Source organism: Thalassococcus sp., from assembly GCF_982780845.1.
In genome coordinates, this window is the sequence record NZ_CEYADA010000011.1 from 55,991 (window position 1) to 113,661 (window position 57,671).

42 protein-coding genes (2 of these 42 running past the window's edge) are annotated in these 57,671 nt (G+C 54.6%); 29 read left to right on the top strand and 13 right to left on the bottom strand.

What is annotated here, in order from left to right:
- The 5 genes from uvrA to AC4FIA_RS13100 form a co-directional block, all read left to right on the top strand.
- Positions 1 to 541, top strand: the end of a protein-coding gene (uvrA, locus tag AC4FIA_RS13080) for an excinuclease ABC subunit UvrA (RefSeq protein WP_490366221.1). Its footprint begins 2,318 nt before the window's first position; only the last 541 of its 2,859 coding nucleotides appear in the window; its start codon lies off the left edge, out of view; it ends in the stop codon at positions 539 to 541.
- Positions 542 to 708: 167 nt separating this feature from the next.
- Positions 709 to 1,719, top strand: a complete 1,011-nt coding sequence (locus tag AC4FIA_RS13085) for a C4-dicarboxylate TRAP transporter substrate-binding protein (protein ID WP_490366222.1) — start codon at positions 709 to 711, stop codon at positions 1,717 to 1,719.
- Between the two features lie 108 nt (positions 1,720 to 1,827).
- A complete protein-coding gene (locus AC4FIA_RS13090) occupies positions 1,828 to 2,457 on the top strand; it encodes a TRAP transporter small permease subunit (protein ID WP_490366223.1) in 630 nt (209 codons plus the stop codon).
- 3 nt (positions 2,458 to 2,460) lie between these two features.
- Positions 2,461 to 3,861 carry a TRAP transporter large permease gene (locus AC4FIA_RS13095; protein ID WP_490366224.1) on the top strand — a complete coding sequence of 467 codons (1,401 nt, stop codon included), beginning with the start codon at positions 2,461 to 2,463 and terminating at the stop codon, positions 3,859 to 3,861.
- Between the two features lie 350 nt (positions 3,862 to 4,211).
- Entirely contained in the window at positions 4,212 to 4,376 is a 165-nt protein-coding gene (locus AC4FIA_RS13100) for a DUF1328 domain-containing protein (protein WP_103909888.1), read from the top strand.
- Between the two features lie 73 nt (positions 4,377 to 4,449).
- Here the strand turns inward: AC4FIA_RS13100 and AC4FIA_RS13105 are convergent, their stop codons facing one another.
- The gene (locus tag AC4FIA_RS13105) at positions 4,450 to 5,250 is read right to left on the bottom strand and encodes a response regulator (protein ID WP_490366225.1); all 801 of its coding nucleotides are present in this window, start codon (positions 5,248 to 5,250) and stop codon (positions 4,450 to 4,452) included.
- A gap of 100 nt (positions 5,251 to 5,350) precedes the next feature.
- Between AC4FIA_RS13105 and AC4FIA_RS13110 the strand changes: the two genes are divergently transcribed.
- The 11 genes from AC4FIA_RS13110 to AC4FIA_RS13160 all read left to right on the top strand — a co-directional run bounded on the left by AC4FIA_RS13110 (position 5,351) and on the right by AC4FIA_RS13160 (position 17,751).
- On the top strand, positions 5,351 to 5,533 hold the full coding sequence (locus AC4FIA_RS13110; RefSeq protein ID WP_490366226.1) for a NepR family anti-sigma factor: 183 nt from the start codon (positions 5,351 to 5,353) through the stop codon (positions 5,531 to 5,533).
- Positions 5,530 to 6,075 (top strand): RNA polymerase sigma factor, encoded by a 546-nt coding sequence (locus AC4FIA_RS13115; RefSeq protein ID WP_103909885.1) that lies wholly within the window; start codon positions 5,530 to 5,532, stop codon positions 6,073 to 6,075. The genes AC4FIA_RS13110 and AC4FIA_RS13115 overlap by 4 nt, the downstream gene beginning before the upstream one ends.
- A 15-nt stretch (positions 6,076 to 6,090) precedes the next feature.
- The gene (locus AC4FIA_RS13120) at positions 6,091 to 7,821 is read left to right on the top strand and encodes a sensor histidine kinase (RefSeq protein ID WP_490366227.1); all 1,731 of its coding nucleotides are present in this window, start codon (positions 6,091 to 6,093) and stop codon (positions 7,819 to 7,821) included.
- Between the two features lie 11 nt (positions 7,822 to 7,832).
- Complete coding sequence (locus tag AC4FIA_RS13125) at positions 7,833 to 8,783, top strand: amidoligase family protein (protein WP_490366228.1); 951 nt, start codon at positions 7,833 to 7,835, stop codon at positions 8,781 to 8,783.
- The gene (locus AC4FIA_RS13130; protein WP_490366229.1) at positions 8,783 to 9,505 is read left to right on the top strand and encodes a gamma-glutamyl-gamma-aminobutyrate hydrolase family protein; all 723 of its coding nucleotides are present in this window, start codon (positions 8,783 to 8,785) and stop codon (positions 9,503 to 9,505) included. Before AC4FIA_RS13125 ends, AC4FIA_RS13130 begins: the two co-directional genes overlap by 1 nt.
- A 114-nt stretch (positions 9,506 to 9,619) precedes the next feature.
- Positions 9,620 to 9,748, top strand: a complete 129-nt coding sequence (locus AC4FIA_RS13135; protein ID WP_287476381.1) for a hypothetical protein — start codon at positions 9,620 to 9,622, stop codon at positions 9,746 to 9,748.
- A 129-nt stretch (positions 9,749 to 9,877) separates the two neighbouring features.
- Positions 9,878 to 11,572, top strand: coding sequence for an adenine deaminase (gene ade, locus AC4FIA_RS13140; protein ID WP_490366230.1), 1,695 nt, complete (start codon positions 9,878 to 9,880; stop codon positions 11,570 to 11,572).
- A 63-nt stretch (positions 11,573 to 11,635) separates the two neighbouring features.
- Positions 11,636 to 12,634 carry an ArsJ-associated glyceraldehyde-3-phosphate dehydrogenase gene (locus tag AC4FIA_RS13145; protein WP_490366231.1) on the top strand — a complete coding sequence of 333 codons (999 nt, stop codon included), beginning with the start codon at positions 11,636 to 11,638 and terminating at the stop codon, positions 12,632 to 12,634.
- Positions 12,631 to 13,872: an organoarsenical effux MFS transporter ArsJ gene (gene arsJ / locus AC4FIA_RS13150; RefSeq protein WP_490366232.1), complete on the top strand. Its 1,242-nt coding sequence runs from the start codon at positions 12,631 to 12,633 to the stop codon at positions 13,870 to 13,872. The genes AC4FIA_RS13145 and arsJ overlap by 4 nt, the downstream gene beginning before the upstream one ends.
- Positions 13,873 to 14,005: 133 nt before the next feature.
- Positions 14,006 to 15,118, top strand: a complete 1,113-nt coding sequence (locus AC4FIA_RS13155) for a metallophosphoesterase family protein (protein WP_490366233.1) — start codon at positions 14,006 to 14,008, stop codon at positions 15,116 to 15,118.
- Entirely contained in the window at positions 15,115 to 17,751 is a 2,637-nt protein-coding gene (locus tag AC4FIA_RS13160; RefSeq protein ID WP_490366234.1) for an AAA family ATPase, read from the top strand. The genes AC4FIA_RS13155 and AC4FIA_RS13160 overlap by 4 nt, the downstream gene beginning before the upstream one ends.
- A gap of 20 nt (positions 17,752 to 17,771) precedes the next feature.
- Here AC4FIA_RS13160 and AC4FIA_RS13165 read toward each other — a convergent pair whose 3' ends face one another.
- From AC4FIA_RS13165 to dctP, 3 genes are all read right to left on the bottom strand, one after another.
- Entirely contained in the window at positions 17,772 to 19,127 is a 1,356-nt protein-coding gene (locus tag AC4FIA_RS13165; RefSeq protein ID WP_490366235.1) for a TRAP transporter large permease, read from the bottom strand.
- A gap of 4 nt (positions 19,128 to 19,131) precedes the next feature.
- Positions 19,132 to 20,439 (bottom strand): TRAP transporter small permease subunit, encoded by a 1,308-nt coding sequence (locus tag AC4FIA_RS13170; RefSeq protein ID WP_490366236.1) that lies wholly within the window; start codon positions 20,437 to 20,439, stop codon positions 19,132 to 19,134.
- A 93-nt stretch (positions 20,440 to 20,532) separates the two neighbouring features.
- Complete coding sequence (dctP, locus tag AC4FIA_RS13175; RefSeq protein ID WP_490366237.1) at positions 20,533 to 21,630, bottom strand: TRAP transporter substrate-binding protein DctP; 1,098 nt, start codon at positions 21,628 to 21,630, stop codon at positions 20,533 to 20,535.
- Positions 21,631 to 21,975: 345 nt separating this feature from the next.
- On the opposite strand from dctP, the gene kynU reads away from it, so the two are divergent.
- Positions 21,976 to 23,169, top strand: a complete 1,194-nt coding sequence (kynU, locus tag AC4FIA_RS13180) for a kynureninase (RefSeq protein ID WP_490366238.1) — start codon at positions 21,976 to 21,978, stop codon at positions 23,167 to 23,169.
- Between the two features lie 2 nt (positions 23,170 to 23,171).
- Here kynU and AC4FIA_RS13185 read toward each other — a convergent pair whose 3' ends face one another.
- Entirely contained in the window at positions 23,172 to 24,068 is an 897-nt protein-coding gene (locus AC4FIA_RS13185; protein WP_490366239.1) for a hydrogen peroxide-inducible genes activator, read from the bottom strand.
- Positions 24,069 to 24,230: 162 nt separating this feature from the next.
- Here AC4FIA_RS13185 and katG point away from each other — a divergent pair, with 162 nt between their 5' ends.
- The 12 genes from katG to AC4FIA_RS13245 all read left to right on the top strand — a co-directional run bounded on the left by katG (position 24,231) and on the right by AC4FIA_RS13245 (position 51,143).
- Complete coding sequence (gene katG, locus AC4FIA_RS13190; RefSeq protein WP_490366240.1) at positions 24,231 to 26,456, top strand: catalase/peroxidase HPI; 2,226 nt, start codon at positions 24,231 to 24,233, stop codon at positions 26,454 to 26,456.
- A 332-nt stretch (positions 26,457 to 26,788) separates the two neighbouring features.
- Positions 26,789 to 28,777, top strand: a complete 1,989-nt coding sequence (locus AC4FIA_RS13195; protein WP_490366241.1) for an FAD-dependent oxidoreductase — start codon at positions 26,789 to 26,791, stop codon at positions 28,775 to 28,777.
- A gap of 3 nt (positions 28,778 to 28,780) precedes the next feature.
- Positions 28,781 to 30,280, top strand: a complete 1,500-nt coding sequence (locus tag AC4FIA_RS13200) for an ammonia-forming cytochrome c nitrite reductase subunit c552 (protein ID WP_490366242.1) — start codon at positions 28,781 to 28,783, stop codon at positions 30,278 to 30,280.
- Between the two features lie 45 nt (positions 30,281 to 30,325).
- Complete coding sequence (locus AC4FIA_RS13205) at positions 30,326 to 30,901, top strand: Tll0287-like domain-containing protein (RefSeq protein WP_287476392.1); 576 nt, start codon at positions 30,326 to 30,328, stop codon at positions 30,899 to 30,901.
- 2 nt (positions 30,902 to 30,903) lie between these two features.
- Entirely contained in the window at positions 30,904 to 31,347 is a 444-nt protein-coding gene (locus tag AC4FIA_RS13210) for a c-type cytochrome (RefSeq protein WP_490366243.1), read from the top strand.
- Between the two features lie 242 nt (positions 31,348 to 31,589).
- Positions 31,590 to 33,059: a TolC family protein gene (locus tag AC4FIA_RS13215; protein WP_490366244.1), complete on the top strand. Its 1,470-nt coding sequence runs from the start codon at positions 31,590 to 31,592 to the stop codon at positions 33,057 to 33,059.
- Positions 33,060 to 33,926, top strand: coding sequence for an efflux RND transporter periplasmic adaptor subunit (locus AC4FIA_RS13220; RefSeq protein ID WP_490366245.1), 867 nt, complete (start codon positions 33,060 to 33,062; stop codon positions 33,924 to 33,926).
- Positions 33,926 to 35,017, top strand: a complete 1,092-nt coding sequence (locus tag AC4FIA_RS13225; RefSeq protein WP_490366246.1) for a BamA/TamA family outer membrane protein — start codon at positions 33,926 to 33,928, stop codon at positions 35,015 to 35,017. Before AC4FIA_RS13220 ends, AC4FIA_RS13225 begins: the two co-directional genes overlap by 1 nt.
- 67 nt (positions 35,018 to 35,084) lie before the next feature.
- A complete protein-coding gene (locus tag AC4FIA_RS13230; protein WP_490366247.1) occupies positions 35,085 to 47,219 on the top strand; it encodes a beta strand repeat-containing protein in 12,135 nt (4,044 codons plus the stop codon).
- A 54-nt stretch (positions 47,220 to 47,273) separates the two neighbouring features.
- Positions 47,274 to 47,573 (top strand): DUF3467 domain-containing protein, encoded by a 300-nt coding sequence (locus AC4FIA_RS13235; RefSeq protein ID WP_287476535.1) that lies wholly within the window; start codon positions 47,274 to 47,276, stop codon positions 47,571 to 47,573.
- A gap of 7 nt (positions 47,574 to 47,580) precedes the next feature.
- Entirely contained in the window at positions 47,581 to 49,191 is a 1,611-nt protein-coding gene (locus AC4FIA_RS13240) for an efflux RND transporter periplasmic adaptor subunit (RefSeq protein WP_490366248.1), read from the top strand.
- Positions 49,164 to 51,143: a site-2 protease family protein gene (locus AC4FIA_RS13245; RefSeq protein ID WP_490366249.1), complete on the top strand. Its 1,980-nt coding sequence runs from the start codon at positions 49,164 to 49,166 to the stop codon at positions 51,141 to 51,143. The genes AC4FIA_RS13240 and AC4FIA_RS13245 overlap by 28 nt, the downstream gene beginning before the upstream one ends.
- A 3-nt stretch (positions 51,144 to 51,146) precedes the next feature.
- Here AC4FIA_RS13245 and AC4FIA_RS13250 read toward each other — a convergent pair whose 3' ends face one another.
- The 8 genes from AC4FIA_RS13250 to AC4FIA_RS13285 form a co-directional block, all read right to left on the bottom strand.
- The gene (locus AC4FIA_RS13250; protein WP_490366250.1) at positions 51,147 to 52,292 is read right to left on the bottom strand and encodes a M56 family metallopeptidase; all 1,146 of its coding nucleotides are present in this window, start codon (positions 52,290 to 52,292) and stop codon (positions 51,147 to 51,149) included.
- Positions 52,279 to 52,671 carry a BlaI/MecI/CopY family transcriptional regulator gene (locus AC4FIA_RS13255; protein WP_490366251.1) on the bottom strand — a complete coding sequence of 131 codons (393 nt, stop codon included), beginning with the start codon at positions 52,669 to 52,671 and terminating at the stop codon, positions 52,279 to 52,281. Before AC4FIA_RS13255 ends, AC4FIA_RS13250 begins: the two co-directional genes overlap by 14 nt.
- 80 nt (positions 52,672 to 52,751) lie before the next feature.
- Positions 52,752 to 53,153 (bottom strand): DUF2160 domain-containing protein, encoded by a 402-nt coding sequence (locus AC4FIA_RS13260; RefSeq protein ID WP_103909858.1) that lies wholly within the window; start codon positions 53,151 to 53,153, stop codon positions 52,752 to 52,754.
- Positions 53,153 to 53,950 carry a carbohydrate ABC transporter permease gene (locus AC4FIA_RS13265; protein ID WP_490366252.1) on the bottom strand — a complete coding sequence of 266 codons (798 nt, stop codon included), beginning with the start codon at positions 53,948 to 53,950 and terminating at the stop codon, positions 53,153 to 53,155. The genes AC4FIA_RS13260 and AC4FIA_RS13265 overlap by 1 nt, the downstream gene beginning before the upstream one ends.
- Entirely contained in the window at positions 53,947 to 54,810 is an 864-nt protein-coding gene (locus AC4FIA_RS13270; RefSeq protein WP_103909856.1) for a carbohydrate ABC transporter permease, read from the bottom strand. Before AC4FIA_RS13270 ends, AC4FIA_RS13265 begins: the two co-directional genes overlap by 4 nt.
- The gene (locus AC4FIA_RS13275; RefSeq protein WP_287476530.1) at positions 54,807 to 55,880 is read right to left on the bottom strand and encodes an ABC transporter ATP-binding protein; all 1,074 of its coding nucleotides are present in this window, start codon (positions 55,878 to 55,880) and stop codon (positions 54,807 to 54,809) included. The genes AC4FIA_RS13270 and AC4FIA_RS13275 overlap by 4 nt, the downstream gene beginning before the upstream one ends.
- Positions 55,880 to 56,944 (bottom strand): ABC transporter ATP-binding protein, encoded by a 1,065-nt coding sequence (locus AC4FIA_RS13280; RefSeq protein ID WP_490366253.1) that lies wholly within the window; start codon positions 56,942 to 56,944, stop codon positions 55,880 to 55,882. The genes AC4FIA_RS13275 and AC4FIA_RS13280 overlap by 1 nt, the downstream gene beginning before the upstream one ends.
- Before the next feature lie 92 nt (positions 56,945 to 57,036).
- Positions 57,037 to 57,671 carry the end of an ABC transporter substrate-binding protein gene (locus tag AC4FIA_RS13285; RefSeq protein WP_490366254.1) on the bottom strand. 1,099 nt of this gene lie beyond the right edge of the window, so 635 of the gene's 1,734 nt are visible here — the last part of the coding sequence; the start codon falls outside the window, past its right edge; the stop codon is at positions 57,037 to 57,039.

Genomic DNA, 57,671 nt, shown 5'->3' on the forward strand with positions numbered 1-57,671 from the left:
GCGCTACAACCGCGAAACTCTTGAGATCAAGTTCAAGGGCAAATCGATTGCCGATGTGCTGGATATGACCGTTGAGGATGCGCAGGCATTCTTCTCGGCTGTGCCATCAATCCGCGAAAAAATGGATGCGTTGGTGAAGGTCGGGCTGGGTTATATTAAGGTAGGCCAGCAGGCGACCACCCTGTCCGGGGGCGAAGCGCAGCGCGTTAAGCTGTCCAAGGAACTGGCGCGTCGTTCGACGGGCCGGACCCTATACATTCTGGACGAACCGACCACCGGCCTTCATTTCGAAGATGTGCGTAAGCTGTTGGAAGTTTTGCATTCCTTGGTCGAGGCCGGGAATACAGTCATCGTGATCGAACACAATCTGGATGTGATCAAAACGGCGGACTGGATCATCGATATCGGCCCTGAAGGCGGCGATGGCGGTGGCGAAGTCGTCGGCGAAGGTACCCCGGAAGAAATCGCAGATGAACCGCGCAGTCATACCGGCCGCTATCTGAAGGAAATGTTGTCACCGAAACGGGTGGCTGCAGAGTAATTTTCTTTCCCTGCTAAATCCTGTGTGGGGCAACCTGCACAGGATAGTCGAAACTTTTTACCTGTGTCTCGCTTCCTGCCCAAAACTGGGTATTGCGTCGCTGGCTGAGTGCACTAGGATTTCGCCCATCTTCAACATCCTACGGTGTTGAAATTTGGGAGGATAATATGAAAAATATCACTGCAAAGCTGACAGTGTCCCTGTTGGCTCTGACAATTGCTGGCGAAGCGGCTGCAACAGAATGGAACGTGTCTGTTTGGGGTAAGCGCCGCGCGTTTACCGAGCACGTTGAAAAGCTGGCCGAGCTGGTAAGCGCCAAGACAAACGGCGAATTCACCATGAATGTGTCCTACGGCGGCCTGTCGAAGAACACTGAAAACCTTGATGGTATCTCCATCGGTGCGTTTGAAATGGCGCAGTTCTGCGCGGGTTATCATGCTGACAAAAACCGTGCGATCACCGTTCTGGAACTTCCGTTCCTTGGCGTGAACACGCTGGAAGAAGAAGTCGCTGTCAGCCACGCTGTTTACGCGCACCCCGCGGTTGCCGAAGAAATGGCACAGTGGAACGCAAAGATGCTGATGACGTCGCCGATGCCCCAGTACAACCTTGTTGGTACAGGCGAGCCGCGTGACGAACTGGCAGAATTCGACGGTATGCGCGTTCGCGCGACTGGCGGTCTGGGTAAGGCCTTTGCCGCTGTTGGTGGTGTTCCGACGTCTGTTACATCATCCGAAGCCTATCAGGCGATGGAATCCGGCGTTGTTGACACAGTTGCGTTCGCTCAGCACGCGCACCTGTCGTTCGGCACAATCAACGAAGCGGACTGGTGGACTGCCAACCTGAACCCCGGCACCGTAAACTGCCCGATTGTTGTAAACATCGACGCCTATGAAAGCCTGTCGGATGAGCATCGTGCAGCATTGGACAGCTCGGTCGATGAAGCCATCGATCACTATCTGGCAAACTATGGCGCACTTCTTGAGAAGTGGGATGCCGTTCTGGCCGAAAAAGGCGTTCAGAAGGTCATGATCTCGGACGAGGAACTGTCGAAGTTCCGTGAAGTCGCGGCTGGCCCGATTGCCAAAGCATGGATCGAAGAAAACGCAGCTCAGGGCCTTCCGGCGCAAGAGCTGTATGATCTGGTGAACTCCACGCTCGCAGACATGCGCAAATAACGACCGGCGCGTCTTGGCTTTCGCCAAGGCGACAGTCGGATGTGGCCCCGTCAGGATTTCCCGAACGGGGCCATTTCGTATCACATGACCAGACTTGAAAGGTGAGCCATGGCCGGTGCATCCGCTGTTCTTAGCGATGACAGCCTGATCAGCCGCTTGGACCATTCGCTGTTGCGGATAGAGCGGGTGTTCGTGCTAGTTGCGGGAATTTTCGCATTCATGTTGATGTTTTTGGCCGTCATTTCGGTGACGGGTCGAAATCTGTTCAATGAACCCCTGCGCGGGTACGTGGACTGGATCGAAACCCTGATGCCATTGATCGCGATCCTCGGGGTTTCTTTTGTCCAACGCGAAGGCGGGCACATCCGGATGGACATCCTGATTGGCCAGTTGAAAGGGCGGCCCTTATGGTTGGCCGAATTCATCACGACCTTAGCGATCTTTCTGGTGATTGTGGCGTTGGTCTACGGATCATGGGCGCATTTCGATCGTAGCTTTGACATGGCAAAACCCTTGTGGAGCCGTGACAGCACCATCGACATCGGATTGCCGCTGTGGCCCGCCAAACTGGTTGTGCCCGTGGCTTTCTTCGTGATGAGCCTTCGGTTGATCCTTCAGTTGATCGGCTTTGGACGTGCCTTCGTGCTCGGGCTGGAAAGCCCTGCGGCGGTGCCGCTGGTTCAATCCGTGGCCGAACAAGCGGCCCAAGAAGCAGAACATATCTCGGGGCGGGACTAGGCTATGGAACCCATTGAAATTGGTTTGTGGGTCAGCGGTATCATGCTGGTCCTTGTTGTCATCGGGATGCGAGTGGCCTTCGCGGCTGCGTTTGCGGGTCTGCTTGGGTTGATCTGGATTTTCTGGGCCAAGAAGGGCTATGCGCCCGAACAACTTGGCTGGGCGATGACCGTTGCCATCAAAACCGCAGGGCAGGTGCCCCATGGTAAGGTGGCGTCGCAGGCCTTGTCGTTGATCCCGACATTCATCCTGATCGGCTATCTGGCATACTATGCCGGCCTGACCCGTGCGTTGTTCGAGGCGGCCAAACGCTGGATCGCTTGGGTGCCGGGCGGCTTGGCCGTATCGACAGTTTTTGCCACGGCGGGTTTTGCGGCCGTGTCCGGCGCGTCGGTTGCGACCGCTGCAGTTTTCGCGCGGATCGCGATCCCCGAGATGTTGAAGATCGGCTATGACAAACGCTTTGCGGCGGGCGTTGTGGCTGCTGGCGGAACGCTTGCATCGCTGATCCCGCCGTCTGCGATCCTTGTGATCTATGCGATCATCGTTGAACAGGACGTGGGCAAACTCTTGTTGGCGGGCTTCATTCCGGGTGTCTTCTCAGCCATCGTCTATGCAGCACTGATCATCGGCTTGGCCCTGACGATGAAGAACTTTGGCCCTCCGGTCAGCGGGTTCACATGGCGCCAACGGTTCGAAGCCTTGCCGCCTGCGCTTCCGATTTTTGCCGTTGTCGTGATCATCATCTTCTTCGTCTACAACCCCTTCGGCGGTGACGCATGGGGGACCCCGACGGAAGGTGGCGCGATTGGTGCGTTCATCGTACTTCTGATGGCCCTGTGGCGCGGGATGCGTTGGCCCGAACTGAAAGACGCGTTGATCGAAACAGCGAAACTGTCCGTGATGATTTTCTCGATCATCTGGGGTGTTCTGATCTATGTGCGCTTCCTCGGCTTTGCTGATCTTCCCACTGCGTTCTCGGATTGGATCACGTCGCTGGATTATCCGCCCATGCTAATCCTGATTTGCATTCTGTTGGCCTATGCGGTGCTGGGCATGTTCATGGATGCGATTGGGATGCTTCTTCTGACGTTGCCAGTTGTCTATCCGGCAGTGATGGCGCTGAACGGGGGCGAGGCCGTGACAGCGGCAGACTCGACCTTTGGCATGTCCGGTACGATGTGCGCTGTGTGGTTCGGTATCCTTGTGGTGAAGATGGCAGAGTTCTGTCTGATCACGCCACCGATCGGTCTGAACTGTTTCGTTGTGGCAGGTGTCCGTCCGGATCTGTCCGTACAGGACGTGTTCCGCGGCGTGCTTCCGTTCTTCTTTGCGGATGCTGTGACCATCGCACTTTTGGTGGCGTTTCCATCAATCGTGTTGTGGCTACCGTCACTGGCATAGTGAAAAGAAAAAAGCCGCCTTCGTCCGAAGGCGGCTTTAAAGTCTCAGACGGCTGGGAAATTGGAGAAACAGCCGTTTTGGGAATTGTTTTACCAAATATGGCTCATTCAGCTTTCAGTGCAAGTCATTGAGTTACTTATTTTCTAAGAACATAGGACCTCTGTTTTTATCCGGTTGGTCAGCTTCAACCCATGGTAATAAATTCGGGAAACGGGAACCTTTCATCGCTTTACACGTTGGGTTTTCAGACGCCGGAAGCGTTCCGGTTCTTTGAAAGCCCTTACAGTTTTTTGCCACTTTAGAATCATGGCGAACAACTCGGGGGCACCACAAATCGAAAGGAATTTCCCATGCTTGGTTGGGCTGTTACATTCTTCATCGTTGCTATTATCGCTGCTGTTTTTGGCTTTGGCGGCATCGCGTCGGCATCTGCCGGTATCGCACAGGTTCTGTTCGTCGTGTTCTTGGTACTGTTTGTTGTGACGCTGGTTATGCGGGTCTTGCGCAAGGCCTAACGCGCTGAACACGACACGAAAAAACCCCCGCCTGATCGGCGGGGGTTTTTTTGTTGTGAACGACAGAAAAAATTTAAGCTTTGAGCGTTTCTGTCGACGAAAAGAACATCGCTTGCGAGATCGCCGAACGGACCTGTTCTTCGGAGTAGGGTTTAGAAATCAGGAACGCGGGCTCCGGTTTGTCGCCGGTCAAAAGACGTTCAGGGAAGGCTGTGATAAAGATCACAGGACGTTCGCCCAGATCAGCCAGCAAATCGTTCACTGCATCAACACCGGACGAATTATCGGCCAGTTGGATGTCTGCCAGAATAAGGTCGGGCGTGTCTTGTGCACCCAAGGCAACGGCACCGTCGCGGGTGCGCGCAACGCCAGTGACGCGGTGACCCAGATCGGCAACGATGGATTCAAGATCCATAGCGATGATTGCTTCGTCTTCGATGATCAGAACGCGGCCAGAGAGACCATCCGCCATTTCGCGGCGCGCCGTTTCAACCAGAATTTCGGCCTCGTCGCCGCCGATCTGCATGATTTCGGCTACAGCGGACAGGCTAAATTCTTCGATTGTATGAAGAAGAAGCGCCTCGCGGCTGTTTGTTGTCAGGCGCGCCAGATGCTTTTGTGCAGCGGCACGCGGGCCGTCGGTTTCTGTGGTCACGGGGGCGCCCGTTGTCACCCAGATGCCGTGGAACACTTTGAACAGACCCACTTTCGGGCTGCTTGCTTCGATCACCATATTACGGTCCGCCAGAACCGCTTCCAAAGTGGCTGCCGCGTAGCGGTCACCAGACGTTTGATCACCTGTCAAAGCGCGTGCATAGCGACGCAGGTAAGGCAGTGCTGAGCCGATCTCGCTGCTCAGATCCTGTGTTGTCATTTCCCCATCCTTTTTTCAAACTAATTTGGAACCTAACGCATGTTCGCGCGTTTGGTTCCAAGATCAGATCAGAATTTTGCGGGAAGCATATAGGGTAACCATGGCGAACGAAATCGAGAATTCGAAGCAGGCTCGGCTCATCGATGACAATTTGAAGCGTGTCTATCAGGACATGATCAGCGAAGATATTCCTGATCGGTTTTTGAACCTACTTGATCAACTCAAGGCGCAGGACGGTGGTGCTGCATCCGAGCAAAACGCCGAGCAGGGAGAGCAAAAATGAGCGCTGACCCCCGTGAGGAGCTGGTGACACACATCCCAGCGCTGCGTGCATTTGCGCTTAGTTTGACCCGCAACGGCTCTTTGGCCGATGACATGGTGCAAGACACGCTGGTGAAGGGCTGGACAAAAATCGAAAGTTTTCAGACCGGAACAAACATGCGCGCATGGCTTTTTACAATTCTGCGCAACACCTATTATTCGAACCGTCGTAAAGCTGGTCGTGAAGTGTCCGACGTCGACGGTGTTATGACCAACAGCCTTTCTGAAAAGCCTGCGCACGATGGTCGCCTGCAGATGAAAGACTTCCGTGTCGCGTTTGAACAGCTGAACGACGAACAGCGCGAAGCGTTGATCCTCGTTGGTGCATCGGGCTTTTCCTATGAGGAAGCAGCCGAAATGTGTGGCGTTGCGGTCGGCACGATCAAAAGCCGTACAAACCGCGGTCGCGCACGTCTGGCCGAGATCATGGGCCTGAACGAAAACGAGGCCTTGGAAATGACAGACAGCGCAACAATGGCTGTCGTGTCCGCTCGGTCGGCCTGACGGCGCGCGTTCGCAATGATCGGAACACCTGGACCCAGACCAGTTCCAAGCGGGCTCGGGGCGCGGATCATCGGCTTTTTGTCGATCGCGCTGGTCCCGCTTGGCGTCGTTTCATACCTGCAAACATCTGAGCTTCACGACGTGACCCGCGAACGTGCGGCGTTGAACGTGATCGGTCTGACGGAAACGGCGATCTCGGCTGAGCGTCGCAACATTCAGAACACGCTCGCAGCCGCGCAAACCCTCAGTGCGCTTTCCGACGTTGTGGCAGGTGATCCCTTAACCTGTTACCGGCATCTGTCCCAAGTTCAGCAGTCGGAGGGGCTGCACAACTTTTTGGGCGTTATCGATACTGATGCGAACTTGACGTGTTTGTCCGCGCAACGTGAAGCGGACCTTACAGTCTTCCCACTGTTGGTCGAAGCCGCCAAAAGCCGCGAGCCGTCTGTTCTACGCATCGATAATCCACCTCTTAGCAACGAGCCGGTTGTTGTCGTCAGCTCCCCGTTCTTCGAGGGTGACGTATTAAAAGGTCAGGTGCTCATTTCTTTTTCGGTGTCTGAGCTCAGATCATCGGAAGGAGCAGTGGAAGAGCCGGGCTTTGTGGATGTGATTACGTTCAACAAGCAGGGACAAATTCTGTCGACCACGGTTTCCCCTAAACGCGCCAAGGAAATTCTTCCAAAGCAAACAAACTTCAGCGAACTGGCCGGTGGCAACCAGCGCAGCTTTCAAGCGGTCAGCGGTGACGGGCAAGAACGCATCTTTTCGGTTTCAACATCGATACCGGGTCTTGTGACGGCGGTCAGTGTCTGGCCCTTGGACAGCGTCGCGGCCCAAGCGGTAGATCAACAACGCTTTGCCCGTGCACTGCCGCTATTGATGTGGGCGGCCAGCGTGATTGTGGCTTATCTGGCGATCAATCGGTTGGTCATCCGCCATATCCGCACCTTGCGTCGTCAGATGCGCGGCTTTGCGCGCAACCGTCGGGTTCCATCGCAGAAAACATCACCCGATATGGCGCTAGAGCTTCAGGACATGGAGAATGATTTCCTGAACATGGTTGAATCCATCATGCGCGATGAGGCGCAGCTTGAAGATGCGCTTCATGAAAAAACCATTCTTCTCAAGGAAGTACATCACAGAGTTAAGAATAATCTGCAGCTGATTTCATCGATCATGAACATGCAGATCCGTCAGGCGACGCATGAAGAGACGCGCATGGTCCTGCAACGTTTGCAAGACCGCATCCTGGGCCTCGCGACTGTTCATAGATCGCTCTATCAGTCCGAGGATTTGGGAAAGGTTCAGACGCATGACTTGGTGAACAACCTGATCGACCAAATCTGTGGTGTTAAAACGCAATGTGGATCACGCGTCGACGTTATCCGCGACATTGATGAGGTAGAGCTTTACCCGGATCAAGCGGTGCCACTTTCTCTTTTGATTGCAGAAGCATTGACCAATGCAGGCAAGTACGGCGGTCCAGATGATCAGGGTGTCTGCGAGCTTCGCATTTCGGTTAAAAGTTTGGATGATCGGAAAGTGAGTGTAGTGATTAGCAACACGTCTGATCCACATGCGGATAGGTCGTCCACAGGTGAAACTGGTCTTGGTAGCCGGTTGATCCGCGCCTTTGTCACCCAGTTGGGGGGCGATTTGGAACAAGGTTTAAAAGACCAGTGTTACGCCGTGAAAGTTCTGTTCACCATTTCCGACTTCAAACCAGAAGTTGTTGATTACTAACGAGGACCAAGATGACCGATAAGGCTCAGGGAACGATCACGCTTCCCAACCCGAAAACCACCGACGGCGACACACGGCAGCTTGGCGTCGAGATCGAATTTGGCGGTTTGAAGGAAGACGCGGTGGCAGAAATCGTCATAGACTGCTTTGGCGGAAATGTCGTCCCGCGTGATGATAAGGGCCTTATCATCGAGGACACCGAGATAGGGGATATCGAGGTCTATCTGGATAGTCAGTATCTGCACCAAGCCGAAAGCAGCTTTGATCAGAAGCTGCTTGATATCGCAAGGAAATTTGTGCCGCTCGAGTTGGTGACATCACCGTTCCCACACACGGCGTTAGGAAAGCTGGATGTCATCGTAGATCGGCTTAAACAGGCTGGCGCGGTTGGTACAGATGGTGGTTTACTGCTTGGGTATGGTGTGCACTTCAACCCCGAAGTCGAAGCGCTGACATTGGAAAAAATCCTGCCGGTTCTGACGGCTTACGCCCTTTGTGAAGACGCGTTGCGGGATGCGGCGAACATCGATCTGTCGCGCCGCGCGCTTCCCTTTGTTGATCCGTATCCGCGCGCGTTGGTCGATGCTTTGGCCGAACGCGATTTTGCGTCGATGGAAGAGCTGATTGACTGTTATCTGGAACTGGCGCCTTCGCGGAACTATGGGCTGGATATGATGTGCATCTTTGCAATGATCGATAAGGATCGCGTCGCCGCCAAGATGGATATGGCCACAATTTCAGCACGTCCGACCTATCATTTCCGCTTGCCGGATTGCCGGATTGATCAGGATGATTGGTCGCTTGAATTAGAATGGCAGCGATGGATCAAGATCGAAAAGGTCGCCCGTGACGCAGACCTGTTGGAGGACTTGAAGGAAGCGTGGAAAGAACACCGCGCGTCCCTGACATCAATCCGGAGTGACTGGCGCAAAGAGTCATCCAAGCTGGCAGGGGATTTCTGATGCCACGCCCCAGAATTGGCGTCACGGTATCAAAGCGGTCGGGCTGGCGCATATTCCCGCTGATCTGGTTCAACGTGCGCCTTGCTGGCGGCACTGCTGTGCGTTGGCAGGCTGGTCGCGACATTGATGTTGCTTCTGTGGATGGCGTTATCATTGGCGGTGGCGACGACATTGCGCCCACGCTTTATGGCGGCGAAGTCAAAATCGGCGTGCGGCTTGATCCGGATCGGGACGCGCTTGAAGCGGATGTTATTCGGCAGGCGTTTCAACGCGACCTTCCTATCCTTGGCATTTGCCGTGGATCCCAGATGATCAACGTTGTCTCCGGTGGAACGCTTCATCAGGATGCATACGGCGTTTACACCTCCAAGAAATACCGGACCATCCTGCCGCGCAAACGGGTGACGCTGGAAAAAGGCAGTTTGATCGAAAAGACCACTCAGGTCGCCTGTGTCGACGTGAACGCGCTTCACACGCAAGCGGTGGATAAGCTGGGTGATTGCCTGAAAGTCGTCGGGCGTGACGAAGGCGGTATGGTGCAGGCGATCGAACGCGATCGTGATCCTTTTGCCCTAGGCGTTCAGTGGCACCCCGAGCATTTGTTCTACCGAAAAGCCCAGCGTCGGATCTTCGGTGCGCTTGTGGCCGCTGCACGTGCGCGCCAGCAGGAACGGGGCCAAATTTCCTACACCCATGGTCAAGCCATTAGCGACAGTTTGTAGCAATCTTTCCGAGTTCCCAAGAAAACGTCCTATTCTGATGGATAGGTTTTGAAAAAATCCGGAACCGATGGGTTTTCTGGCCGTTTTCCTTATGAACAACCGAAAGGAAGCAACATGGCTACGGATATTTTCGTCATCGGCCTCGTTGCGCTGATATTGATCGCCGGTCTGATACTGGCGCTTACGAGCAATTCGCGCGACGACGCGGGTGAGGGCAAAAGCAGCCGCAACGAGCGGTCTTGATAGGTAAATCGTCAAGAATTGAAAAGAGCGGCCTTCGGGTCGCTCTTTTCGTTTGTGCGGGCACCTTGGCTCTGGACGCCGCCGTGGAAACAGGGTGTGCTTAAGGAAATGCGGAAATAGGGGCGCTCAATGGCTGATTTGGAAAAACGGATTTCTCAGGGTCGCGGGGACGAACCTGCGGATATCGTTTTGCGGGGTGGTCGGGTATTTGATCTGGTGACAGGGCTGTTCATTGACGGCGACGTCGCGATTTGCGGTGATACGATTGTCGGGATCGGCGCAGAATATGAGGGCGCGAAGGTCGTTGATGTATCTGGCCTGACCTTGGTGCCCGGGTTCATCGATACACATCTTCACATCGAAAGCTCGTTGGTCACGCCCTTTGAATTCGACCGTTGCGTCGGACCGCGGGGCGTGACGACCGCCATTTGTGATCCCCATGAAATTTCGAACGTCATCGGGTTGGATGGCATCCGCTACTTCCAGAAGGCCAGCGAAAGCTGTCTGATGGATATCCGCGTGCAATTGTCGTCATGTGTTCCGTCGACCCATATGGAAACCGCCGGTGCCGAATTGCTGGCCGAAGATATCGCAGAGGTGATGAACCACCGGTCGGGCATCGGGCTGGCCGAGGTCATGAATTATCCCGGTGTGATCCATCGCGATCCCCAGATGATGGACAAGCTGCGTCTGTTTGAGGGCGGCCACAAAGACGGACATTGCCCGCTGCTGTCCGGCAAAGACCTGAACGCTTACGTTTCCGCAGGAATTTTTACCGAACACGAGGCCACATCCCCCGATGAGGCCCGTGAAAAATTGCAAAAGGGCATGCGTGTTCTGATCAGGGAAGGCTCGGTTTCCAAGGATCTGGATGCCCTTCAACCGCTGCTGACGGATATCACCGCGCCTTACATGTGCCTTTGCACCGATGATCGGAACCCGCTTGATATCGCCGAACAGGGTCATTTGGACTTTATGATCCGGCGTTTGATTGGCCTAGGATCGCCCGTTTTGGCAACCTATCGTGCCGCATCGCTTTCCGCCGCCGAAGCGTTTGGTTTGAAAGATCGCGGCCATATTGCACCAGGCAAACGTGCTGACATTGTTGCGGTCAAAAGTCTGGAAGACTGCGACGTTCAGATGGTTTTTGCCGCCGGTCAGCTTTTGACAGACGATGCTTTTGCCAACCGGAAAATTATTGATCCGGTCGGGCTGAAATCGGTCAAGGCACCGCGGGTGGCTGCTTCGGAATTTCGCCGTGTCACCAATCGTGAAACGGTGGATGTCATCGGCATTCGGGAAGGCCAGATTTTGACGGATCACCTGTCTGAAGATGTCGCGATCGTCGATGGTGACCAAAAGCCCGACATCGACCGCGACCTGATCCGCATCGCTGTTGTTGAACGGCACGGCAAAAACGGAAACATCGCCACGGGCTTTGTACGGGGTTTCGGAATGCAGGCGGGGGCCATTGCCTCGACCGTCTGTCACGACCATCACAACATTGCCTGTGTCGGTGCGAACTACGAAGACATGGCCGTTGCCTCAAACCGACTGAGCGAGATTGATGGCGGGTTTGTTGTCGTGCGTGATGGTCAGGTACTGGCGGAACTTCCATTGCCGGTGGCCGGTCTTATGAGCCTTGATCCCTTTGAAAAGGTACACGACCAGCTGGTTGATCTTCGGGCGGCTGCAAAATCGCTCGGCGTGACACTGGATGAGCCGTTTCTGCAGCTTGCCTTCTTGGCATTGCCGGTTATCCCTGCGTTGAAAATTACAGATCGTGGCATGGTCGATGTACATAAGTTTGAAATCATCGGCTGATTGTCATCGCGCTGTCATCATAGACCGGTATTCGCGCATGCGACGTTAAATGGAGAGACTATCGTGACGACCTACGCACTGAACGGCCTTGGCCGGATCGGAAAACTTGTACTGAAGCCTTTATTGGAAAAGGGGTGCAAGATCGCGTGGCTGAATGATGCGGTGGGCGATGCCGCTATGCATGCGCATCTGCTTGAGTTCGATACAGTTCATGGCCGCTGGAACGCCGAGTTTTCCAGCAACGAAAGCGGGCTGTCAGTGGATGGCACCTTTATGCCCGTCTATAATGAACGCGACCTGACCAAGCTTCCGCTCGAGGGCGTGGATGTGGTTATCGATTGTACGGGCGCGTTCAAAACCACCGAAAAATTGCAGCCCTATTTTGATGCAGGCGTGAAAAAGGTGGTTGTCTCGGCCCCTGTAAAAGAGGACGAGGCCGTCAATCTGGTCTACGGCATCAATCACGATATCTACGATGCGGCTCAGCACCGGATTGTGACCGCGGCCAGCTGCACGACAAACTGCCTCGCTCCGGTGGTTAAGGTTGTGCATGAAAAAATCGGTATCAAGCACGGGTCCATCACAACAATCCATGACGTGACAAACACGCAGACAATCGTTGATCGCCCCGCCAAAGATCTGCGCCGTGCGCGGTCTGCGTTGAATTCCCTGATCCCGACCACAACGGGCAGCGCCACGGCGATCACTATGATCTATCCGGAACTGAAAGGGCGCTTGAACGGTCACGCGGTGCGCGTGCCTTTGTTGAACGCATCGCTGACGGATTGTGTGTTCGAACTGGAACGCCCGACCTCGGTCGAGGAAGTGAACGGGTTCTTCAAAGACGCCGCTGAATGCGAACTTAAGGGCATTCTCGGATATGAAGAACGCCCGTTGGTTTCGACAGACTATGTCAACGATGCCCGCAGTTCGATTATCGACGCGCCATCGACCATGGTGGTGAACGGCACCCAGCTTAAGGTTTACGCGTGGTATGACAACGAATGGGGTTATGCGCACCGTTTGGCCGATGTCAGCCTGATGGTAGGCAACAGCCTATGACCGGACGGACAGAGGGCCTGACCGCCTATATCGCGGTCACGGCAGCCTATTGGGCGTTTATGCTGACCGACGGCGCGTTGCGCATGTTGGTGCTTTTGCACTTCCACACGCTTGGTTTTTCGCCGGTTCAACTGGCCTATTTGTTTGTTCTGTATGAAATCGCGGGCGTCGTGACGAACCTTTGCGCAGGGTGGATCGCCGCGCGATTTGGCCTGACTTCAACGCTCTATGCCGGGCTGTCACTTCAGGTTCTGGCCTTGTTGGCCCTGTCGCAGCTTGATCCGAATTGGGGGATTGGCCTGTCCGTGGCCTTTGTCATGGCCGTTCAAGGCGCATCTGGCGTGGCCAAGGATCTGTCCAAAATGTCTGCCAAAAGCGCAGTGAAGGTGCTTGCACCCAGTGGGCAGGGCGGTTTGTTCCGTTGGGTTGCAGTTCTGACCGGTTCGAAAAACGCGGTTAAGGGATTTGGCTTTCTCTTGGGGGCCGTGCTTTTGGCGGTGTGGGGCTTTGTGCCTTCGGTTCTTGGTATGGCCGCAATTCTGTTTGTCATCCTGTGTGCGGTGATCTGGAAAATGCCGTCAGGACTGCCCAAGGGAAAGAAGGGCACAAAGTTCGGCGATGTCTTCTCCACAACGTCGAATGTGAACTGGTTAAGCGTTGCGCGCGTCTTTCTGTTTGGTGCGCGGGATGTGTGGTTCGTTGTCGGCATCCCGATTTACTTTTACGCGGTGCTGTCGGACGGGTCCGAGGCTGGTAACCGGCAAGCCTTTTTCATGATCGGGTCTTTCATGGCCGTTTGGACAATCCTCTATGGCTTTGTTCAGGCCAACGCGCCCAAACTCCTGCGCGCTGCATCCCGATCCGAGGCTGAATTGATCGCCGCCGCGCAAACCTGGGTGATTGCTCTGACCATCATTCCGGCCATTTTGGCCGTCGTACTGTGGGGCGTGGGGGTCAGTGTCGGCACCACGGTCACGCTAGTTTTAGGATTGCTGGTGTTCGGTGCGATTTTTGCCGTGAACTCGTCTTTGCATTCCTACCTGATCCTTGCGTTTACCAGCGGCGAGCGTGTGACGATGGACGTCGGGTTTTACTATATGGCCAACGCCGGTGGGCGGCTGTTGGGCACGGTTCTGTCCGGTCTCAGTTATCAGATCGGTGGCGTTTCTGCCTGCCTTGCGACGGCTTCGATCATGCTTGGGCTCAGCGCTTTTGCGGCAGGTCGCCTGCAAAGGTGATTTTCCAAGATATGCTTGACCTGCCTACGGCTAGGTGAAATTTTTAGGCCATGCGAATGAGTGGGCGGGCCTTGCAAAAACAATTTTATATCAACGCGGTTTGCGTCTTGTCAGTTAATCCGGTGCGCTGATTGTGATCCGCTTTCTGCACAGTTCCGACCTGCATTTGGGCAAGCCATTCGGCCGTTTTGAAGAAGATGTTCGCGCGGCCTTGAAAGTGACCCGTCAATCCATTGTGTCCCGACTAGGGTCTTTGGCGCAGGAGCGACAAGCGTCGCATGTCTTGCTGGCCGGTGACACCTTTGACGCGGAAACACCGCCACCGCGTGTGATCCGGCAAATGTTGAACGATGTGGCCAAGTATCCTGATGTGACGTGGGTCATTCTGCCGGGGAACCACGATTCACTGGCTGCGACCGAACTTTGGCGGGTGTTGCGGCGGGATGCCCCCGAAAACTTTCTTCTGGCAACCGAGGCCGAGGCGATCACCTTGAATGCGCAAACGGTCCTTCTTCCGGCGCCTTGTACAGCGCGCGATCCGGGCCGCGATCTGACCGCGTGGATGGAAGGCCATGATACGGGCGACATGATCCGTATCGGGCTGGCACATGGCAGTATCCGCGATTTTCGCAGTTCCGAAGACATCGGCGGCACCAGCGGCGGGGTGATCCCACCGGATCGAAGCACAACTGCCAAGCTGGACTACCTTGCCATCGGCGACTGGCATGGCCGGATCGAGGTATTGCCAAACACATGGTATTCAGGCACGCCCGAGCCCGACAGTTTCAAAGAACACCGAACGGCCGGATGCAATCTGGTGGAAATTTCTGCGCATGGTCAGCCGGTTAAAGTTGAAGAAGTGCCCTTGGGCCAACTAGTCTGGCGTCACCTTGATATTGATCTGACCGAGACCGACGATTTTTCGTCGATCTTCCATGATCAAATGCCCGACGTGCATCAACGCCAACACTGCCTTTTCGAGGTTGTGATGACCGGTCGGCAATCACTCGGGCATCGGCAGGACGCGATCGATCTATTAAACAAGGTCGCTCCAGATTTCCTTCATTTTGAAGTCGATATGTCGGGCCTATCCATTCTTCCGGACACGACCGATCTCGATAAGATCGACACAACCGGCGCGCTGCGGCATGCTGCCGATGTGCTGGCCCAAGAGGCCGAGGACGGAGATAAAATTGCGGCCTCGGCCCTAGCCCGCTTGTTTTCCTATGCCGAGGGCGAGGCATGAAACTGCGGAGCCTGACACTTGAAAACATTCGCCGTTTCGCCGGGAAAACCGCCCGTCTGGACGGTATCGGGGACGGGATCACCGTTGTTTCCGAAGCAAACGAGTTTGGGAAGACCACATTCTTCGATGCGCTCCACGCCTTGTTTTTTGAGAAATATTCATCGTCGGGAAAAACGATCAAATCGTTGCAGCCGGCGTCGGGCGGTGGGCTTCGGATAGCAGCCGAGTTTGAACACGATGGCGCGCTGTATCGTCTTGAAAAGCGGTTTCTTAGTAAAAAGGGCGCGGCGCTGTTTGATGGCGCGACCAATCGATTGATCGTGCAGGACGGCGAAGCCGAGGCTTGGGTCACACGGCTTTTGGGCGAAGGCGATGGCGGGCCTGCGGGCTTGCTTTGGGTCAGGCAGGGCGTTCTTGGGCTTGAAGCTGAAAATGCCAGTCAGGGCGAGAAAAAGAAGCTGGCCGATGCGCGCCGTGATCTGATGTCGTCTGTCATGGGGGAAATCGATGCGGTCACAGGCGGGCGTCGTATGGATCGGATTCGCAAAGACTGCGAAACGGATCTGCGCGCGATCACCACGCCGACTGGTCGGCCAACGGGTGCATGGAAGCAGGCGCTGGATGAACAGGCCGCATTGCAGGATGAACTGGAAACCCTGACAGGGCAATGCAGTGTGTTGCAGTCAACTCTGCGCGAACGTGCGCAGGTCGAAGCCGAACTTTTCCGGTTGAACGATCCGGACGCACGCAGACGTCTGGCAGATGATCTGGATGCCGCGCAGCAGGAGTTCGGGAAAGCCCAAGCGCAAGAAGGCAAGATCGCTGAGGCGCAGCAAAGAGTAGTGATCTGCCAAATGGAGCAAGACCGGATCACACGCGAATTGTCGGGCTTCGATGAAAAGACGCGACAGTTTGATTTGGCGGTTAGCCAGTTGGCATCACTCAATGCTCAAATCGCAGAGGCGACCGAGCAAGAGAGCGCATCAAAGGCCCGATTGGTCGAAGCGCGTCAGGCTTTGAATGCAGGACAGGTAGATATCCAGAAACGTCGCGCGGCGATGGATCAGGCTTTGAAACATGAAAAGCTGAAATCAGCCGAACAAGAGCTTGCGCGTTTGAACAGTGTTCTGAAGCAAGCCAAGGAACACGTGGAGACGATCCGCCAAGCGGAGTCAATTTTGAAGGCCACCAAGGCGACAAAGGCCGATCTCACCCGTGCCGAAGGTTTAGCGCGCGATATCCTACATGCCGAAACCGTGATCGCGGCAACGGCCCCCAGTTTGAAACTGACATATTTGTCAGATCAACGGGCGATGCATAATGGAAAGCCCGTAGATCAGGATGGGTTGATCGCGTTGCACGACGGATCTGAAATCGAGTTTCCGGGCATGGCAAAGCTGGTCTTCTCGTCAGGCAAGGATGGGACAGAACAGCTTCGGACGGCGTTAGAACGCAATCGCGCAGAATTGCAGGCGATCTTGGACAATTGCGCGCTGTCGTCAGTGGATGAGCTAAGAAATGCATTACGGGGCGCAACACACGCCGAGGCGCAAAAAGTAACCGCAAAACAGGTTCTTAACGCCCTTGCTCCGGACGGAATAGACGCCATTCATGCGCGCGTGAAAGAGCTCGCTGCGCTTGGGCAGAACCTAGATGCTGACGACGGTGAAGGCGTCACTGTTGATGAGGCGCGTCATGCTCTCAGGTCATCCGAAGACGCTTTGAATACCTTGCAGGTTGCCACTTCTGCCGCACAAACGTCTTACGATCAACATCGTGAAACGGTCATCCGATTGGGGGCAGAGCGCAATGTTTGCCAGCAAAACATTGATCGCTTCAATCATGACCTGGGCGATGAAGCCGCGCGCAGTGATCTTAAATCCAAGATGCTATCGGACTTGGCCACGGCCAGCCAAAAGACCAATGAGGCCACGCAGGCGCTTGAAGATATGCGGAAACAATCCGCAGATATCCTGACCGTGCGCGCAAATCTGCAAAGGTCTGAGGCGGCGATGAAAGCCGCGAACGACCGGCGTGCCGCGCTTGGATTGCGTCAAACCGATCTGAACGCGCGGATTGAGGCGCAGGCTGGTCAAGGGATCGAAGAAAAGCGCGATGAAACGGCCGAGCGATTGGAGCGTGTCAGCCAGCGGGTCCAGCGTTTCGAAGATGAAGCAGCGGCCTTGACCAAACTTCTGACCGTGTTGGATGCCATGCGGGAACAGGCACGTGAGACGTATTTCGGGCCGGTTCAGGAAGAACTCGAACCTTTGCTGAAAATCCTTCACGGCGAAGCGGCGCTTCAGTTCGACAGTGATACCGTGATGCCCGAAGTTCTGACGCGAAACGGGGATGAGGAGAGGCTGGATAGCCTGTCTGGTGGCACGCAAGAACAGATCGCTATTCTGACACGGCTGGCCTTTGCGCGTTTGTTTGCGCGGCAGGGGCGTCATGTTCCGGTGGTTCTGGATGATGCGCTGGTGTTCTCGGATGATGACCGCATTATCAGAATGTTCACGGCGTTGAACCGAGTGGCGCTAGATCAGCAGATATTGGTCTTTACCTGCCGCCAGATGGCCTTTGCCCAGTTGGGCGGGCACCAGCCCGTCATTCAGATCGACGATCTTCACTAACGGGCTGATACATTTTCAAGTCAATCGTAGACGATGTTTGGTAGCCAGGTGATGACCTCGGGCACCAACATACAAATCACCAAGCCCACCAACTGAAGCGCCAGGAATGGAAGGGCGGATTTGAAGATGTCGCTCATCGGGATTTCCGCAGGTGCGACCCCGCGCAGATAGAATAGCGCGTATCCGAACGGTGGAGACAGGAAGCTCATCTGCATGTTCACCAGATAGAGCACGCCGAACCACAGAACGAGGTCATCGGCACTTTCCAGACCGAAGGCCTGCGCGCCCAGCGCCTTGATGATCGGCACAAAGATCGGAACGCAGAGCAGCAGAATGCCGACCCAGTCAAGGAACATGCCAAGGATCACCAGCAGAACCTGCATCAGGATCAGAATACCCCAAGGGCCAAGACCTGTGGCGGCAAGGCTTTCTTGTACGAACTGCTGACCACCTTCCAGGACATAGAGCCCCACAAAGATCGTCGCGCCAAACATGATCCAGATCACCATGGCCGACGCCTTGAGCGTGGTCAGGCTTGCCTCCCGTACCGTCTGCCAGTCCAGCTTGCGGTGAATGGCTGCCACGATGAACGCACCGAAGGTACCGATCCCAGCGGCTTCAACAGGTGTCGCAACACCCGAGAAGATGACACCAAGAACCACAACGATCAGTGCGATCGGGGCGGACATGCGACCAATCAGGCGGACCTTTTCGATATTGGACACGCGTTCCGATACAGGGATCGCAGGCCCGAGGTCCGGATTGATCGTACAGCGGATGACCGCATAGAGGATGTAGAAACCGGACAACATCAGGCCGGGGATAACCGCGCCGATAAACAGTTCACCCACCGACTGTTCCGCAACCACCGCGTAGATGATCGCAAGAATGGACGGCGGGATCAGGATGCCCAGCGTACCACCAGCCATGATCGATCCCATCGCGATTTTGGGGTCATACCCACGGTTCAACATGGCGGGCAGGGCGATGATACCCATGGTCACAACCGCTGCTCCGATCACACCCACCATCGCCGCAAGAACGGTCGAAGCAAGAACAGTTGCAGCAGCAAGGCCACCACGGACACCGCCCAGAACCTTGTAGATCACGTCGAACATTTCGTTGATCAATCCCGCCCTTTCCAACATGGCGGCCATGAATATGAACAGGGGAATGGCGGATAGCTGATAGTTGGTCATCAGCGGGAAGATGCGGCTTGGCACAATGTTCAGGGCGCGTTCATCCCCGAGGACGAACAGGAACACACAGGCCAGACCACCGGTCACAAAGGCCAGCGGCAAGCCAGCCATCAGAAGCGCCAGTAGGCTTCCGAACATAATGAGCGTCAAAAGCTCGATGCTAATATCAAGTCCCATAAGTTCAGTTTCCTTGCGCCAATGTGCGGATGTCCTTGCCCAGTTTCGAGACCCCCTGAAGGACCAAGAGCAAGCCACCAATCACCATGACCCACTTCATAGGCCACAACGGCACTTCCCATTCGTTAAAGCTGATTTCACCCCAGCGGATGTTCGGATCGGTCCATTGCGACAGGGACCAGTTTGCCAACATCTCGGACGTCGGGATTTCCCCACGTGCCCACTGCGACAACAGACCGTTGCCCGACGGAACCGAGATTGCGTCCATCGCAAAGATCCAACTGGTGACCAGCAGTGTTCCTGCAAAGATGAAGAAGAACACGGATGTGACCAGATCGGTCCACGCCTTTTTCTTCTTTGACAACGGGGCATAGAAGATATCGACGCGCACATGGCTTTCGGTCAGCATCGCGTAGGAGCCGGCGATCAGGTACTGCATGCCGAACATCAGATACATCGCTTCGTGCGCCCAGTTTGTCGGGCTGTTGAATACGTAGCGCGAGATAACTTCGAAGTAGTAGACAAAGACCGCGATCACCGCCCAATAGGCAGTGAACTCACCGGCATAAAGGCAAAGGCGGTCGATCCAGTTATCGGCGAACCGGCTGTCTTCCTCCATCGTGCCAATGCCAGCTTCACGAAGTTTGCGATCATTTTCGCTTTCTTTCTCGAAACTGAGTTTCGAATTTGCCTTGGCAATCAGGCCAGGCAAAAGCAATACATCGACGGCCATGGCGGCAAGAAGAAGATAAAACGCGTATTTGGATGCGTTGCGCCAGAATGCCAGATTGGATTGCGCGTCGCCCAAAGAATCCCCGATCTCGGCAATCGACGCCTCGGCTTCGGCAATGCGATCTTGCCCTTTGGCGATCGTATCCTCTGCACGGGCAACGCGGCGATCAGCGATCTTGCGGGCGGTCGAGCCTTCTTCGGTTTCTGCAGCCGCCGCTTTTAAGGCGTCGAGCTCTGCAATGGCCTCATCCACGCGGGGCTTTTCGCGGTCCAGAACCCTTTCAGCGATCCGCACCTCGTTCGAGACGTCTGATACGACGCTGCGGGCTTTCTGGCCTTCCGCGTTGGAAAAGAGGATCATCAGGAAGACCGGTATAAACGCCAGCCCCAGAAGGCTTTTGACGTAAAACCGGTGCAATCCGATCATCCCGCCGGTCACAAGGATCATGTATCCAAGCGGCAGCGAATACTTTTTGTTGTTAACTTTCGGCCGTTTGGCCAGCGCCATGGCGATCAGGGGAAAGACGATCAGCCCCACCCAATACAGCCAATGCGGCAGAGAAAAACTCAGACCTTGCATGTGTGCATGTCCCTTGTCCCGTAGGGGAGTGTTGGTGTCGCAAAACCGCCCGGCCTCTAGGGCCGGACGGTTTCGTCGAGGTATTGATAAGCCTTAAAGCTTCAGTTCCAGACCGTTGGTCATGGCCGGATCGACATAGCCCAAAGAACCAGACTGCATGTAATCAAGGATAACCTTGAAGACGCGCGCAGCCTGCGGATCGCGGTTGGCGTAATCGAACCAGATCGGCACGGCGACTTCGGTCATGATTTCGACGTCGTCCTGGCTGAGGCGCGTGACCTCGGTGCCATCCGCTTCGAACTTGGCCCATGCTTCTTGGTCGGCTTTCTGGATCGCGGCGTGGTGCATGTCGGAATAGACGTGCGTTTCCATTTCGACGAACTGCTGCATCTCGGGCGACAGCGCATCCCAGGATGCTTTGCCAACCGTGATGTCCATGATGTCGACCGGCTGGTAGACCGACATAAAGCCCGGAGGGCCCATGACGATGTAATCGGTCACCTGGCTGAAGCCGAGAGCATAGTTCACCGCTGGCCCCACATAGTCGGCCACGTCGATGGTGCCTTTTTCCAGAGCCGGGAAGATTTCCGACCCCGGAAGAACCGTTGTTTCCGCGCCAAGCTGGGTAAAGATTTCAGCAACCATACCACCGGGTAGGCGCATCTTGCGGCCAGCAAAGTCGTCGACCGAACGGATCGGAACCTTGGAGTGGATGATGTTCGGGCCGTGGTGTACCGGACCGACAAAGTGCATACCCTGAGCCGCATACAGTTCGCGCGCAATGTCCAGACCACCAAGGCCGTAATAGAATACGTCGTATTCATGTGGGTTCCGCAGACCCAGCGGGAACGACGACAGGAACACGGCAGCGGGGATGATGCCCTGAGCATAAATTGTAAACGGGTTCACAGCATCCAGAACGCCGTTTTTCACCGCATCGTAAAGCTGGAAATCGCCCACAACGTCGTTTGCGCCGAACGGTGTAAAGCTAAGCTCACCACCGGTTTTTTCCTGAATGGTGGCACACCAGTCCTTGAAAATCTGCAGACCTGCGCCGCCGGGCCAGCTTGTCTGGATTTTCCAGTTGGTGCCGTGCGCCGCAGCGGTGGCGATATGTGGTGCGGCCAAACCAGCAGCACCAACTCCTGCCAGCGTGCGAAGCGCCATGCGTCTGTTGGTTAGTTTTGTCATAATGTCTCCTCCCTGACTTCAGAAGGAACTTGCGATATCCGCAAGTCTGAACCGGCCACACCAAAGGGACGCGTGCCCAAAGCAGCGTGTGTTGAACGGTCTCCTCCCTGATGCAAAGCGTAGAACCGTTGCTGCGCTTTGCAATACTATATTGCACACAAAAAACTAATCTGAATACAAATTGTATACATGACAATGAAAACACTGGATAAAAATCCACAATCGACGTGGTCTGAAATAAGATTGAACTTGAGCCGTGGCTATGATCTTCAATCGATAAAGGTGTTATCAAACGCCATAATGTTCTGACCAAGTGTCTGGATACACATTGAAAAAGGGGCCGACGTGACAACGATTCTACCGCGCAAAGACTTGTTCGTTTTGCCCGAAGGCATCATCTATCTGGACGGCAATTCCCTTGGTGTTCTGCCAAAGGCGGCCAGTGACCGGGCTTTGCAAACGATCAATCAGGAATGGGGGCAACACCTGATCCGTGCGTGGAATAGTGCAGGGTGGATGGATTTGCCACGCGTGGTCGGAAACCGGATCGCGCGATTGATAGGCGCACCAGAAGGCAGCGTCGCTACGGGCGATACTTTGTCGATCAAGGTCTATCAGGCGCTGGCGGCTGCGTTGAAAATGCGCCCTAACCGCAAAACCATCCTGTCGGACAGCGGTAACTTTCCGTCAGATTTGTACATGGCGCAGGGTATGATCGATACGATCGGGCAGGGTTACCGGCTTAAAACGGTGGCGCACGAGGAAATGTTGGACGCGATTGACGATGACACCGCCGTCGTCATGCTGACCCATGTCGATTACCGTAGTGGCCAGATGTACGACATGAAGGCCGTGACCCAAGCAGTGCAAAACGCGGGGGCTGTAATGTTGTGGGATCTTGCGCATAGCGCAGGCGCAGTGCCCGTAGATGTGGCCGCCAGCCAAGCGGAGTTCGCCGTCGGGTGCAGCTATAAGTATCTGAACGGCGGACCGGGCGCGCCGGCTTTTATCTATGTGCGCCCAGATATCGTATCAGACATCCAACCCGCTTTGTCCGGATGGTTGGGCCATGATGCGCCCTTCGCGATGGAGCATGACTATCGCCCGGCTTTCGGGACAGAGCGTATGAGGGTGGGCACACCGCCGATTGTCCAACTGGCCATTCTGGATGCGGCCTTGGATGTTTGGGACGACGTGGATATGGCTGACCTTCGAAATGCGTCGGTCGCTTTGTCCGAATGCTTTGTAGAAGAGGTTGAAAAGCGCTGTCCTGATCTTGAGCTTGCCTCGCCCCGAGACCCCGCGCAGCGCGGATCGCAAGTGTCGTTCAGGTTTGAAAACGGCTATGCCGCTATTCAAGCGCTGATTGCCCGAGGTGTGATCGGGGATTTCCGCGAACCGAACATCATGCGCTTCGGGTTCACGCCTCTTTATCTGGATTTGGATGATGTGCGGAAGGCAGCACAAATCCTGGGCGAGATCATGGACACTGATGCCTGGAACGATCCCAAGTTCATGACACGGGCCAAAGTGACCTGAGCTCAGGCAACTGCGGCTGCGCGTTTTACAACGTCTGCGATCTGTTCCATCTGCTTGGCCAAGGGGCTGGATTTACGCCAGACCATGCCAATGGTCCGCTTTGGAACCGGATCGGCAAAGTGCTGAACCGTGACCGGTGCCGATCTTGTTTCAATCGGGACGGCCATTTCCGGGATCAGGGTGACGCCCATACCCGCGCCGACCATCTGTACCAAGGTGGTCAGGGAACTGCCGTCCAGCAGTTCACGGGGGAGGGTAGATTGTAGTTTGCAGAACGACAACGCCTGATCGCGAAAGCAGTGGCCTTCCTCCAACAGCAAAAGCCGCATCTTGTTCAGATTCTCGGCACTGGGCACAGGTTTGTCAGCATCGCTGTTGTGGCGGACCAGCACAAAATCCTCTTCGAATAACGGCAATTCATTCAGCGACGTTTCCGACACAGGAAGGGCCACAATCGCCATGTCCAGCTTTCCCTGTGTCAGTTCCTGAACCAGTTTCTGAGTTTGGGTTTCCCGAATGCGGACGTCCAGATTTTCGTGCTCAAATGTCAGCCTGCCGATAATCTTTGGAATAAGGTAGGGCGCGATGGTCGGGATCACGCCGATCCGCATCCGACCGGACAAATCGGACGAGGCGGAAACCCGCGCAAGATCCTGAAGCTCTTCGACAGACCTGAGAACGGCGCGGGCGCGCTCCGCTACAGCCGCGCCAAAGTGGGTCAAACGCACCTGTCTTGCCGAGCGTTCGAAAAGCGGCGCGCCCAGTGTTTCTTCTAATTCCTTGATCTGCATGGAAAGCGCAGGCTGCGAGATCGCGCAGACATCTGCGGCACGGCCAAAGTGGCCGTGTTCTATCAAGGCCTCAAAGTATCTGAGCTGTTTAACGGTCACATCTTTCATCAGGCAAACTTATCGTAACAATCAGAAAATACAACTTTTGTTAATTGAAGGGCTTTGATACGTAACTGTCACTTCGACAGGGCATGCTCGGTGTCCTACGATACGCGGGTGGGGGCTCCCATCCTTTATAGAATTTCGCTTTCCAGCTATCCGGAGGTCATCATGGACGGAAATGATATCCCCAGCGGCGGCAAATGCCCCGTCATGCACGGCACGACAGCCAGCAACACAACTTTCAGCGTGCGTTCCAACCGCGACTGGTGGCCGAACCAGCTGAACCTGAAAATCCTTCACCAGAACTCTGACCTGTCGAATCCGATGGCGAAGGATTTCGATTACAAAAAAGAATTCGAAGCGCTGGATTATGATGCCCTGAAGCAGGACATCTACGCGCTGATGACAGACAGCCAGGACTGGTGGCCGGCTGACTATGGCCACTATGGCCCGTTCTTCATCCGTATGGCATGGCACTCTGCCGGTACATACCGGACGGCTGATGGCCGCGGCGGTTCCCGTTCCGGCACCCAGCGGTTTGCGCCGCTGAACAGCTGGCCGGACAACGGCAACCTTGATAAAGCGCGTCGTCTGCTGTGGCCGATCAAACAGAAGTACGGCAACCAGATTAGCTGGGCTGACCTGATGATCCTTGCAGGTAACTGCGCGCTGGAAAGCATGGGTTTCAAAACATTCGGTTTTGCCGGTGGTCGTGAAGACATCTGGGAACCCGAAGAAGACATCTATTGGGGCGCAGAGGCCGAATGGCTGGCAACGTCTGACAAAGAAGGCAGCCGCTATTCCGGTGAACGCGATCTGGAAAACCCGCTGGCTGCTGTTCAGATGGGTCTGATCTATGTGAACCCTGAAGGTCCGGACGGTAACCCCGATCCGCAGGCAGCAGCTTACGATATCCGTGACACGTTCGGCCGTATGGCTATGAACGATGAAGAAACAGTTGCGCTGATCGCAGGCGGCCACACATTCGGTAAGTGCCACGGTGCTGGCGACGCCGCGCTGGTCGGCCCCGAGCCGGAAGCCGCAGGCATCACCGAGCAGGGGCTGGGTTGGATGTGCTCGTTCGAGTCCGGCAAAGGCGACCACGCAATCACATCCGGTCTGGAAGGTGCATGGACGCCGAACCCGACCGTCTGGGACAACGGCTATTTCGACATGCTGTTCGGCTATGAGTGGGAACTGACAAAGTCCCCCGCAGGCGCACACCAGTGGAAAGCTGTTGACGTCAAGGACGAAGACCTTGCACCGGCGGCACACACCGCAGGCAAGCGTGTTCCGACAATGATGGCGACAACCGACATCAGCCTGCGCACTGACCCGGCGTATCTGGAAATCTCTAAGCGGTTCCACAAGAACCCCGAAGAGTTCGCAGATGCATTTGCGCGCGCATGGTTCAAGCTGACCCACCGCGACATGGGTCCGAAATCCACGTACCTTGGTAAAGAAGCGCCGGCAGAAGACCTGCTGTGGCAGGATCCGCTTCCGGCAGCAGACTATGCGCAGATCGACGACAATGACGTCGCTGACCTGAAAGCAAAGCTTCTGGATTCCGGTCTGAGCGCAGAAGAGCTGATCTTCACCGCTTGGGCGTCTGCCTCCACATTCCGTGGTTCGGACAACCGTGGTGGTGCAAACGGTGCACGCATCCGTCTGGCACCTGCGAAAGATTGGGAAGCCAACAATCCTGCACAAACCGCAAAGGTTCTGAAGGTTCTGGAGGGCATCCAGTCCGACTTCAACGCCTCTGCCGGTGACAAGCAGGTGTCGATTGCTGACCTGATCGTTCTTGGCGGTAGTGCTGCGATTGAGGCTGCGGCTGCGAAAGCGGGTCACAACATCACTGTTCCGTTCACAGCGGGCCGTGTTGATGCGACGCAAGAGATGACAGACGTTGAATCCTACGGCGTTCTTGAGCCCGTCGCAGATGGTTTCCGCAACTACCAGCAAAAGGAATTCACTGTTCCTGCTGAAAAGCTGCTGGTGGACCGTGCTCAGCTTCTGACGCTGACGGCGCCTGAAATGACTGTTCTTCTGGGCGGCCTGCGTTCTTTGGGCATCACGCAGGACGGCACCAAGCACGGTGTTCTGACAAACCGTCCCGGCACGTTGTCGACAGACTTCTTCGTCAACCTGCTGGACATGGGCGTAAAGTGGGAAGCCACCAACCCCGAAGAAACAGAGTTCGTGGCAAAGGACCGCGCAACCGGAGAAGAAAAATGGACCGGCACACGTGTCGATCTGGTCTTCGGTTCGAATTCCCAGCTGCGTGCTCTGGCAGAAGTTTACGCATGTGACAAAGCGCAAGACGCATTCGTTGCTGACTTTGTTGCCGCATGGACCAAAGTCATGAACGCGGATCGTTTCGATCTGGCGTAAATCCGGAATAAGTCCCCGGTTACAACGCGTCCCTTCGGGGGCGCGTTTTTTGTTTCCCGTCTGAGATGAGAATTATTTCGCACCTGCAGAAGCGGAATTCCGGACATAAATTGACGTCTTTATAAGCAACTGCGTCGATATGTGTCGCATTTCTGGAAATATTCGGTGCAGGTGCAGCATTAATTTTGACATCAAAACCGATCCCGTACTTCCATGATCGTGCGGGCAACGGTGTCTGCATCCGGCGTTCATGACAGCGCCAAGTACATCAGAGCAAAGACGCTCCTTTCTTGTGGCTTCGGTCATGGGGATTTTTGCTTTGAGTATGAGATATGCAGGCAGTTGAGAACCACGCAACCTACATCGAACCGGACACCGGCAAGGAACGCATCATTGTCGTCGGCGGTGGGCCCGTTGGTGTAAGAACCGGACAATTACTAGCGAAGTCAGGACATTCTGTAACTTTGCTTAGCGATGAAGCGCACAAACCTTATAACCGTGTCCGTTTGACGCCCTTGTTGGGCGGTGATGTCCAGTTTGGCGAGATCGAGCTGGACGACATTTCGGATGTGGACGGCTCATTGGCGGTGTTGACCGGCATGCGCGTTATGCGGATTGATCGCGACAAGAAAGAGGTCGTGACAGGGGATGGATCAAGCTGGCCCTATGACAAGCTTGTTCTGGCAACCGGTTCATCGGCCTTTGTTCCGGGCATTCAGGGCAAGGATTTGCCGGGCGTTTTCACCTTTAGAACCGCCGACGATGCCTCTGCGCTTTTGGCGCGGTCATTTTCGGCGCGGAATGTCGTGATTATCGGCGGAGGTCTGTTGGGGCTAGAAGCAGCGCGTGGCTTGCAGAAACGCCAGTGCAACGTGACGGTCATCGAACACGAAGGCCGTCTGATGCCCCGTCAGTTGGATGTCGAGGCAGGCGAGCTTCTGAAAAAGCGTATTCAGAAAATCGGCGTCGCGGTGAAAACCGGTGTGCCTGTGTCCGAAATCGAAGGCGAAACCCGTGTTTCAGCCGTCAGCCTTGGGGATGGAACGCGGATCGAATGCGATACGGTCGTGATCTGCACCGGTGTCCGCGCAAACGTGGGCTTGGCGCAAAATTCTGGTCTGGCCTTTAACCGTGGCATTCGCGTCAACGATCAGATGCAAACCACGGACGAGAATATCTATGCCGTCGGTGAATGCGCGCAACATGATGGCCGGATGTACGGCCTTGTCGGACCGGGGTATGCGCAGGCCGAAGTTGCCGCGAAAACGATTGATGGCGAGGCCGCAGAATTCCACGGACATATCGGGGCGACAAAACTGAAAGTAATCGGCGCGGATGTGTTTTCCGCGGGAGATGTGGAACAGCTTGAAACCCGTCCGAACGTGAAAAGCCATGTCTGGCGGGATGGCGACAGCTATCGCCGGATTTTTATCGAACGCGGTAAACTGGTTGGTGCCATTGCCATTGGCGCTTGGGATCAGGTCAGCCGAATTCAGGATGCTGTTCAAAGCGGTGCTGTCGTTTATCCGTGGATGAACTTCCGGTTTTATAAGGAAGGTTCGTTCTGGTCAGCGCTTGAGCCCGAAGCATCTGATTTGCCGGATAGCGCTACGATTTGTAACTGCACAGGGGTGAGCTGCGGGCAAATTCGCGCGGCGATTTCGAATGGCGCAGGCAGCGAAGACGAGATTGGCGTGCAAACAGGGGCAGGGACCGTGTGCGGCACTTGTCGACCAGTTCTGGCCGAGTTGATCGATGCCGGTGCGCCCCCCAAACCGGTCAGCTTTTCCAAACCGCTGATCGCGATTTCCGCCGTGGCCGTTTTGATGGCATTGATCCCGATCCTGATCGGTGCCGTGCCGTTACCCGCCAGCTATGATGCGGACAGCCTGCGCACATGGCTTTGGCGGGATAATATTGTCAAACAATGGAGCGGGTTCATCCTGCTTGGTGTGATGTTGGCCGCGATGCTGATCGGGTTGCGGAAACGCATCCGGTTTTTCGACCGTTTCGGTGGATATGACGGCTGGCGGTTGGTGCATCTGGCGATTGGTCTTTTGGCGGTCGCTGGCTTCTTTGCGCATACCGGTTTCCGGCTTGGGTCCAACCTGAACTTCCTTTTAGGGATCACCTTTATCCTGACGCTGATCCTGGGCGCGGCCGCAGGCCTTGCGACCGGTGGCGATCATGCGCTGCGTGCCAAGCGTATCGGCACGGCGCGCAAACCTGCACGGCGTCTACCGACTTGGGGTCATATCCTTGCGATCTGGCCGCTGCCCGTTCTGATCCTTCTGCATGTCCTTGTTGTCTACGCGTACTGATTTATGAAACTGAATCGAACATATCTTTTCTGGGCTTTGTGGGCGTTCCTGACGCTGTTCGTAGCGGCAATCGGCGCGCGGGCGCTCTATGTATCCGGCGATCGGACTGCGTTTCTTCCCGGGGAAACGACAGGTGTTCACCATCAGTTCGAAGTGGCCTGTGAAACCTGCCACACATCGCCTGATTTCTCGGATGTATCGAAGATCACCAAGGATCTGAACAAGACCTGCGTCACCTGCCATAAGGACGAGTTGAAGGACGCCAACGACAGTCATCCGATCAAAAAGTTCAAAAATCCGCGGATGGCGGCGTATTGGGAAAAGATCGATGCGCGTTTCTGTACCTCCTGCCACCTTGAACACCAACCCGAAGACACCCTGCCGGGCATGGTCACGTTGGCTGGTGATTTCTGTGTGGCCTGCCATTCCGAAGGCGAACAGGATGTGCGCAAGAACCGCGAAAGCCACGCGGATTTGGGGTATGAGACCTGCGCATCCGCGGGCTGCCACAATTTCCACGACAACCGTGCGCTGTATGAAGATTTTCTTGTGAAGCACGGCAATGAAGACTGGCTTCATCCTGAACCCAAGATCGCAGCTGCCGCGTTGGCACGGGACCGTCCGCGCAGCGGCGAGGATGAGATTTCGATGTACCTTGCCTCGCTTGACGCGATCGAAAGCGCTCGGGATTCGGATATCGAACATGATTGGGCCGCAACGGTGCACGCTGCAAACGAAGTCGGATGTGCAAGTTGCCATGCCGCCGAGGCCGAGACGCCCGAACAAATCGACGAACAATGGATTGCCGCCCCCACAGAAGCCGTCTGCATTGATTGCCATCGCGCCGCGTCGCAAACCTTTGCGCTTGGTCGTCACGGGATGCGCCGCCATCCGGAGATTGCAAAACCGCGCAAGGCCAAATCTGCCTTGAAAGCCATCGGGATCAAGAACCCACCAGAAACGCTGGTTTCGGCCATCGAAACCTATCTGGACGATCCTGCGCCGCCCGCAATGATGTCGACGTCCGAGGCGCGTGTTTCCCTCCATCCAGAGGCGATGGGACAGGACGTGACTTGTACCACTTGCCACAACCCGCACTCTGAGAACGTGAACTTCACCGCCGTCGAAGCCTGCCTGACGTGCCACAACGACGATCACAGTCTGTCGTACAAAAGCAGTCCGCACTTTGCACTGTGGTCTGCTGAACTGGCCGGCGATGGTCCGGCTGGATCCGGTGTGACCTGCGCGACTTGCCACATGCCGCAGACCGAAAAAGGCGGCAAAGTTCTGACGAACCACAACCAGAACGACACCCTACGCCCGAATGAGAAAATGATCCGCGCGACTTGCATGTCCTGCCATGGCTTGGGCTTTGCGATCGACGCTTTGGCCGATCCTGCACTGATTGCCAACAATTTCTCGGGTCAACCCATGCGCCACATCGAAAGCATCGATTGGGCGTTGAAACGTGTGGAACAGCCGGCGACCGACGCCAATCAATGACCGGCTGTCCACATCACTGCAACCAACAGGTCACAGGAGACCATTATGTATTCTAAATTCGGAAAATTGAAAGCCGCAGTTCTGGGCGGTGCGTTGGCTTTGGGCGCGATGCAACCGGCAACCGCAGAAGAAGGTCTGGATTATCAAACGGTATCCGACCTTTTGCATCTGGTGATGAGCTCGGACCGTACGGTCTATACCCGTATGATCGTCAACCGTCTGGCGGTGCAGGAAAAAGTCATTACAGCGTCCGAGCACTTTGAGGATGACAAAGCGCTGGTGCTGCCTGCGCAGATGTTCCGTTTCGGCTCTGAAATGGTGGCGGAAGAAACAGATGCGTTTTCCTATTCGCTTCTGTCGCTGTGGCCCATCAACAAACAGAACGCGCCCACGACACCGCTGGAAATCGAAGGTCTTGAGTACATCGCCGAGAACATTGGCGAAAACTTCTATGGCACCGAAGAACTGGGTGGTCAGGAATACTTCACTGCGGTCTATCCGGATATCGCCGTGGCCGAGGCTTGCTCAAAGTGCCACAACGAACACAAAGACAGCCCCCGCACCGACTTTGAAGGCGGCGATGTCATGGGTGGTGTTGTGATCCGCATTCCGATGGACTGATCATGCGTTTATCGATTTACGCCTTTTTGTGCGTAACGTGTTTCGGCGGTGCCTTGGCATCCGCCGAAACAGGCGTTGCGTCGCCGGACGGTTTGGATGGGCTGGTCAAGGTGGAGCAGTTACCTGTACCCGACGATCCCTTACTTGCAGAGGGTCGGGATGTTTGGGGCGGGACCTGTCAGAACTGTCACGGCGGAAACAAATACACCGGCGCGCCCAAAATCACCTCGACCAAGGCTTGGAATGCGCGGATTGATCAAGGCATGGATGTTTTAGTCGATCACGCCTTGAACGGTTTTGTCGGACCCAAATACATGGAAATGCCAGCGCGCGGCGGTAATGAAGACCTGACGGACGAACAGGTAAAACTCGCCGTGGCCTTTATGGTTTGGGTAAGTGGTGGTGTTGACCCAGCTTTGGACTTTCTTGCGCAGTTGCCTCAGTGATCGTTCGTTCTCTGAGGTAATGTTGTAAAATCACATCCGGAACACACTGTTTTTTCTTTTTGTTTATCTCGTATGTGACTTTTCGCACATCCGATCTTCCGAATGCTTGCTAGACGATTTTAAACGCTTGATTTACGAAATCTTATAAAAAAAGATCAGGAAATTGAGATATAAAATTGCATATAGTGTGCGCTTCGTTAAGCTTGCATCAAAATATGCCAATCGGGGGATGGCGAGGGGTTATGAATTTCACCAGCAAAGCGGTCTGTGCGGTTTTGTGTTCGGCGTTGTTGTCGGCGTGTTCAAAAGAAGCAGAACCAGAAAGGCTGGCCGCGCTTCTTGCAGAAGGCTTGGGCGCCGAGAAATCGGCGAAAGCTGATCAGCGCCTCGCTAAGGCACTGGATCGAGGCAAAACGGCAGATCAACGGCAAGCTGCCTTTGGTGAAATGTCGACACCCGATGGTTCATCTTCTGCCGCTTCCTTGATCAATGCCGCGCTTGAGCGGAATTCAAGGATCGGCTCCGCTGCTGACGGGATTTCGCTGGCTGATGCAGAGCGCTTGAATGCGATTTTCGGTTATTTGCCACAAGTGTCCCTGTCCTACACCCAAGATCAGGTGGACCAGCAGGTTATTGAAACAGACAACGTGGTCTTCCAAGAAGGTCAGGCTCAGTATCCCGTAACCGTATTGTCCGCGCGGATCGAACAGCCGATCTTCGATCTCAGCCGAATTTTCGCGATTACCTACGCCAGCAATGCGCGTTCCCAGGCCGAAATCGACTACGTCGGAACAGTGCGGGATGTAGTCTATGAGGTTCTGGATACTTACGTAACAGCAACGCAGTCCAAGGCACGGTCTCGTGCGCTTCGTGAACGTATGCGGCTACTGGATCGTCAGGTATCTTCGCAAAACGTGTTGTCGGATACTGGTCTGGCCCAAATAGGCGAACCCGATGCGCTACGTTCGGAACGTTCTAGTCTTGCGTCTGAAGAAGCCCTAGAGGCAGCGCGTTATTCCGAGGCGCTTGGGCAACTCTCGATGCTGACCGGTGTTGTTGTTCGTGACGTTGAGAACTTCAATGTACCGAGCGGCGCCATTGGTACCGAACGCCGTCAGAACGTTGAGACTCTCGTTGAGCAGGGGCTTCGTGAGAATCCGAAAATGATGTCTGCTGCGCTAAGCGTTGTAGGGTCGGATATTGAACGAAAACAGGCAATTGCAGCTGACTTTTCACCTGTATTGGAAGCCTATGCGACCCTAGAACAGGAAACCCGTGATGCGAGCCGCTTTGGCGGCGGCTCCAAAACGCAAGATCAGGTCGTCGGCGTGCAGCTTAGCATTCCTTTGTTCAATGCCAGTGGAACAGGGTATGCAACATCTACGTCGTCCATCAAACTTCGGCAAAAAGCGTTGGAGTACTATTCGCTCGAACGACAGCTTGAAACAGACATCCGAGCGGCCCATGCTCGCTTGGGTGAACTGTCCAAAGCTATGTCCCAAGCGTCGACTGCGGCACGTCAGGCCACGTCCGCTGTGAATTCCGAACGGCGTCGAGTTGCGGCCGGTGAAAGCATCGATCTTGCAGTGTCCGCACGGGAAATTCGTTTGGCGCAGGTGAATGAACGGCGCGCCTTCTATCAGGCGGAATACGTGCGCACGTGGCTCAAGTTGCAGTACTTGACGGGGGTCGATCTAAGGCAGGGGTTCTAAATGCTGAATCTAATGTCATTGGGACGTAGAATTGGCGGTGCCATTGCCATCGTCTTTTGTCCGGTCAGCGTAACTGCACAGGAAGGTGGCATACTTTCCCCGGAGGCGTTTGCCGCCCGGGCTGGGCGGGTGGATAGCCTTCCGATTAATTGCACCATCAAACCGTTGCGCGTGGTCGAGCTGTCCGCGCCTGTGAGTGGTGTTGTCGCCGACGTTTACGCAAATCCCGGAGATCAGGTAGCGGTCGGCGATCCTTTGGTCAAAATGGACGATACATTGCTGAGAGCTGAATATGCTTTGGCTTTGGCCAAATCCGAGGCCGTCCAGAATTTGCGCGCTGCAGAAACCCGTCGGGATGGTCTGGCTGCAAAAGCAAACCGTCTGGCACGTGCGTATCGGCAAAAGGCTGTCAGCGCTGCCGAATATGAGGCCGCCCAGTTGGATCTTGCCTTGGCTGAAGCTGATATCTCTAAGGAAAAAGAGCTGTTGGCTTTGGCGAAATTGGAAGAGCAGCGGGTAGGCGCGCTTTTGCAGGAAACGGTGATCAGCAGCCCCGTTTCAGGCGTGTTAGGCGAAGATCTGATCGATCCCGGCGAGGCCGTTGGACAGAAACCTGTTGTGACGATTTACGTCAATCAGCCCTTGCGTGTTGAGGCCTATGTTCCCTCTGAAGCGTTGGCTGATTTTGTGGAGCGCGACCAATTTTCAATCCTTGTAAATAATGACACGACCCCGGTTGCGGTGAATTTCGATTACGCGTCGCAAGTGGCTGATCTGGCATCCAATACAATTAGCGTGTTCTTCAAACTGGACGCACCCGAGGTGCTTCCGGGGAGCAAATGCATTATGGGGAACGGGGGATCCTAATGGGCTTTGTCAGCAAATCATTCATCACGTGTGGTGTGCTTGTCGGACTGGCTTTGCCGGTTTATGCGGCTGAGGGTGCCTTGGTTGCTGGTGTAAGTTTTTCCAATCGTTACGGCGCGACGGGTAATCTGGGGCTGGAATTTAACGATCTGTTCAACGAGACGACGCAAGCACGGTTGGGCTTTCGTAGTGGCGAGAACGGTGAAGAATGGAGCGCGGGCCTAAGTACCGTTTACGGGCTGGGTGAAACAGCGCTTGGTCGTGAAACGTCTTTGCAGTTCGGGTTAAAGGCGAGCGTCTCAGACTGGGACGTGAATCCGTACCAGACCGAAAACTACGAATTCAATTTCGGCGTCGGAGGTAATCCTACCGAAATGTTGTCGTGGTATGCTGGCGCCTTTTTCAGACATGACAGTCTGAACAATGCAGACGACGGTTTTTCAGCGATAATTGTGGACGATTTGGGTTCAAGCGAAGCGTATGGACTTGAAGCGCAGCTGACATGGTCTGACAAGGATCGTGCTGAGGTTTTGCAAACGGGGTCGGTCCTAAGTCTTGGTATTGCCACCACGTTTAGCAACGAAGATTATCGCGACTGGTCCAGCTACAACGTGCGTGGCGAAACAACTGTTGGCGCGTTCGGTCAGAGCGTTTTGTTCGTGGGATTGGGCGGTGGAGCGGTGCGATCCAAATCGGATGAAAACCGCATTCATGTGCTGGACCGAATTTTTTCTAATTCCGATCTGCCGCGTGGGTTTGCCTGGGGGGCCACTGGCCCGATTGATCCTGTGACCGATGATGCCCTTGGTGGCACACGTTACGTGGCCGGTACCGTTGAATTGATGGCGCCGCTTCCACGTCCGGGTATGGCTGTCGGCGCATTTGTTGATGCGGGAAGTGTTTGGGATCTGGGTGATCTCGCATCAGATGGTGTCATTGATGACGACTATGATCTGCGCAGTTCGACCGGACTTTCTTTGATTTGGTCTTCAAATCATGGCCGCTTGCGTGCCTCGGTCGCTGAGCCAATCAGTTACAACGACGATGACGATCTGGAACGGTTTTCGTTTCAATTTACCGCCAGTTTTTAACTGGCTCGGGCCGGTTTTGGTCTGACTAAAAGTTTAAGCCGACGTCTTCGGTTTTGAGAGGATAGACATGGGACAGCATTCATCATTCGAAAAGAATGCCCGTAAAGTGCAGTCGAAGGGCCCTGAGAACGGCGCGCTCGAACCGGCTATTCTTCCTCTTGAACCGCGGATCATGCTGGATGGCAATCTTGAGTGGGCGATAGGGTCTTCCACTGCGCTGACCTCGGTCTTGTCCAGCTTGGCAACTGCGTTTGACACCGAGATGGACCAGATCGGTGACTTTCTGGACAGCTTTGAAGATGCCGCGCAAACGGCGACGGAAACCATCGATATGCTGGTGTCCGCCGCAGACACGGCAGAATCCGTGCTAGGGGCGGGATATGATCTGTCTCCGGCGACCGAAGCGATTGAGCGCATTCGTGCTGCCATCGAAGCGATGCAGGATTTGGTCAACACGTCTATTGTTGATCTGATTGACGGGAATTTCGCCACCGATGTTACCAACATCGTCAATTCCTATTTAGACACCATAAATTCGACCGATCCAGCGCGGGCATACACGCCTTTCACCGTCACTCAGGTTGCTGCCGTCTACACCATAGACAATTTCCGTGACGGAACGGTTATGTCCGACCTTGAGGCACTGGTCAGCGGTGGCGACTTGGGGCGTGCGACTGATGCGAACGTCATCGAACAGTTCCATAACGCGGTAGCGTCGGTCATGTCGTTGCCGTCAAATAACTTCAGCATCAATTTGACCGATGTTCAGGTTGATGGCGAAACAATCATCGAATTTACCCAAGACGGTGCAAACGCAGTCGATGTATCAATCAATCTTCCCCAAGCGGTTGCTGATTTCTCAACCTTGCTGACCGAAACGTTGCCCGGCGTGTCTTTGCCATTCGATTTGGTGGGGGCAGGTAGCGACAGTGGTTTAATCACCTTTGAGCTTGAGACAGCAACCGTCTTCGATGCCGATGGCAATCTGGATACCTTAGACAGTGTGGGACTGGCGATCCATGAATTCACCTTTGCGCCGTTGGTACAAGCCGGTGGTGCGCTGACACTGCCAACTGATGCTTCTCTCAATCTTGGTTTTCTCGACCTAACGCTGACATCCGTCGAAACGGCCGAGTTGGGTTTGTTTGTCGAAACCAGTGCAGCATTTGATCTTGGGTTCAATGTAGATACGACCGGAGTGCCGACCGCATCTTGGAACGGCACCGGTGCTACGATTGATATCACTGCGCAAATTCAAGAAGTTGGCGCTTCCGCTTTTGTCGAGATCGATGGGTCCACGGAATACACGTTGCTGGAAGCCGAACTGGAAGGTGCTCTGACGTTCGGTTCGGTCGAACAGAGTTTTACATCGACCATTGATCTTTTGTCTGTGCTGGACGGATCGGGTGCCGCAGACCGGCTGCAAAATTTCCTGAACGCTGCGCGTTTCGAATTCGCGGTTGATCTGGTGGACACCACATTAGATGCCGCGCTTGAGACCGCTCTGGAAAGCGCGATTTCGTCGTTGGCCACGATGGGAACAGAACAGGTTTCACAATTCCTGTCCGACATCAGCACCACGATGGCTATTGCGTTGCGGGACAACGCTTTGAGCTATGATATTCCGCTGACTGACATCAGTTTTGGTCAAATTTTGAATGAAGTCGCGGCGGTTTTCCAAGGACTGATTGATCAGTTCACAATTGACCCGATGGCGCTCGGTTTTGTCGAAATCATTACTGATGTTGATGGAAACATCACCGGCCAGACGGCCTATAACAGCGCTTTGGAAAACACGATCACAGAGAATACGTCTGATGGTCTAAGTACGTCGGATCTTGATGCTCTTCTGACCTACAACCAGCTGACCTTTACGGTTTTCGGCCCGACAGATACGGGCGAGAATGTCACGGTCGATCTGACTGGCACAGACGTACTGAATACGTCCCTGTCTGTTGAAGTCCGCCGTCAGGCTTTGGCCGATTTGTTGAACGCGGCCCTGTCTGTTTATGGCTTTGCGGCAAGTGTAGCCGCCAATGGTGGTTTGCGTATTTCGAGCAGCACGCCTGTGACACCGGCTGACGGGTCGCCAGCTGCGACGTACAATTCGTTTGCGCTGACCGGTGCACGTCGTGATGCAGATGGGACCAATGATGATAGCGTCTCATTGACCCTTTTGGGCTTTGATCCGCAAACACTGATTGACGCAGCCGACACATACGCAAGTACAGCATCAGGCCAGATTTTGCGGTTCGTGACAGGTGCAACATCTTTCGATCTAGGCGCTATGGACCTTAGCGGTCTTGAAGGTCTGGATGCGCTTAGATTGACGCTGACCATCGACGGTAACGATGTCTTGGTCGATGTTCCTGCTACAGGCACAAATGGCGGTTTTGACACAGTCGGCGACCTTGCGAATGCACTGACCACCGTTCTGGCTGATATGGGCTATGGCGTGACCGCTGGTTTGAACGCAGCAGGAGACGGTTTGTCACTCTCGTTGTCTGCCGACGAAAGCCGCAGCTTTGTTTTGTCTGTCGATCCAAACAATCTTCTGAAAGCGATGGACATCGAAGGTTTGATCGATCTGGTGAATACCGGTCTGGCAACCACCTTTGGTACAACGTCATTAGAGCTGACCGAGGATGGAGCTCTTGTTTTCACGATGCCTGATTTGGCTGCAAGCCTAAGCATCGGCGCCGATCAAGGGCTTGGCTTTAGTACAGATGACCTTGGCCTTGGCAGCGTTACTGGATTGTCGCTGACCGCGCTTGTGTCTGCGCAGTTGGATGCCACGCTTACGACTGCGTTCGGCATAGATCTGGTTGGCTTTGGGTCAGATTTGATTGATGGCGGAACAGGTAATGCGCTTGAAAACCGGTCCGATGATGAAAGCACTGTCACAACTGCGTTGCTGGACAATGTCTTTTTCTCCGACATCGCGCTAAGTGCGTCCGCACATGTGTCTGCCGATCAAATTACCGGGTCTGCCAGTGTTGGGATAGTGGACGTTGTCATCGGTGCAGATGATGCATCGCTAAACTTTATTGATGCGGCCGCAAGCCTGGAAGTGTCGTTGGTGGGCACGAATGCAGCTGGCGAATTCTCAGACAGGATCACATTGCGTAACCTGCAGGACGCAGTTGTGGATGATGTTGATGTCACCGGGGACACGCCGGTGGTCACATCCGCACCTGGCCTACAGTCGCTGTTGGGGCGTTTTGAACTTCTTGGTGGTATCATCGTTGATGGCGCGGGGCAGGGGCTTGCCTCTTCGGGTGATGTGGTTGCAACGCAGGCTGACGTTCAGATTGTCGATCCTTTTGCAGGCTCAACAGGCAATGATCTTGCCCAACTTCTGGTGCGTCTGGGTGATGTCAAAATCAACGTGCTCGGTGTCGAAGGCCTGAATGAAGATCTCATCGACGGTATCAGCTTTACAGTCGAAGACTTGGCTGATCTGCGGAACACATTCGAACTGGCATTGCTTTCGGATAACGCCGATCTGCTGGATGCCATTGATGGCCTTTCTGCACTGTCGGATGGTGACATTCTCGACAGCTTGGTGGCGATTGCGAATATCCTTGTCGTGGTTGGAGATACGCTCAGCGAGTCTTTGCCATTCCTTGACGCCGACATTCCGCTATTAAACTTCTCGATCCTGGATCAGATTAATTTTGCGTCTGACTTCCTAGAAAGCTTACAGGAAATCCGAAACGATCCGCAGAGCGCGTTGGATGAACTGCAGGGTGTTCTGGAGGGCGTGTTTGGTGAAGACGCGGTAACGTTGACGTGGAACTCTGAGTTGCAGACAATTCTGTTCGATTTGTCGTTCAGTTTCCTCGAAGATTATCAGCAATCTCTGCCATTCAATCTTGATCTGTCCGAAATTCTCGGGGACCAGTTGGGTGATATCCTTGGGCCCGAGCTTGCGGATGTTGTAAGCGGCCTTGTTGACGTCAGCGGCGACGGTGCGCTGATCTTCAACCCTCTGCTGTCACTTGATTTTTCGTTTGGGATTGATCTTTCACCAACACTGGCAACCCCGACCGATCTGGCTGAGCTTACCACTGCATTGGCTGATCTATCCTCGGCCGGTGTTGTGAACCTGAATCCCAACGGCGGCAATGACATCCGGATTATCCGGACGAACTCTGACACCGGCGCAATCGAACGTGTCGAGGTTGACGTCGATGGCGCGGAAACAGTGCAGGATATCGTCGACGCTATCAACGCTGCGGTTGTAGGCCAATTTGGTGCGACTGTGAGTTTTGCATTCGATGCTGCAACGGGTCAGATCACGCTTCAGGATACTCTGGCGTTTGCGACCGATGATGCGGGCGTGATCGCGCTGTTTGGTGCAGACGAGGCCGTATCGGCTCTGGTCAATGATGTTCAGACCATTGTTTTGGACGCGGGCTTTGCCACTTATGCGGATGCTGCTGCGTTCTCTCTGACCATTGGTGGGGAAACTGTTGGTATCGAAATTCCAGAAGTGACCGGACGCGACCTTGCAGGATTTGTCGACGCGTTCAACGCGGCTTTGGCCGCAGTCAATATCGACCGCACGGCGATTTCTGGGTCTGCTATTTCTGGCATGACCGTCACCCTCGCGCAGCTTTTGACCGTTTCCGAAGATAGCGGCACTATCAGTATCACAGCCACCAATTTCACCGACGCCAATGGCTTTGACGCTTTCGAATTTTCGGTCGGCGCTCAGGACGTATCCGAACCCATTCTACTGCGCATGGTCGATTTGGGCGGTGCAAATATCACCAGTGTCCTGGGATTTGATGCGGGCGTAGACGGTGATGGCGAACTGGTTGGCGAGGTATTGTACCTTGGCGTCGAAAGCGGAGCGCCGCGGATTTTCCTTGATACCGACGCGAGCGGTATCGTTGCCAGTTTCGAGGCTGGTGTGAATGACGGCCTGAATATCCAGATTGGCTTGGGCCCTGTTTCGGTTCAGGTGACCAATGGTCATGCATTGATCAATGCAGGCGACGGCAGCGGTGATCCCGCGCACATCTCTTTGACGATCAACGACATCGACGGGGATGATCATGACGGTCAATACGATCTATCCCATTTGTTCGCCATCGGTGACGATCCGGCACTGAGCTACGCCGATCTGTTCGGCGTGGATATCGCGATTGGTATCGATATCGGTTTGCCGCTATCCGACACGCTCGGTCTATTTGATCCGGCCACAGATGGTCTCTTCTGGGAAACATCCTTGCTGGCGACAGCGCCTGACTTCTCGCTTAGTGACTTCGATCTGTCTGATATCACGGGCGCTATGGTCGATCTGTTTGAAGGCACAGGAATTAATTTTGATGATTTCCGCTTTGAGCTGCCTGACCTGAGCGAGTTTCTTGCCAATCTGAACATCATCGATCTGCTGAACAATCCTCAGCTGATTTTGGGCGGTCTGGATATGATCCTTGACCAGATGCAGACGATCTTTGACGATTATCTGGCGGATATCGATCTGCCTGTCATTGGGGATGCGATTGGCGCGGGTGTCACGTTCTTCACCGACTTCCGCTACAACGTAATTCAGCGTGCACTGGAATATGCGCAGACGCCTATGGACGACGGCAGCCTGCCAACCACAGTCGATCTGATTGTTAACTTTGCCAATGAGGCCCTGAACGATCTGTTGGACACAACGGATGTCACATACCTACAGGCCTATTTGAACACAGATAGCAGCAGCACGGATGAGGCATACGTTTATGCGGTGCTGAATTTCAACGCCACCATCTTCGACGAGATGATGGATATCGACTTTGATCTTGGCATTCCCGGATTTGATCTAAGCGTCGAGCAAGGCTCAAACATCCGTATGGCTTTGACCTATGGCGTGAACATTGGCTTTGGCTATGATCGGAACGGCTTCTTTGTACTGAACGATACAGACGATGCCGAGGTATCGGTCGATTTCCTTGTGGATGCCGGCAGTTTTGAAGGGTCGATGAGCCTGCTTGGCGTTCTGGGCGTTCAGGCAGAAGCCGTTACCGTTGATGGCTCAGGCAACATCGTATCAAGTGCCAGCTCGGGTGGCGGCACAGCGGAAATCACCGCAACGCTTGAGGCCGACCTTTATGGCGACACTGGCCTTTTGATTGTTGATCCCAGTGATCGCGAGGCGGGTGAGTCCGACATCACAAGCGACGAGGCATTCCGAGACTTCTCTGGTGTGTCACCGGAAAACGCTCTTGGACAAGCGCTAAGTTTTGAACGTGTCGTTTATGTGGCCCAACTGGATACGGGTAATCTGATTGCGTTTGACTTCGTGGCAGCTTTCGACATTCAGCTTGGTCTAGAAGCGAATGTGCTGGATCCGACGACGGGATCACCGATTTTGATCGGTGGTGTACAAATTCTGCCCAGCGTGAATGCGGAAATTCTGTTCGCGGGCGAGTATTCGCTAACCGATGGCCTGAACATTGATGAACTTGTCTTCAGTCAAGTCCGTCTGGACGCATCCGTTCTATATCAAGCCATCCTTGCGCCGGTTCTTGATCCAATCAACGAATTCTTGGAACCAGTTGCTGAACTGTTCTCGTTCCTTGCAAATCCGCCCATTTCTTACATTACAGATATTCTGGGCAACGTGTTCCCGATCATCAATCTGGTCTCGAGCGTTATCAGCGTTGTGGATGGTGTCCTGACGTTTGTGGATTCATTTTCGACCAGCGGTGGAATGATCATCTTTGGGGATTATGATTTTTCTGGCAACGCGGACGACATTGAAAACGGCGATGCGTCAGTCGGAACAGTAGATCAACGCGATATTTCTATCGGTGGTGTTTCAAACTCTGGTGGTTCCAATTTCGGTGTCTTCGGTAACCCGAACAGCGGCTTTGCTCTGGAAATTCCTCTCCTCAGCGATCCGTTCTCGGCGATCAACTTGCTGACGGGTAATTTCGAACAAGTCGATCTGGTTCGCGCCAGCTATACGTTGTTCAATCTTGATACTGGCCAGTTGGATATTGTCGGGCTGGTTTTGGACAGCATCGGTGCCCCGGGATGGGTCAGCAGCATCATTCGTTCCGCGTTCTCGGCCACAATCGAGGCACGTCTGATTTCCGAATTCGAAGTCGGATACGACATGAGTGGGATCGTCAACTTTGTGAACTCTTACGATCCAGAACGCTTGCTGGATGGTGTCTTTATCTCGTCGGATGCCTACATCATCGACGCTTATATCGGCGCGGCAATGAGTTTGAACCTCGGGATCGCTGGGCTGTCGGCCTCGGGCCACGCAGGAATTTCGCTCTGGTTCAATGATCCTGATCGTGACGGAAAGCTACGTATTCCGGAACTGATTGCTTTGCTTGAGGCCGCTGATGAAGATGGTGGCGATTTCCTAGACTATCTTGCCTATCTGTTCAGGGGTGAGGCCAGCTACCATTTCTTCCTAAGTGTGTGGGCCGGTATTTCCCTTCCGTGGCCGTTGCCCGATCTCAAATGGTCCACAACCGTATTTGATTTTGGTGACTCGTTCACGTTCGGCGGTCTGGCGCCGGGACCGACTTTGGCCACGGATATCAGCGAAACAGGCGGTACAGCGATCTTGAACATTGGTGCCCGCGCGGGCGCTTCGTTCTCTGAGATTTTGGAAGACGGCAATGACCGTATCGTCATCAATGGTCCGAACTCTCCGATATCGCTGGTCTATTCGTCTGGTGGTCGCACAATCACGACGACCTTTGATGAAGCCTCCCAAGCAATCATTATTCCTGCGGGTGAAGGTAATAACACAATTGACCTGTCTGGGATCAACAATGGCATTCCAACAATCACATACACCGGTGCTGGTACCGACAGCATTACCTTGCCGCCGTCAGGCTTGCATGTGGTGTTTGCAGGTGATGGCAATGACCAAATCACTGCGCCAGCCGGGGCGAATGGCACGTACATTATTTTCGGCGATGGCGGAGCCGACACTGTCGATATTCCAGGAGGTAACGTTGTTTACTTCAGCGACAGTGACTACGGCATGCGCGACCTGTTCTTGCAGACCTTTGCATCGGGCGGCGTGACCGAAGCAGCGATCCTTTCGCTTCTTGGGCTGAATATTGATGGCACGATCGCGGCAGGCGGTGCAGCCAACTATGTATCCGGCACGATATCAACGACGCTTACTAATCTTTTGACGAACTACACTGAATCGACGCAGACGCGCGCGGAGAATGCGGACGAAACCGTTACTTTGGGATCCGGCAACCACCTCGTCATGATGGGGGCTGGCGATGATGTCGTTACAATCGCCGAAGGTTCGACCGGCCAAGTGCAAGTCTATGCTGGCGCAGGTGCTGATACTATTCAGGCCATCGGATCCGACGTTTTCGTAGAAGGCGGCGCGGGGCGTGACTTTATCGAGGTTGGCGGTACCGCGGCCGAAGTCTGGGGTTGGGGCGCAGCAGCCGGCGAAAGCGGTCTGACCGGCACTGATGCCGCGCTTGACGCATTGGCTTTGCGTGACGCCGCAGACATGTTGATAGGCGGCAGCAGCGATGACACCCTGCATGGACAATTGGGCGATGATATTTTGTTGGGTGGCTTTGGAAATGACAGCCTGACAGGTGGTCTCGACAATGACATCATCGCAGGCGGAAACATGCTTTCCAGCTTTGTCGGCGGCGCATCATTCGACATCCAAACCTTCGATATCAACGCACCTTTGACCTTCGGTTTGTTGCTTGAGGCCGAAGAACTGGCGGACGGTGATGATACGATCGACGGCGGTTCCGGTGATGACCTGATGGCCGGTGGCGGCGGATCGGACAGCATCAATGGTGACAGTGGCAACGATATTCTATTGGGCGACTTCGGCAGTATTCAACTGTCGTCAAACTGGATTGCGGAACGCGTCGTATCGACGTCAATCGACTCTGCATTCTCGGGGACTGACCAACTTTCCGGTGGGGCTGGCAACGACATCCTGATGGCGGGCGCTGCCTTGGCTGGCGAAAGCGAGGCGTTGGTCGACCTTCTCGGAAACAACACAATGATCGGTGATTTCGCCGATGTCAGCGGCGCTCGGGTTCTTGAGGCGGTGACATCGTTGATCTCAATCGCTTCTGATGTGGGTGGTGCAGACAGTATCGAAACAGGCCGCGGTAATGACCTTATTCTTGGTGGTGAAGGTGATGATTCAATCTCTTCCGGCCTTGGCGGTGACCTGATCTTTGGTGACAACGGCGTTCTCGATATGACCGGTGGCACGATGCAGACCACCGGCAGTGACGCCGATGGCAGTGATCTGATTACGATCGGTGCCGATCCCATTGGCGCAGGTGATCCGCCTTCGCCGAGCGACATCCGTGACATCGTGATCGGTGGTTTGGGCGACGATACTGTGAATGCGATAGATGGGGGGCTGGTCTTTATCGGTGATGCGGGATCAGTGACTCTGGACCCGGTTGCGCTTAATGCTTTGCGCACATTCCGACCTGCAGGCAGCAGCGCGACAGAAGAACAGATCGAAGCCGAGGAACGAGCGCTTCAGTTGATTTCGAACATCGCGTCTGCGCTTGAAAGTTCGGCACATGCCGATGATGGCGATGACAGCATCTCGATCACCGGTGGTGATGCGATGGCCGTGTTGGGCGGAGGAAGCGATATTGCCAATCTGTCGTTGGCCGACGGTATGAATTATATTCTTGGAGATGACGGCACTCTGACAATCGTACCGAATGATGACTATTCCGGTCGTCTGACGTTGTTGACTACGGCAACAAGCGCAGCCTTGGTCAACAACGACACAATTTCAGCGGGAAATGGCGATAACCTGATCGTTGGTGGCGAGGGCCTCGATTTTATCGCGACTGGAGACGGCGATAATCAAATTTTGGGCGACAGTGGTTCGATCACGCACGATGACCGGACGGATGACGTAACCTCTGTACTCGTTTCTGCAAGCCTTGTTTCGGACGGAGATGATTTGATTATCAGTGGAGACGGGCGCAACCGCATTGTGGCAGGCGGAGGTGATGACGTTGTTCAATCGGGTGACGGTGGCAACCTTGTCATTGGCGACAGCGGCACGATCAGTGATCTTCCAACCGGTGTGACGTTGACGTCATCGGATCCGTCGACAGGTGGTGATGACATTGTTGTCGCCGGTGTTGGAAATGATTTGGTTATTCTGGGGGCGGGTGCAGATTTGGCCACGCTGAACGAAGGCGACAATTCGGTGCTGGGTGACAACGGCTCGATCACTCAAACCTATACGGCGGGCGATGCAGAATTCGTGCTGACGTCAGCCAGCCAGGTATCAGATGGAAATGACATTGTGACCGCCGGTAATGGTCGCAATCGTGTTCTGACTGGCGGTGCTGATGATACGGTGTCCCTTGGCGATGGCGGTAACCTGATCATCACTGACAGCGGAACGATCTCTGACTTGAATGATCGTGTTCTGCTGGAAACGAGCGATCCAGCGATTGGCGGTAATGACGATGTCACAACAGGCACAGGCGACGATGTTGTCATTCTAGGTGGTGGAGACGATGAGGCTACGTTGGGCGACGGCGATAACACCGTCATTGGGGACAACGGTACTATCGATTTCTTGGCGGCCGGGTTGGGCTCTGTCTCATCGGGTAGTGATGCCTACAACGGCAACGACACTGTCACAACAGGCACAGGCCGTGACGTGGTGATCGGTGCTCTGGGTGACGACTCGGTCACAACTGACGCAGGCCGTGACATGGTTTTGGGTGATATGGGTGTTGTGGCGATGAACGCTGGCCTTGCCGGGGGATCGGTGCGCACCGCCGAAACCACGGTTCAAGGAACCGGTGGAGCTGATGTGATTGATACCGGTGCTGATGCGGACGTCGTTCTTGCAGGTGCGAACAATGACACGGTCACTACTGGCACAGGCGAAGACGTTGTTCTTGGTGATGACGGTGAATGGACATCTAGTACCATCAATGGGCTGGGCGTTCTTGAAAGCGCTGTCATGACAACAGGTGGCGACGACAGCATCGATAGCGGTGCCGACAACGATCTCGTGATCGCCGGTCAAGGCAATGATAATGTCTTTGTTGATCAGGGGGATGACGTTGCCTTGGGTGACGATGGGATCATCACGTTCCGCAACGACACCGACGTTGAAACCGTGGTTCTGACCAACGAAAATTTAGGCGGTGACGACGATGTGAGCGCGACCGGCACAGAAGGCGATAATATATTGATCGGCCAAGCTGGGGCAGACACGCTTACTGGTGGCGTTGATGACGATATAATTTTGGGCGATGTCGCTTTGATGACCTTCGAAGAAGTGGCCAACACATTGCCTGGGCAATCCACCGCAGACCGGATGAGTTATCTGGAAAACATCCGTCCTGATCTGGCCTATGATGACCTGATTTCGGGCGAGGCGGGAGCTGACCTAGCCATTGGTGGCTTTGGGGCTGACACAATGTTTGGTGGCGACGGTCAGGATTTCCTGATTGGCGATACGGCAATTATCACGCGAACTTGGCTGCAACAGGGCGGTCAGGTTTTGCAAACTCTGACGCTGGACACAAACTTTGCCTTTGAAGATGGTGGGCTCGATGTTCTGCATGGCGATGATGGTCCGAACGTTTTGATCGGGAACCTCGGCCCTGACCTGTTCTACGGGAATACAGCAGACGACCTAATCTTCTCGGACGGTTATGCAGGTATCTTCAAATCGCTATCGACAGATCTTGGTTTCGCAGGTCCGACCGAGCAGTTGTTCCTGTTCACGTCGAACTTTGCCGGATTTGACGCAGTTGATATCGTATCTGCGTCCCAGCAAAGTGATGCCATCGGCGCTCCTTTGTCGGTTCGGGAATTGGCATCCGAAGCATTCGGTCCAAATCCCACTGACGGGCTGAGTGAGCTTCTGTTCCGCAATCTGGGTCAGGTTTCGTCTTTGGTTGATGAGGTAATGGGACTGTTGGCGACGGATCGCTATGTTGCTGCGATCGCGGCGCTGTCTGCCGCAAATGTTGAAAGCGAAACAGTGGGCGAGGCGCTCTATCAATCCTTGCTCTCTGATTTGTCGATCCTCATGAACCTCGATGGCGCGTCGTACGAGCTTCTGCTGCGTCGTATGGTGGCCATGTTCGTTGAGCAGCTTGAGAACACAGACGAAAGCGAGCAACCTGACGATGACGAAACGGATGATAGTGCCGAAGAACAATCTGCGGCCTGACGAACGAATTCTTGGCGCGTCGATGCGCGCGTCACTAACTAGAAAGACTTGGAAATGACTGAAAAACTTGATGGAACCCCGAACGCGCTGAACGGTGTCAAAATTGATTGGGACGACAGCGAAATGCAGAGCATGTATGCCAATATCGGCACAGCGACTGCAAACCGCGAGGAATTCTTTTTGCTGTTCGGTACGCATCAACACTGGCGCGGATCTCGTGAAGAAACGGAATCGGTCGGCGTCAAACTCGCCAATCGTGTCGTGATGAGCCCCTTTGCGGCGAAGCGTTTGGCGTTGATCCTGACCCAGTCGATCAAAGCCTACGAAGACCAGTTCGGCAAAATCGAAATCTGAGTTTAGTTTGCTCGACACTCTTGTTGCGATTGCCAAGTTGGATCATCCGGGGGAAACCTCGGATGATTTAGCGTTTTCCATGCTCTATGGAAATTTGCCTGACGGCATAGGGCCAGAGCATTTGAAGGCCTCATGTGGTGATCAAACCTCAATTCGCAAATTCAACGACCGTTTGGCCATTGCCGTGCCTTTCGAACAGAAGGTTTGGCATGTCTGGCTGTTTGATCGTGTACCTCCGGTCACCGAATTACCGCAGCTTGCTCAGAAGGTTGCACAGCTCAGCAAAACGTTTTGGGGCGGTGTAACGCCTGACCTCCGCGAGGCACCAAAAGACACGAACACTGTAGACCTTGTCCTGTCTAGGTTGGCTGAGACGAAGAAACGGGATGCGAAGACCGTTTATCAACACATCGCTAATGCTGCCGTTGAGGCGTCGCTAGCTGAAAAGATGGTTGTCGGTCAGTTTAAGAACGGCAGATTGAAAATCATTGCCATGACGGATCAGCGTATGGCGCCGATTGTGGATGAGATTGGCACTATCGTTCGCGAGGTCGCTGATGCGGGGGATACGCATCGTCATGTCGCTGTATCCGATCTGTCCGAAGATGCGCTGGACGAAGCGTTGCTTGCCGAAATGGCCCAAAGCGATGGTATGACGATCAATTTGGCTGCTGACGATCACATAGCCTTTGTCGCATTCGGCGCGGATCGTGAAACGTTGGAAAGTGAATTCGCTACCCTTCGAAAGGTCGCAAAGCTGGCGAGGCATAAACATCGCTTGCCATCTCTGAGGTCCGAGGTGAAGCGTGCGGCCTTTTTCATAGCGGCGGCTGGCTTGCTGGTTTGGTTGGCACTGCCTGCGCCTTTGCGCGTGACTGTCACAGCGTTAAGCGAACCGCAATCAACGCGGGTCCTGTCACTGCCTGTGGGGGCATTTCTGGATCGGATGAATGTTCAAGTCGGTGATGTCGTTCAGAAAGGTGACGTGATCGCTGAACTTCGGGCACCGGATCTTGAGGAACAACGTCTGACCTATCGTTTAGAAAAAAAGGTCGAAGAAGTCGCGGCACAGACGGCGCTATCCGAGAACGACTATGGTGCCTATCTGCTGTCGCAACAAAAGCTGAAGGCGGCTGACGCGCGATTGGACAGTCTGGATCGTAGGATTGCGTCGTTGACGTTCACGGCCCCTATATCCGGTCGTGTGGTTCAATCGCTTGCCGGGGATGGTCTAGGGGGCTTCCATCAATTGGGTGAAGCCATCGCGATGATCCAACCTGACGCACAGTTTTCTGTTCTGCTGACCGTGTCGCGCGTGGATGCGGCGCTTTTGAAGCCCGGTCAAACTGGTGAAGTCTGGTTCCGTGGTATTCCGCGCCAAACGTGGTCATTTGAGACGCGGACGCCGGTCACAAAAACCGTAAATCCTGCAAATGCTGAGGAAAGTCTGACACTACGCGGCGATCTTATGGGTGAAAATCAGGAAACCCTTTTTGCTGGGCTTTCGGGGTTCGGGAAAATTGAAGTCGGGAAAGAGATGAGGGCCAAAGTTTATGGCCGCTATGTGATTGAATTTCTGAGGACAAAGGCATGGACCTGGTTCGACCTGAGATTCTGAAACAGATAACAGTTCGCCTATCGTCCGAGAAAGGACGGCCGGTGTATTTCGCGCAGGACAATTCCAACGGCAAAGTTTTTGTCGTCACAAAAGCTGTGGCACTGGCATTAAGGCGCGTAAAAGCGGCCGCTCTTTGTAGAGGGCAAAAAGTCGAACCAGATGACGTATCGCCGGAAACAGTCAAACTTGCCTACGGCATATTGCAGGTTATCCAGAAGAACCGCCTGAACGAACTGAACCAAACCAAGACTTTCAATCCGATCTTTGCAGCTATTCCGTTGCTGGATGTCGGTCCTTACCAGAAATATCTGCGTGGGATCGCCAGTTCATTGTCGTTGCAACTGATCCTAGGGGTGTTCAGCATTCTGTTCTTGGTGGCGCTCTGGTTGGGGGCCCGCAACGATTGGTCGATCTTCGCAGCGTTTTCCAATGTGTTTTCGGTTGATGCCTTGCTGACGTTTACTTTCGTCGCGCCGTTTTTGAAAATCATCCATGAACTCGGCCACGTTTTGGCCGCGACACGCTATGGCGTTCGTGTCCGTAAGGGCGGCTTGTATCTGATCGGTCTTTATCCAATGCCGTTCGTTGATTGTAGCGAGGCCGATCTGACTGCGCGCCGTCGCCATCGCGTGACGATTTCAAGCGTAGGAATTATCACCGACATTTTTATAGGGCTAACCGCCTTTCTTTTGTGGCATTTGGTTGAAGGCAATTTTTACAAATCGCTATTCGCCAATATCTTTGTCTTCTCCACACTGAATTCAGTTCTTTTCAACGCGAATCCGCTGATCAAAATGGACGGTTATTATGCGATCAGCGATGCAATCGGACAGCGCAACCTGGCGACGCGCGCAACCACGCATTTACGGAATTTTCGGCAATGGTTGTCCAGCTTCGGCGCTGAAGGGGGCCTTCCAGAGGGGCAGACGTGGTTTGTCTTTGTGTATGGCGTGATGTCGTTCATCTACCGAATTTACATCATGATTGTCGTCGCATCGGCGATTCTGCCCAGGTATCTAGGGGCAGGGGTCGCGATCACCCTATGGGGGGCTATTGTAATGTTTGTTGCTCCGATTTTTCGCGACAAGGGAAGCATCAGCGCAACGACTGGGAAAACACAAAACCGCTTGCGGAAATTGGCATTTTGGTCTGGAATGGGGGCGGTCATAGTGGCAGCTTTGTTCTTGGTCAGACTTCCGTTCGTAGTCGTTGTCCCAATGAAACTGGATGTCGCAAACAAATACCAAGTGACAGTTTCAAGCTCAGGAGCGCTGGAAAGCCTTGCATCCTATTCGGTTCTCGAGGCGTCATCCAAGATTGCCAGCTTGTCTAACCCATACCTGTCCGAACAGGCCCGCGCCGTTCAAAGTGAGATCGAGATTGCGAACCAAATCATGGCGTCGGTTCAGGGTGTTGATCCTGTCCAAACGCTTGCTGCAGCTGAGCAGGTCCAAAACCTAACGGAACGCCTAGATGTCTTGATCCGTGAAATGGGTGGGTTGGAGGTTTCAGCCTCGCGTAAGGGGGAGTTCGTGCCGTTGCCTCTGGAAACCGGTCAATGGATTGATGCCGGCACGGCGATCGGTGCTTTGTACCCACAAGACGGCTTTGCTGTCTTGTCCGGTGACTTTCCCGAAGCCCATGTCGACACATGGGCATCGCACTTGGATCACGCTGTTTTGCGCATCAACTCCGATGCCTATGAAAGCGTGAGGGCAGACCAGTTGGAGCTGCGCGAAATCATGTCGCTGGACGCAGAAAGCGGACGTCGTTCATGGTCGATCTTCCTGACGTCCGATGCACCTGCTGCGCAGTATTTGGGGAAAGTTGTCGATCTTAGACTAAGCTTTGCGGCGGTTCCCATAACGGACCACATAGCGTTTCAATGGAACCGAACAGTTGAACGGTTCCGAGAAGCACAAATGGCAGATCGAGCAACCTACCTGAATTAATCCTTAGTTCCTGATCCGCCCGAATGTGGAAAGGCGGTTGATTTCGTCCAACCGTTCAAGGTTCACAACCGTGGACAGCATCAGTCGGTCGTGGCTCCAATCGCCAGGGCGCTGGATGGCAACTGATGTCAGTGCCATGGCCGTGAACAGCGGAACCGCAAGTGCTGCAAACAGCAGGCGTTCGTAGGGCAGCCGTTTGAGGTTGAGAACGGATAGAATGCGCCGTTCCAGAAAGCTGCGTTTGCCTTTGATCAAGGATGACCGATCTGCGGTCACCAGCGTGACCTTGGGCACGGCGATCACGAACGATCTGTCACGGCGCAGGGTTTTCTGGCAGATCGACAGAAGTGTATCGCAATAGACCTTTGCGTTGATGCGGCCTTTGGACAGAACCTGACTGTCGCAGTTGAATTCGCGCAGCGCTTCGACCTGCCGTTTCCACGCGTGGTAAGCAGGGTTCAGGAAGAACAGCGGCTTTAGCGCCTCGAGAACGATTTCCCATTCCAGATCACCTTGGCGGATGTGCTGGAATTCATGCGCAAGCGTTACGCGCATCTCATCGCTTTGTCCCAGCATATGCGACGGGATCACGACGTAATAGCTCCAGAGACCACGGGTCGAGAAGGGTACCAAGGTCCGATCAGACAGGCGCAGTTTGACACGACCGATTTGGCGCCAGTGGTAAGAGCCGGATACGATGCGCCACAGGCAGAACATCGAATAGACCAAACGGGTCAAGCCGATGATCAACCCTACAAAGAATGCAGCGATCAAGACCTTTGAAACCAGCCCTGCGCCCGCAAGGATGTTCAACAGGAACGTGTCCCGCAATTGCATAAGGCCTTCGAAGTCCGTGGCCTTCATCGCAATCCCGCCCTTTAGGTAATAGGACAGTGCGATATCCGACAGATTGACCTTTACCGCCGGTGTCACGCCCGATTTCTGTAGGGCGTTGAAACCCGCGACGATCAACGGGGCGCTTAAAACTGTCAGGAAAACGGTGTTTAGTAGTCGGATTTGCGTGCTGTAGGCGTGTTTCAGACCGACGCCCCACATCACCCCGCGCATGGCAAACCAAAGCGCGAGAGCCACGCAAATCAGGATATTGGCATTGATAAACGCATCAAGCAGAACTTCACCCGCCATCATTTTTCAACCTCCGATCAACGAGTGCCCGGATTTGCCCCAACGCTTCTTCTGTCAGCGTCTCATCATCGACAAGACGCGCCACCAGCGTGGCGGGCGTGTCGTCAAAAAGCTTCATCGACAGATCTTTGAGCGAGCGGGTCTGGTAGATGTCTTTGGCCAGCGTAGGGGTGTAGACAAGCGTTTTGCCTTCTTTCCGGCTGGTGACAAAGTCCTTCTGTTCAAGAATGCGCAGGATTGTAGCACCTGACGTGTAGGCCAGATCACGGTCGTCGGAAAGACGATCAAGCACGTCCCGTACCGTGCCCTCTCCAATGGCCCAGAGTTCGTTCATGAACTCCAATTCTACTTCCGTCAGAAGTTCGCTTTTCTTTTTCTTCATTCTTGCACCATCTTACGCAAAAGCTCACTCGTTGCGCGGTTTGAGTAAATACTAAGCTTTTCGTTTTCCAAAGCAGAATTTTAGACTTTGCGAAAGCAGAAGATCCCCCATGCGATACTAAGTCCCAGCGGCCACCACAGCGGCTGGCCAATAAAACCAAGCCATGCCAAGAAGATATAGGCTGATCCTAACAGCGAAATGAACAGTCGGTCGCCCAAGGTGGTTGTCAGGCCAAGGATGCCTTTTCGTTCGATTCCGTCGCGGTATTTGAAACCTTCAAGCAATCCGATCACGGCGATGGCACCAAAGATTCCGCAGAACAGCGCGAATGTTGCGGGCGTCCATGCCATCCAGAACGACGGCCAAAGGGGATCGGTCCACGAAAACCCTTTCTCGACCTCTTTCTGGGCGACATTGCCCCAGCCTTGCGCATGGCTGGTCGTGGCGATGAAAAGCGGGGTGAGGAGAAGAAGACGTTTCATCATACCCTTCCCAAGGCAAAGCCTTTGGCGATGTAGTTACGAACAAAGTAGATCACGATAGCCCCCGGAATGATTGTCAGAGTGCCAGCGGCCGCCAGAAGACCAAGTTCATAGCCCGCAGAAGAAGCGGTTTTGGTCATTGTGGCTGCGATGGGTTTTGCCTCGACCGCAGTCAGGGTTTTGGCCAACAGCAATTCGACCCACGAGAACATGAAGCAGAAGAAGGCAGCAACGCCGACACCTGCTTTGATCGTCGGAAGGAAGATCATCGCAAAGAACCGCGGGAAGGAGTAGCCGTCTACATAGGCGGTTTCGTCCAGTTCCTTCGGCACGCCGCCCATGAAGCCTTCCAAAATCCAGACAGCCAGCGGGATGTTGAACAGGCAGTGTGCCAAGGCCACGGCAATGTGCGTATCGAACAACCCGACCGACGAATAAAGCTGGAAGAACGGCAGGGCAAAGACCGCTGCAGGGGCCATCCGGTTGGTCAGCAGCCAGAAGAACAGCTGCTTGTCGCCCAGAAAGCGGTAACGGGAAAAGGCGTAGGCGGCGGGCAGGGCGACGGCGACCGAGATTACGGTGTTCAGCGACACGTAGATGATCGAGTTGATGTAGCCCCAGTACCACGACGGATCGGTAAAGATGACGACGTAGTTTTCCAGCGTGAAGGTCTGCGGGAACAGGCTGAACCCGCCAAGAATTTCCTGTGTTGTCTTAAAGCTCATTGCGACAAGCCAGTAGATCGGCAACATCAGGAATAGGATGTAGAAGATGGGAATGAGCGTGCGTTTTCTCATTTCGCGTCATCCTTTGTCATAAGTGTGTAGAACAGCCAGCTGACCAGCAGCGTGATGGCAAAGTAGATCAGGGACATTGCCGCAGCCGGACCAAGATCGAATTGACCCAAGGCAATCTTCACGAGATCAATCGACAAAAGCGTGGTCGAGTTGCCGGGGCCACCGCCTGTCAGAACGAAAGGCTCGGTGTAGATGTTGAAGCTGTCCATGAAGCGCAAAAGGATCGCGATGGTCAGAACGGTCTTCATCTTGGGCAGTTGGATATAGCGGAACACTTTCCACGGGCTGGCACCATCGATCTTGGCCGCCTGATAATAGGCGTCAGGGATCGACACGAGGCCTGCATAGCTGAGAAGAACCACCAGCGACGTCCAGTGCCAGACATCCATTGTGATGATCGTGACCCAAGCCGCAAACGGATCTTGCGTCATATCGTATTCGATGCCCAGCGTATGGTTCATCAGATAGCCCAGCAGGCCGATGTCGGGCAGGGTGAAGATGTTCCACATTGCGCCGACCACGTTCCACGGGATCAGCATCGGCAGGGCCATGGTGACCAGACAGACCGGAACCCAGAACCCTTTGCGCGGCATCGACAGGGCGATGATGATGCCCAGCGGCACCTCGATGATCAGGATCAGGAAGGTGAACATGAACTGCCGCCCAAGTGCCGCGTGAAAGCGGTCAGACCGTAGGATTTGTTCAAACCAATCAAGACCTTGCCAGAAGAAAACGTTGTTCCCGAAGGTTTCCTGAACCGAGTAGTTGACCACCGTCATGATCGGCACCAGCGCGTTGAACGCGACCAGCAGCATCACAGGCAGCACAAAGAACCATGCGCGTTGATTTTCGGTTTTCATGTCGCGGCCTCCGTCGCGATCCAGCCATCACGGTATAGGCGTGTTTGGTCCGGTCGGAATGAAAGGTGGATTTCTTCGCCTTGCGTCAGGCTGGCGTGATCGGTGACAGCTTTGACCGCTGTATCGCCGACCATGGTTTCAACAACCGCGTGGCGGCCGATGTCGGATACTTTGGTGACGCGGGCAGGAATGCCGGTATCGGAAATGCCAACGAACTCGGGGCGGATACCGACTTCGGTTTTGCCGCCAGCACCGGTTGTCGGACCTTCTAGGGTCACGTTGCTGCCTTCGAACAAGACGCGACCGCCGTCTTCGACTGCAGGAAGGATGTTCATACCCGGCGAGCCGATGAAGTGACCAACAAATGTGTGCTGCGGGCGTTCGAAAAGCTCGACAGGTGTGCCGATCTGAACGATCTCACCGGCCTGCATGACCACAACCTGATCGGCAAATGTCAGCGCCTCGGTCTGGTCATGGGTCACGTAAATCATCGTCGCTTTGACGCGCTGATGAAGCTCTTTCAATTTCGACCGCAGTTTCCATTTCAGATGCGGGTCGATCACCGTCAGAGGTTCGTCGAACATCACGACATTCACATCGTCACGCACCAAACCGCGACCCATCGAAATCTTTTGTTTGTTGTCGGGCGACAGATGCGACGCACGGGTGTCGAGCATGTCGGTCACTTCCAGCATCTCGGCAATCTCGGCCACGCGGGCGGCAACCTTGTCTTCGGGCACGTTCCGATTGCGCAGCGGGAAAGCAAGGTTATCGCGCACCGTCATGGTGTCGTAGATGACCGGAAACTGGAAAACCTGTGCGATGTTGCGCTGGTCCGGTGGCAGGTCGGTAACATCCTTATCATCAAACAGGATGCGGCCTTCAGACGGCACCAACAGTCCGGAGATAATGTTGAGCAGCGTGGATTTACCACAGCCGGATGGGCCGAGCAGGGCGTATGCGCCGCCATCCGTCCAGTCCAGATCGATTTCCTTCAGCGCATAGTCGGCGTCCGAAGAAGGGTTCGGCATGTAGGAATGCCTAAGTTTTGAAAGCGTGATCTTTGCCATTAGGCCGCAAGGCTCCCGTCAGGGGCAAAGTAGAAGGCTTTGCTCGTGTCCATAAAGAATTCATGCGCCTCGCCGACGCGGTAGGGGTGGACGCCATGGGCCAGCGATACCCAGCCGTCGTTGCCCATCTGGAAATGCGCGCTTGATTCCGATCCGGACAGTTCCGTGACTTGAACGATCCCTGTCAGGGACACACAGCCGTCCGAAGATTTCACGGGCTGCACATGGTGCGGACGGATCGCGACGGTGTAGTCGCCATCTGCCAATCCAGCCGCATGTCCAACCGCAGGCCAGGATGCGCCTGTGCCCAAAACGATTGTGTCACCTGCTTTGGTTACCTTTGCAGCGTTAATCGGCGGGTCCGAGAAGACGCGGGCAGCCGCCAGCGTTGCAGGTTTGCGATAGATTTCGGCCGTCGGCCCAAACTGGGTGACGATGCCATCATCCATCAGTGCGGTCTTACCGCCTAGAAGCAGTGCTTCTTCCGGTTCAGACGTGGCATAGACCACCACCGCACCGCGACCGGCAAAAAGCTCGGGCAGTTGTTCGCGCAGTTCTTCACGCAGTTTGTAATCAAGGTTCGCCAGCGGTTCGTCCAGAAACACAGCTCGGCTTTCCTTGGCAATCGCACGGGCCAGCGCGCAACGTTGCTGCTGACCACCAGATAGTTCCTGCGGGCGGCGATGGAGCATCGGACCTAATTGCAGGATGTCAGCGGCTTCCTGAACGCGTCCTTCGATTTCCGACTTTGCCATGCCTGCAATCCGAAGAGGAGAGGCGATGTTGTCGAAGACCGTCATGTGCGGGTAGTTCACGAAAAACTGGTGCACCAGACTGATGTTGCGTTTCTGCGTGGACAGCTTTGATACGTCCTGTCCGTCCATCAGAATTTGACCAGACGCTAACGGATCAAGACCCGCCATCAGTTTGATCAGTGATGTTTTCCCCGATCCTGTCTGGCCAAGAAGGACATTGAAATGCCCCGGCTCAAGGATCAGCGAGGTCGGCTTGATATGCGTGATGCCGCGCACATCCTTAACCGCCTGTCGTAGTTCGATTGTCATAAGTCCCAAACCCCGATTTGGGTGGTCAAAGCCGGAGGAGGCCCTGACCACAGATGTCCGGCCCGCTGGGATGACGGGCCGGACGTGGTGTTTTACTGGTTCCAGCGTGCAACCAGTTCGTCATAGTTGACGGTCTGGCCTTGCGGCTTTTCGTTATCCAGTTTCGCTTTGGCGCCACCTTTGCCGAGCCATTCCGAGGGGTCTTTTTCCTCATTCAGGCGCGGGCCACAGCCGCCATAGACGTTGGCTGCTTCGTCGGCCTGCTGCATACGACCCATGGTGATGTCCATTTCTTCGGCCAGACGATCCATCGCTTCTTGCGGTGTGAAGGCGCCCGAGTTCACGTCACCGATCTGCTGCCACCAGATTTGGGCCAGCTTCGGATAGTCAGGCACGTTGATGCCTGTGGGCGACCATGCAACGCGGTCAGGCGAACGGTAGAATTCGACCAGACCACCCAGCTTGGGTGCGCGTTCGGTGAAGGACTCGTGGTTGACCGAGCTGTCGCGGATGAATGTCAGACCCACATGGGACTTTTTCACGTCGACAGTTTTGGATGTGACGAACTGGGCGTACAGCCAAGCAGCCTGTGCACGATCCGACGGTGTGGATTTGAGGAAGGTCCAGGAACCCACGTCCTGATAGCCAACCTTCTGGCCTTCTTCCCAGTAGGGGCCGTGCGGGGACGGCGCCATACGCCACAGCGGGTTGCCGTTTTCGTCAACCG

Bases quoted from the DNA above. Each gene is read 5' to 3' on its own strand.
- AC4FIA_RS13220 (WP_490366245.1), top strand. From the start codon at position 33,060: ATGCTGAATCTAATGTCATTGGGACGTAGAATTGGCGGTGCCATTGCC.
- AC4FIA_RS13090 (WP_490366223.1), top strand. From the start codon at position 1,828: ATGGCCGGTGCATCCGCTGTTCTTAGCGATGACAGCCTGATCAGCCGC.
- AC4FIA_RS13115 (WP_103909885.1), top strand. From the start codon at position 5,530: ATGAGCGCTGACCCCCGTGAGGAGCTGGTGACACACATCCCAGCGCTG.
- AC4FIA_RS13160 (WP_490366234.1), top strand. From the start codon at position 15,115: ATGAAACTGCGGAGCCTGACACTTGAAAACATTCGCCGTTTCGCCGGG.
- AC4FIA_RS13200 (WP_490366242.1), top strand. From the start codon at position 28,781: ATGAAACTGAATCGAACATATCTTTTCTGGGCTTTGTGGGCGTTCCTG.
- AC4FIA_RS13170 (WP_490366236.1), bottom strand. From the start codon at position 20,439: ATGCAAGGTCTGAGTTTTTCTCTGCCGCATTGGCTGTATTGGGTGGGG.
- AC4FIA_RS13185 (WP_490366239.1), bottom strand. From the start codon at position 24,068: ATGAAAGATGTGACCGTTAAACAGCTCAGATACTTTGAGGCCTTGATA.
- AC4FIA_RS13105 (WP_490366225.1), bottom strand. From the start codon at position 5,250: ATGACAACACAGGATCTGAGCAGCGAGATCGGCTCAGCACTGCCTTAC.
- AC4FIA_RS13210 (WP_490366243.1), top strand. From the start codon at position 30,904: ATGCGTTTATCGATTTACGCCTTTTTGTGCGTAACGTGTTTCGGCGGT.
- AC4FIA_RS13130 (WP_490366229.1), top strand. From the start codon at position 8,783: ATGCCACGCCCCAGAATTGGCGTCACGGTATCAAAGCGGTCGGGCTGG.
- AC4FIA_RS13135 (WP_287476381.1), top strand. From the start codon at position 9,620: ATGGCTACGGATATTTTCGTCATCGGCCTCGTTGCGCTGATATTGATC.
- AC4FIA_RS13085 (WP_490366222.1), top strand. From the start codon at position 709: ATGAAAAATATCACTGCAAAGCTGACAGTGTCCCTGTTGGCTCTGACA.
- AC4FIA_RS13245 (WP_490366249.1), top strand. From the start codon at position 49,164: ATGGACCTGGTTCGACCTGAGATTCTGAAACAGATAACAGTTCGCCTA.
- AC4FIA_RS13265 (WP_490366252.1), bottom strand. From the start codon at position 53,950: ATGAGAAAACGCACGCTCATTCCCATCTTCTACATCCTATTCCTGATG.
- AC4FIA_RS13270 (WP_103909856.1), bottom strand. From the start codon at position 54,810: ATGAAAACCGAAAATCAACGCGCATGGTTCTTTGTGCTGCCTGTGATG.
- ade (WP_490366230.1), top strand. From the start codon at position 9,878: ATGGCTGATTTGGAAAAACGGATTTCTCAGGGTCGCGGGGACGAACCT.
- AC4FIA_RS13255 (WP_490366251.1), bottom strand. From the start codon at position 52,671: ATGAAGAAAAAGAAAAGCGAACTTCTGACGGAAGTAGAATTGGAGTTC.
- AC4FIA_RS13230 (WP_490366247.1), top strand. From the start codon at position 35,085: ATGGGACAGCATTCATCATTCGAAAAGAATGCCCGTAAAGTGCAGTCG.
- AC4FIA_RS13235 (WP_287476535.1), top strand. From the start codon at position 47,274: ATGACTGAAAAACTTGATGGAACCCCGAACGCGCTGAACGGTGTCAAA.
- dctP (WP_490366237.1), bottom strand. From the start codon at position 21,630: ATGACAAAACTAACCAACAGACGCATGGCGCTTCGCACGCTGGCAGGA.
- AC4FIA_RS13100 (WP_103909888.1), top strand. From the start codon at position 4,212: ATGCTTGGTTGGGCTGTTACATTCTTCATCGTTGCTATTATCGCTGCT.
- AC4FIA_RS13110 (WP_490366226.1), top strand. From the start codon at position 5,351: ATGGCGAACGAAATCGAGAATTCGAAGCAGGCTCGGCTCATCGATGAC.
- AC4FIA_RS13205 (WP_287476392.1), top strand. From the start codon at position 30,326: ATGTATTCTAAATTCGGAAAATTGAAAGCCGCAGTTCTGGGCGGTGCG.
- arsJ (WP_490366232.1), top strand. From the start codon at position 12,631: ATGACCGGACGGACAGAGGGCCTGACCGCCTATATCGCGGTCACGGCA.
- AC4FIA_RS13125 (WP_490366228.1), top strand. From the start codon at position 7,833: ATGACCGATAAGGCTCAGGGAACGATCACGCTTCCCAACCCGAAAACC.
- AC4FIA_RS13095 (WP_490366224.1), top strand. From the start codon at position 2,461: ATGGAACCCATTGAAATTGGTTTGTGGGTCAGCGGTATCATGCTGGTC.
- AC4FIA_RS13280 (WP_490366253.1), bottom strand. From the start codon at position 56,944: ATGACAATCGAACTACGACAGGCGGTTAAGGATGTGCGCGGCATCACG.
- AC4FIA_RS13165 (WP_490366235.1), bottom strand. From the start codon at position 19,127: ATGGGACTTGATATTAGCATCGAGCTTTTGACGCTCATTATGTTCGGA.
- AC4FIA_RS13225 (WP_490366246.1), top strand. From the start codon at position 33,926: ATGGGCTTTGTCAGCAAATCATTCATCACGTGTGGTGTGCTTGTCGGA.
- katG (WP_490366240.1), top strand. From the start codon at position 24,231: ATGGACGGAAATGATATCCCCAGCGGCGGCAAATGCCCCGTCATGCAC.
- AC4FIA_RS13260 (WP_103909858.1), bottom strand. From the start codon at position 53,153: ATGAAACGTCTTCTTCTCCTCACCCCGCTTTTCATCGCCACGACCAGC.
- AC4FIA_RS13275 (WP_287476530.1), bottom strand. From the start codon at position 55,880: ATGGCAAAGATCACGCTTTCAAAACTTAGGCATTCCTACATGCCGAAC.
- AC4FIA_RS13215 (WP_490366244.1), top strand. From the start codon at position 31,590: ATGAATTTCACCAGCAAAGCGGTCTGTGCGGTTTTGTGTTCGGCGTTG.
- AC4FIA_RS13250 (WP_490366250.1), bottom strand. From the start codon at position 52,292: ATGATGGCGGGTGAAGTTCTGCTTGATGCGTTTATCAATGCCAATATC.
- AC4FIA_RS13195 (WP_490366241.1), top strand. From the start codon at position 26,789: ATGCAGGCAGTTGAGAACCACGCAACCTACATCGAACCGGACACCGGC.
- AC4FIA_RS13120 (WP_490366227.1), top strand. From the start codon at position 6,091: ATGATCGGAACACCTGGACCCAGACCAGTTCCAAGCGGGCTCGGGGCG.